At 62.5% G+C, this 57671-nt stretch carries 47 protein-coding genes, 1 tRNA gene and 1 pseudogene (1 of these 49 running past the window's edge); 24 read left to right on the top strand and 25 right to left on the bottom strand.

The annotated features are described in order from the left end of the window. The 3 genes in view from GX444_10190 to GX444_10180 are tightly spaced (at most 15 nt apart) and all read right to left on the bottom strand, a layout consistent with a single transcriptional unit that may run on beyond the window. Positions 1–445 carry the beginning of a PAS domain S-box protein gene (locus GX444_10190; GenBank protein NLH48958.1) on the bottom strand. It extends 3068 nt beyond the left edge of the window, so only the first 445 of its 3513 coding nucleotides appear in the window; it begins with the start codon at positions 443–445; its stop codon lies beyond the left edge, outside the window. A gap of 15 nt (positions 446–460) precedes the next feature. After that, positions 461–901, bottom strand: a complete 441-nt coding sequence (locus GX444_10185) for a response regulator (GenBank protein ID NLH48957.1) — start codon at positions 899–901, stop codon at positions 461–463. A gap of 11 nt (positions 902–912) precedes the next feature. Beyond that, positions 913–2841: a HAMP domain-containing protein gene (locus tag GX444_10180; GenBank protein ID NLH48956.1), complete on the bottom strand. Its 1929-nt coding sequence runs from the start codon at positions 2839–2841 to the stop codon at positions 913–915. 1420 nt (positions 2842–4261) lie between these two features. Here GX444_10180 and GX444_10175 point away from each other — a divergent pair. After that, positions 4262–4462, top strand: a pseudogene (locus GX444_10175) (hypothetical protein). A gap of 33 nt (positions 4463–4495) precedes the next feature. Here GX444_10175 and GX444_10170 read toward each other — a convergent pair. Next, entirely contained in the window at positions 4496–6634 is a 2139-nt protein-coding gene (locus tag GX444_10170) for a DUF4091 domain-containing protein (GenBank protein ID NLH48955.1), read from the bottom strand. Between the two features lie 570 nt (positions 6635–7204). Here GX444_10170 and GX444_10165 point away from each other — a divergent pair. The 4 genes from GX444_10165 to GX444_10150 all read left to right on the top strand — a co-directional run bounded on the left by GX444_10165 (position 7205) and on the right by GX444_10150 (position 12363). Then, on the top strand, positions 7205–8758 hold the full coding sequence (locus GX444_10165; GenBank protein ID NLH48954.1) for a sodium-dependent transporter: 1554 nt from the start codon (positions 7205–7207) through the stop codon (positions 8756–8758). A 199-nt stretch (positions 8759–8957) separates the two neighbouring features. Further along, a complete protein-coding gene (locus GX444_10160; GenBank protein ID NLH48953.1) occupies positions 8958–9224 on the top strand; it encodes a hypothetical protein in 267 nt (88 codons plus the stop codon). Continuing rightward, positions 9224–10894 (top strand): hypothetical protein, encoded by a 1671-nt coding sequence (locus GX444_10155; protein ID NLH48952.1) that lies wholly within the window; start codon positions 9224–9226, stop codon positions 10892–10894. The genes GX444_10160 and GX444_10155 overlap by 1 nt, the downstream gene beginning before the upstream one ends. Beyond that, positions 10891–12363 (top strand): hypothetical protein, encoded by a 1473-nt coding sequence (locus tag GX444_10150; GenBank protein NLH48951.1) that lies wholly within the window; start codon positions 10891–10893, stop codon positions 12361–12363. Before GX444_10155 ends, GX444_10150 begins: the two co-directional genes overlap by 4 nt. On the opposite strand, the gene GX444_10145 is transcribed toward GX444_10150, so the two are convergent. Continuing rightward, positions 12357–12572: a hypothetical protein gene (locus GX444_10145; protein ID NLH48950.1), complete on the bottom strand. Its 216-nt coding sequence runs from the start codon at positions 12570–12572 to the stop codon at positions 12357–12359. The genes GX444_10150 and GX444_10145 overlap by 7 nt on opposite strands. Beyond that, positions 12569–13333 (bottom strand): hypothetical protein, encoded by a 765-nt coding sequence (locus GX444_10140; protein NLH48949.1) that lies wholly within the window; start codon positions 13331–13333, stop codon positions 12569–12571. Before GX444_10140 ends, GX444_10145 begins: the two co-directional genes overlap by 4 nt. A 107-nt stretch (positions 13334–13440) precedes the next feature. On the opposite strand from GX444_10140, the gene GX444_10135 reads away from it, so the two are divergent. From GX444_10135 to GX444_10120, 4 genes are all read left to right on the top strand, one after another. After that, a complete protein-coding gene (locus GX444_10135) occupies positions 13441–14226 on the top strand; it encodes an MBL fold metallo-hydrolase (protein ID NLH48948.1) in 786 nt (261 codons plus the stop codon). Then, positions 14210–15940, top strand: a complete 1731-nt coding sequence (locus GX444_10130; GenBank protein ID NLH48947.1) for a carbamoyltransferase — start codon at positions 14210–14212, stop codon at positions 15938–15940. The genes GX444_10135 and GX444_10130 overlap by 17 nt, the downstream gene beginning before the upstream one ends. A gap of 11 nt (positions 15941–15951) precedes the next feature. Continuing rightward, positions 15952–16746 carry a hypothetical protein gene (locus tag GX444_10125; GenBank protein NLH48946.1) on the top strand — a complete coding sequence of 265 codons (795 nt, stop codon included), beginning with the start codon at positions 15952–15954 and terminating at the stop codon, positions 16744–16746. 92 nt (positions 16747–16838) lie between these two features. Next, a complete protein-coding gene (locus GX444_10120) occupies positions 16839–17675 on the top strand; it encodes a phosphate/phosphite/phosphonate ABC transporter substrate-binding protein (GenBank protein NLH48945.1) in 837 nt (278 codons plus the stop codon). Between the two features lie 3 nt (positions 17676–17678). On the opposite strand, the gene GX444_10115 is transcribed toward GX444_10120, so the two are convergent. The 6 genes from GX444_10115 to GX444_10090 are packed head-to-tail and all read right to left on the bottom strand — an operon-like array spanning position 17679 to position 25257. After that, entirely contained in the window at positions 17679–19082 is a 1404-nt protein-coding gene (locus tag GX444_10115; GenBank protein ID NLH48944.1) for a radical SAM protein, read from the bottom strand. A 3-nt stretch (positions 19083–19085) separates the two neighbouring features. Beyond that, positions 19086–19763, bottom strand: coding sequence for a glycosyltransferase family 2 protein (locus GX444_10110; protein ID NLH48943.1), 678 nt, complete (start codon positions 19761–19763; stop codon positions 19086–19088). Further along, entirely contained in the window at positions 19756–20739 is a 984-nt protein-coding gene (locus GX444_10105; GenBank protein ID NLH48942.1) for a flippase-like domain-containing protein, read from the bottom strand. Before GX444_10105 ends, GX444_10110 begins: the two co-directional genes overlap by 8 nt. Positions 20740–20742: 3 nt before the next feature. Continuing rightward, on the bottom strand, positions 20743–22170 hold the full coding sequence (locus GX444_10100; GenBank protein ID NLH48941.1) for a radical SAM protein: 1428 nt from the start codon (positions 22168–22170) through the stop codon (positions 20743–20745). Between the two features lie 37 nt (positions 22171–22207). Continuing rightward, positions 22208–23797, bottom strand: a complete 1590-nt coding sequence (locus GX444_10095; protein NLH48940.1) for a DUF2079 domain-containing protein — start codon at positions 23795–23797, stop codon at positions 22208–22210. A gap of 50 nt (positions 23798–23847) precedes the next feature. Further along, positions 23848–25257, bottom strand: a complete 1410-nt coding sequence (locus GX444_10090; GenBank protein NLH48939.1) for a radical SAM protein — start codon at positions 25255–25257, stop codon at positions 23848–23850. Positions 25258–25473: 216 nt separating this feature from the next. Here GX444_10090 and GX444_10085 point away from each other — a divergent pair, with 216 nt between their 5' ends. Next, a complete protein-coding gene (locus GX444_10085; protein ID NLH48938.1) occupies positions 25474–25860 on the top strand; it encodes a transposase in 387 nt (128 codons plus the stop codon). Beyond that, positions 25809–26135 carry a hypothetical protein gene (locus tag GX444_10080; protein ID NLH48937.1) on the top strand — a complete coding sequence of 109 codons (327 nt, stop codon included), beginning with the start codon at positions 25809–25811 and terminating at the stop codon, positions 26133–26135. Before GX444_10085 ends, GX444_10080 begins: the two co-directional genes overlap by 52 nt. A 65-nt stretch (positions 26136–26200) precedes the next feature. Here the strand turns inward: GX444_10080 and GX444_10075 are convergent, their stop codons facing one another. Next, positions 26201–26458 (bottom strand): YHS domain-containing protein, encoded by a 258-nt coding sequence (locus GX444_10075; protein NLH48936.1) that lies wholly within the window; start codon positions 26456–26458, stop codon positions 26201–26203. 726 nt (positions 26459–27184) lie between these two features. On the opposite strand from GX444_10075, the gene GX444_10070 reads away from it, so the two are divergent. The 9 genes from GX444_10070 (at position 27185) to larC (ending at position 39539) form a co-directional block, all read left to right on the top strand. Continuing rightward, positions 27185–28264: a hypothetical protein gene (locus GX444_10070; GenBank protein NLH48935.1), complete on the top strand. Its 1080-nt coding sequence runs from the start codon at positions 27185–27187 to the stop codon at positions 28262–28264. A 399-nt stretch (positions 28265–28663) separates the two neighbouring features. Continuing rightward, the gene (gene grpE / locus GX444_10065) at positions 28664–29626 is read left to right on the top strand and encodes a nucleotide exchange factor GrpE (GenBank protein ID NLH48934.1); all 963 of its coding nucleotides are present in this window, start codon (positions 28664–28666) and stop codon (positions 29624–29626) included. A 51-nt stretch (positions 29627–29677) separates the two neighbouring features. Next, the gene (gene dnaK, locus GX444_10060; protein ID NLH48933.1) at positions 29678–31561 is read left to right on the top strand and encodes a molecular chaperone DnaK; all 1884 of its coding nucleotides are present in this window, start codon (positions 29678–29680) and stop codon (positions 31559–31561) included. A 76-nt stretch (positions 31562–31637) separates the two neighbouring features. After that, complete coding sequence (locus tag GX444_10055) at positions 31638–32726, top strand: DnaJ domain-containing protein (GenBank protein ID NLH48932.1); 1089 nt, start codon at positions 31638–31640, stop codon at positions 32724–32726. 5 nt (positions 32727–32731) lie between these two features. Further along, a complete protein-coding gene (locus GX444_10050) occupies positions 32732–34642 on the top strand; it encodes an ABC transporter substrate-binding protein (protein NLH48931.1) in 1911 nt (636 codons plus the stop codon). Positions 34643–34647: 5 nt separating this feature from the next. Continuing rightward, a complete protein-coding gene (locus GX444_10045) occupies positions 34648–36576 on the top strand; it encodes an ATP-dependent DNA helicase (protein NLH48930.1) in 1929 nt (642 codons plus the stop codon). Between the two features lie 48 nt (positions 36577–36624). Next, entirely contained in the window at positions 36625–37587 is a 963-nt protein-coding gene (gene thiL, locus GX444_10040; protein ID NLH48929.1) for a thiamine-phosphate kinase, read from the top strand. 21 nt (positions 37588–37608) lie between these two features. Next, positions 37609–38370, top strand: coding sequence for a nickel pincer cofactor biosynthesis protein LarB (larB, locus tag GX444_10035; GenBank protein NLH48928.1), 762 nt, complete (start codon positions 37609–37611; stop codon positions 38368–38370). 5 nt (positions 38371–38375) lie between these two features. Then, positions 38376–39539 (top strand): nickel pincer cofactor biosynthesis protein LarC, encoded by a 1164-nt coding sequence (gene larC / locus GX444_10030; protein ID NLH48927.1) that lies wholly within the window; start codon positions 38376–38378, stop codon positions 39537–39539. A gap of 65 nt (positions 39540–39604) precedes the next feature. Here the strand turns inward: larC and lon are convergent, their stop codons facing one another. Both lon and GX444_10020 read right to left on the bottom strand, forming a co-directional pair. After that, positions 39605–41941, bottom strand: coding sequence for an endopeptidase La (gene lon, locus GX444_10025; protein NLH48926.1), 2337 nt, complete (start codon positions 41939–41941; stop codon positions 39605–39607). A 383-nt stretch (positions 41942–42324) separates the two neighbouring features. Beyond that, positions 42325–42408 (bottom strand) — tRNA-Leu (locus GX444_10020). Between the two features lie 173 nt (positions 42409–42581). On the opposite strand from GX444_10020, the gene GX444_10015 reads away from it, so the two are divergent. Next, a complete protein-coding gene (locus GX444_10015; GenBank protein NLH48925.1) occupies positions 42582–43856 on the top strand; it encodes a M23 family metallopeptidase in 1275 nt (424 codons plus the stop codon). Here GX444_10015 and GX444_10010 read toward each other — a convergent pair. The 10 genes from GX444_10010 to GX444_09965 form a co-directional block, all read right to left on the bottom strand. Continuing rightward, positions 43828–45480 (bottom strand): hypothetical protein, encoded by a 1653-nt coding sequence (locus tag GX444_10010; GenBank protein NLH48924.1) that lies wholly within the window; start codon positions 45478–45480, stop codon positions 43828–43830. The two genes, GX444_10015 and GX444_10010, sit on opposite strands and share 29 nt — an antisense overlap. Then, a complete protein-coding gene (locus tag GX444_10005) occupies positions 45473–46369 on the bottom strand; it encodes a decaprenyl-phosphate phosphoribosyltransferase (GenBank protein NLH48923.1) in 897 nt (298 codons plus the stop codon). Before GX444_10005 ends, GX444_10010 begins: the two co-directional genes overlap by 8 nt. Next, positions 46362–47231: a stage 0 sporulation protein gene (locus GX444_10000; protein NLH48922.1), complete on the bottom strand. Its 870-nt coding sequence runs from the start codon at positions 47229–47231 to the stop codon at positions 46362–46364. The genes GX444_10005 and GX444_10000 overlap by 8 nt, the downstream gene beginning before the upstream one ends. Further along, a complete protein-coding gene (holB, locus tag GX444_09995; protein ID NLH48921.1) occupies positions 47228–48250 on the bottom strand; it encodes a DNA polymerase III subunit delta' in 1023 nt (340 codons plus the stop codon). The genes GX444_10000 and holB overlap by 4 nt, the downstream gene beginning before the upstream one ends. Continuing rightward, positions 48247–48891 carry a dTMP kinase gene (locus tag GX444_09990; GenBank protein ID NLH48920.1) on the bottom strand — a complete coding sequence of 215 codons (645 nt, stop codon included), beginning with the start codon at positions 48889–48891 and terminating at the stop codon, positions 48247–48249. Before GX444_09990 ends, holB begins: the two co-directional genes overlap by 4 nt. A gap of 111 nt (positions 48892–49002) precedes the next feature. After that, complete coding sequence (locus GX444_09985; GenBank protein ID NLH48919.1) at positions 49003–50916, bottom strand: response regulator; 1914 nt, start codon at positions 50914–50916, stop codon at positions 49003–49005. Between the two features lie 276 nt (positions 50917–51192). Further along, positions 51193–51711, bottom strand: a complete 519-nt coding sequence (locus GX444_09980; protein NLH48918.1) for a DUF1697 domain-containing protein — start codon at positions 51709–51711, stop codon at positions 51193–51195. 126 nt (positions 51712–51837) lie between these two features. Further along, positions 51838–53118: a hypothetical protein gene (locus tag GX444_09975; GenBank protein NLH48917.1), complete on the bottom strand. Its 1281-nt coding sequence runs from the start codon at positions 53116–53118 to the stop codon at positions 51838–51840. A gap of 154 nt (positions 53119–53272) precedes the next feature. Continuing rightward, positions 53273–53734, bottom strand: a complete 462-nt coding sequence (locus tag GX444_09970) for a hypothetical protein (GenBank protein ID NLH48916.1) — start codon at positions 53732–53734, stop codon at positions 53273–53275. 116 nt (positions 53735–53850) lie between these two features. After that, entirely contained in the window at positions 53851–54597 is a 747-nt protein-coding gene (locus GX444_09965) for an SDR family oxidoreductase (protein ID NLH48915.1), read from the bottom strand. Positions 54598–54833: 236 nt separating this feature from the next. Between GX444_09965 and GX444_09960 the strand changes: the two genes are divergently transcribed. From GX444_09960 to GX444_09950, 3 genes are all read left to right on the top strand, one after another. Then, positions 54834–55388 (top strand): GNAT family N-acetyltransferase, encoded by a 555-nt coding sequence (locus tag GX444_09960; protein NLH48914.1) that lies wholly within the window; start codon positions 54834–54836, stop codon positions 55386–55388. Between the two features lie 129 nt (positions 55389–55517). Continuing rightward, positions 55518–56789: a hypothetical protein gene (locus GX444_09955; protein ID NLH48913.1), complete on the top strand. Its 1272-nt coding sequence runs from the start codon at positions 55518–55520 to the stop codon at positions 56787–56789. 225 nt (positions 56790–57014) lie between these two features. After that, entirely contained in the window at positions 57015–57593 is a 579-nt protein-coding gene (locus GX444_09950) for a hypothetical protein (GenBank protein NLH48912.1), read from the top strand. Positions 57594–57671: the final 78 nt, after the last annotated feature.

Genomic DNA, 57671 nt, shown 5'->3' with positions numbered 1-57671 from the left:
GAAAAATGGTCGCCCAATTCTGTTGTGAGCGCTGCAATTCCTGCTCGGCGCGCCGGCGTTCGCGCCTGGTTTCCGCCTCGCGCAGTTCGCGTTCGACGGCCGGGATCAGCCGCGCCAGGTTGTCTTTCATCAGGTAATCGTGGGCGCCGGCCTTCATCATTTCGACCGCTTTGCTCTCCCCGATCGTTCCGGAAACGACGATGAACGGCAGGTCGCTGTTTCTTTGCTGAAACAGCCGGAGCGCGGCCAGACCACCGAAGCCCGGAATGTTGTAATCGGCGACAACCAGATCCCAACCCCCGGCATCCAACGCCGCCTCGAAGGTGAGAGCGTCGTCGACCCGTTGAAACGCCACCTCGTAACCGCCCTGCCGGAGGTGACGCACCAACAGCAAGGCGTCATTCTCCGAGTCCTCGACGATCAGGATGCGCAGCTTTTCACTCATGACGGCGACCCTTTCTCACAAGTGTATCGGCGGCTCGTTGAGCACCAGCCAATAAAAGCCCAGTTGGCCGATGGCGTCGATGAATTGCTGAAAATCGACCGGTTTGCGGATATAACTGTTGGCGCCCAGATCGTACCCGCGCACGATGTCCGTTTCCTCGCGCGACGAGGTCAGGATCACCACGGGCACCAATTTGGTGCGGGCATTGGCGCGGATCCGGCGCAACACCTCCAGCCCGTCGATTTTCGGCAGTTTCAAATCCAGTAAAATCAGCAACGGCAATTCCGCCGCGACACGCTCGGGATAGGCTCCGGTGCCGAAAAGAAAATCAAGCGCTTCCGCGCCGTCGCGAACGACCTCCACCCGGTTGGCGATATTGTTTTTACGAAAAGCCCGCAGCGTCAGCGCTTCGTCGTCGGGATTGTCTTCCACCAACAGGATATGGCCCTTGTTCATCGCTCCTCCCCCTATTCCGGTAGAGTGAAATAAAAGGTGGCGCCTTCACCAACCGCCGCCTCGGCCCAGATTCGGCCGCCATGCCGATGGACAATCCGTTGCACGGTGGCCAAGCCGATCCCCGAGCCCTCGAATTCGGCCGGGGAATGCATCCGTTGGAACGCGCCGAACAGTTTATCGGCATAGGCCATGTTGAATCCGGCGCCGTTGTCGCGGACGAAATAAATCATATTTTTTTCGTCGCCGGACGGCGGAACCACGCCGAACTCGATCCGCGCCGCCTCCCGCTTGCCGGTAAATTTCCAGGCGTTGTTGAGCAGGTTTTCCAACGCGGCGCGGATCAGGTTTTCATCCGCCGAGGCCACCGCCCCCGCGGCGATCGTCCATTCGATCCGGCGCCGGGGATCGCGCTGGATCAACTCATTCACGATTTCCCCTGCCAACCGGCTCAGGTCGACCGTGGTCCGGCGGAGCTCGCCGCGCGTCACCCGCGACAGTTGGAGCAAATCGTCGATCAACCGCGCCATGCGTTGACTCGCCTGCCGGACGCGCCGGAGATAATCCCGGCCCTCCGGGTCGAGCTTGTCGTGATAATCCTCAAGCAAGGCTTGGCTGAAACCGTCAATGCCGCGCAGCGGCGAGCGCAAATCGTGCGAAACCGAGTAGCTGAACGACTCCAACTCCTGGTTGGCGGCTTCCAACTGCCGCGTTCGCTCCGCGACCCGTTGCTCCAACTCGGCGAGGGTCCTTTTCAGGCGGCCGGTCATGACGTTGAACGCGTCGGCCAAAACGCCGATTTCGTCGCGCGAATGAACCGCCACCACCTGATCCAGATTGCCGTCGATGATCGTTTCGACCGCTTCTTTCATTTTCTGCACCGGCCGCGAAATCGTGCGGGCCAAAAGCCAGCCGACCAGTCCGGCTAAAATCACGATCAGTACGCCGGCGATGCTCATGATGCTCGTCATTCGCAGCCGACCGTTTTGCAGGACGGCGCGGAAGACCTGCAGTTCGTCATCATAAACGCTGGTGCCGATCACCCAGTTCCACGGTGCGAAATAAACCAGCCGAGCCGTCTTCCAGCGCGGCTCGGCCTCGCCGGGGTTCTGCCAGCGATAATGGATGGTCGACAACTCGCCGGGCGCCAGGGCGATCGCGTTATTGATGATGGCTTGAATCACGTAATTCCCGTCGCTGTCCCGGCTATCCCAGATATCTTCACCGTCGCGTTCGCCGTTCTGGGAAATGATATAATGTCCTTTTTTTTCGCCCTTTCCCTCGAGCACGTAGACGTACCCGGTCCGGCCGATCCGGATTTTCAGGATGGCCTGACGCAGGCGCGATTCGACGGCTTTTTGCTGGATACCGACATACAGCATTCCCACCAGCTGATCGTCGCCATCCCGCAACGGCTCATAAGCGGTCAAAAACCAGTCGTTCACGACGAAAGCGCGGCCGTGGTACGTCTTGCCGGCCCGGATCGTGGCAATAACCGGATTCGGGCTGCCGTCGGGATTGGTGGCGGGAATGTAGGTTCCGATCGCGCGATTGCCCAGGATATCCTTGACCGTCGTGGCTACGCGCAGCATATCGCCGTCATCATTCATCACTTGGAAAATCGTAGCCGTTTCACCGACCAGATCGGTAACCTCGTCGACGATCGCCACCCGGGTTTTCGCGTCGGCCGTTTGCCCCAACCATTGGCCACCGACCGTCATTTTCGGCAGACGGATATCACGCGTCTCTTTCGTGTATTGATTGACCGCCCGCCAATCGACGGTATCCGGCAGCAACCGAACGTCGCCGTGCGCGTTCAGAACATGCCGCGCCACGTTCAGATTGTTGTCGACTTGCAGTTGAACGGCCTCGTTTTCCGTCGCCACCAAATTGTAAACGTCATTCGTGATGTGATCCAAATCGGCTTCGATCAACTGATCCACTTCGGTTTGCGCCAAGCGGTTGTATTGACCGCTTTGTCAAACGGCCAACAAGACCAACGCCAGCGCCTCGATCAACACCCCGCCGATTCCAACAAGAGATATTTTGATATTCAATCCGAGGTCTCGGAAAAATCGGTCATTGTTTTCTTGATATAGGCCCATCATCCCCCCTTGGCGATCATAACATTCCCGTCAAGAAAACGACAAGTAATATCCGGGTGCGGAATTGGGGAGACACCGGTCCGGCGTGCAGAAACGACAGCGGCCGCGACGAATCTCGCGGCCGCTGTTTCATTCATTGCGAATTGAAAAGCTATTGCCCGTCTTCTTTGGGGGCCGTGTAATCGTAGAGCACCTGAATCACGGCGATCATCACAGTGCGCAAACCGTCGTCGGGCGGATTGTAGAACCACCGACCGACCGGAATCGGCACGTCGGGCAGCGTGATGCCGCCCACCCAGGCTTGGAGCGCCTCCAAAATGTAATTGAGATCGCCGAGCGGCAGCCAATCGGGCGCCAGCGGCCGCAGATCCTCCGGGCCCGTGTCCAGCAGGGCCGGGCCGAGATCGCCCATCAGGATCAGCGTCGAGACCAGAAAGTCGTTCATCTCGTCGGCCAACGGACCGTAGAACGGGATCCCGTAATTCTCGCTCTCGTCCCATTGGCCGTTGCCGTTATCATCGACGTAAAAGGTGATGTCATCCTCCTGCGGGTCGGTTTCCAGCAAGACCGCGTCGAAGCCGGTCTGGCCGTCGATCGCCGCGAACCCGAGCGAGGTCGCGAATTCGGCGAACGCCGCTTCGCCGCCGTCCTGGAAAGTCATGAAATCGGGGTAATTCTCGTCGGCGAACATCTGGAGGAGTTGCCCCGCATAGTAATGGATGATCTCCATCGGGTCGTAGAGATACGGCAAGGTCGAAAGCAGCGTCCAATCGGCTTCCAAATGGAAGGCCAGGAAGAAACGTTCGACGGCGTCGAACAGATTCACCAGGGCGCTCAGGTTGATCACATCCGCGTAGTCCCATTCCCCGCCGCAGTCCACCACCACCGTTTCGCCGTTCAGGAACAGCGGAAACGAGGACAGGTACAAACGATTGGCGGAGAAATTCAAGATCACGGCGTTCGCCGCGTCACGCAACTCGTCGTTGAGCGGCAGCAGATCGTCGGTCAGCGAAGCCTGAAACGCCGCCCAGTCGATGATCGGGAATTCCGGGTACTCCGCCATCAGCGCCTGCAACGCCTGCAGGTAGGCCTGAAATTTCGCCAGCAGGATCCCCAGTTGCGCGTCGCCGACGACGGGGCAGATCGCCGCCGCGGTCTCGAACGCGGCCAAACCGGTCGCCGGGTCGTAATCGGCCAGCGCGGCCTTGCCGGCGATCATCGGCGGATTGTAGGCGTCCCAATCGCAGAGCGGCGTCGTGTCGTCATCGTCGTTGTCGTCGTCGTTGTCGTCATTGTCGTCGTTGTCGTCGTCATCGTCCGGCGGCGAGGAGTCGTCGTCGTTGTCGTCGTCGGTCTGGTCGTCGTTGTCGTTGTCGTCGTCGTCGGCCGGATTGCCGTTGTCGTTGTCGTCGTCATCGTCGCCGTTGCCGCAAGCCAACGGCGCCGCCAGGAGCAGTAAAGCAAACAGGAACAGGATGATGTTTTTCATGGCTTACCACCCCCCACAGCCGGAGGCGGAGTCGGAATCGTCCGCACTCTTTTCCGCAACATTCACGCCGTTGCGATTGCCTTGGTCGTCGTCGTCCGAACCGGTATCGCCGCCGCCGGCGTCGTCGTCGCCACCGTCATCGTCGGGCTTGCCGGCGTCGTCGTCGCCTTCGGTGGGCGTGGCGGTCACCACCTCGCTGTCGGCGGAGCGGTTGCCGCTTTCATCGAAGGCTTTGACCCACAGCAGGTATTCGCGGCCGGGCATGAGCCCGTCGATCACGGCGCTCGTGGCCGCGGCGTTGTCGATCGATCCGCCGAAGAAGGCGTCGCCCTCGTAGAGGCCGTACCAGAATTCGTAACCCGCGAGATCGGGCGCGGTCGGCTTGGTCCAGGTCAGTTCCACTCCGTTGGCGACACCCGCCGCCGTCAGGTTGGTCGGCGGCGCGGGCGGCGTGTCGTCGGAAGTTCCCAAAATCCGTTGCGCGACGCGTTCGCGCCAGTTCAGCAGGGTGCTCCAGTCATGTTCCCAAACGTAGGATTTCGGCCCGACAGTCCGCGTCACCGCGTCGACCCACTCGGCGTCTCCCTGGTTGTCCAGGAGGTGGAAGTATTCGTAATCCTCCATGCCCTCGCGCAGGTACTTCATGCGCAGCGAGGCGACCGGGATGTCGGTTTCGCCGCCGATGTGGTCGATGGTTCCCGGATAGATCACCGAGCCGTCGCCCTGGAAGAACGGCGAGGCGTACATCGATTCCCACGGGTCGTGGCCCTGGCCGATGACGTACACCGTGTGCCAGAACAGGATGCCGGTGAAATGATACCGGCGGGTCAGCCAAGGCCAGATGCGCATGTAGCTGGATTCCGCGTCGACCGCGTGGCTGGCGAAATCGAGCAGGATCGTGGCGCTGACGCAGTTGTACCACCAGGTTTTTTCGCCCAACGCACGCCGCTCCTCGTACACTTCGGGAAACGGCGGGTACGGCATCGAATCGCTGAAGAACGGCTCGTCGGGACACCAGATGTCCACGTCGCCGGCCAGATCTTCCTCGAATTGCTCGGTCACCAGCGGCTGCAAATCGGGATCGGCCGCGTGCAGGCGCGCCGCCAGCTCCCGCAACGCCGGATACATCTCCGGGCGCGGCTCGTCGGGCATGTAATACCACAGCACGTCGTTCCAACCCCGATCGCGGAAATGCTGCGCCCAGCCTTTCCAGTATTCGCGTTCCCAGACCACCGGATCGACGGTTCCCGGGCAACCGCCCGGCGCGCCCGGCAGGGTCAGGCCGGTGAATTTGTAGCCGGGCCGATAGAAGGTGCCGTCGAGCACCGGCCCGTCGACCGTATCGAATTCCGTCCAATCCCAATCGAAGGTTTGGTTGGTGTCGTTCCAGGTGTAGGCCGGGCTCTTGGTGTTCCAGCCGTAGAGCGCCATCCGGTGGCGGGCGAATTCCTGCAGGTACCGGGTGTTGAGGGTGGCGCGATCGGTCACGCCGCCGTGTGCCTGGTGCCAGTTGTAAACCGTCGAGAGGCTCCACCCGTAGTTGCTCGCCAGCGAAATGCCGGTGGGCAACGTGAAGTCCCAGACCTCCAACGTCACCGTGCCCGTCCAATCCGCCCGATCGTCGGCCGTCACGGTCACCGTGGCCGTGTACGTGCCGGGCTCCTGGCCTTCGGGGATGAACACGTCGACGAAGATCATTTGCGTGTAATTCGCCGCCAGATCGAACGGCGCGCCGTCCCGCGTTTCGCCGGTGAAATGATCGACGAACGGAATCAGGCCGTCCGGCCAATCGCCGGCCATGTCCGGATCGGGCGGTACGTGGCTGATGTGTTCGGCCGGCACCGGAACATACGCCGCGCGATAGGGCTCGATTTCGTCGATCGGGTCGCCCGGACCGGTGAACTCGCTCACCTCGACGTTCACGTTGGTCAGGCCCTGGTCGTCGCGAATCAGCACGGCAAACGGTTCCCACTCGTTGCCCGCCGCTTGCAGCGCGAACGTGTCGTTCGAGGTGAAGGAGTACTCCGGCCGTTGCTTGTCGGTGCCGTGCGACAGCCCGACCAGGTAATCGGCCGAGGCGGCACCGGCGGTCAGCCCGACCGCCAACAAAATGATCAGCGGTAACCAATATTTTCGTTTCATCGGATTTCCTCGCCTGCTGGAAAAAGGAACTTGCTTATTCTTTTACCATATACCGGTAAAAAACGGTAGGCGCCGACGGTTCGCCCCGCCCCGCCTGGAACGCCTTTCTGGATGGGATCAAGTAGCCGGCCGCCTTCGCGGCCGGCTATCCGTGGCGAGAGATTGGGTGTGCTTTTTTAACCACGAATGAACGCGAATAAGACAGAATTGGTGAATAACTTTTCACCACACCTTCAACCTCGTTTCTCGGTTGAAAGTGTGGCAGATCGAGAGTCGTCAATCACCACGAATGAAGGGCAAAAATTAAAAATTGTTAATTTCTTCTTATTCGTGTTTAGTCATGTGAATTCGCGGTTCCTTCCCTGTCTTTTCCCGATGCAGAAGTCATCATCTTCCCGCCGGTAAAGAAAAAATGTCAGTCATCACCCCGTCACGATTTCCAAATTGATCTTCCTTGGTCAACCGGCTATTCTTTGTGCATCCCGAATGTAGCCCAACAATGAATTGAGTCGCCGTTCGTCCGGTTTTTCACAGGACCGAAACGACGCCACTTCAAACACGAGGTGTGGGATGGCCAAACCGAGAGAGCATTGGGGGTCGCAGATCGGCGTGATTCTCGCGGTGGCGGGCAGCGCCGTGGGCCTGGGCAATTTTCTGCGCTTTCCCGCCAAGGCCACGCTGAACGGCGGCGGCGCGTTCATGATTCCCTATTTCATCGCGTTTTTATTACTGGGCATTCCGTTGATGTGGGTGGAATGGACGCTGGGCCGCTTCGGCGGCGCCTACGGCCACGGCACGGCACCGGGCATTTTCCACGCCATCGGCCGGACGCGGCTGGCGAAGTACCTCGGCACGATCGGCGTACTCGGCCCGTTCATCATCCTCATCTATTACATGTTCATCGAATCCTGGGCCCTCGGCTACGCGTTTTTCTCGATGACCGGCAAACTCTACCAGGCGACCGACCAGGCCTCGATGAAAGCGTTTCTCTCCGGCTATCAGGGTTTGGCTGATAACGCTTTCTTCACGGGCCCCGGTACCGCCTACGTGTTTTTCGCGATCACCTTTCTGGTCAATTTCTATTTCATCTACCGCGGCGTCAAAGGCGGTATAGAAACGCTTAGCAAGATCGCCATGCCGATCCTGGTGGTGGTCGGCATCGCCCTCGCCGCGCGGGTGTTGTCGCTGGGCACACCGGATTTGACCAAGCCCGAGTTGTCGATCGGCAACGCCCTGGGATTCGTCTGGAATCCGGACTTCTCGAAACTATTGGACGCCCGCGTCTGGTTGGAAGCGGCGGGGCAGATTTTCTTCACCCTTTCGGTCGGCATCGGCGTCATCCTGACTTACGCCAGCTATCTGAAGCGCGACGACGACGTGGCGCTGTCCGGCCTGACCTCGGCCTCGGCCAACGAGTTTTGCGAGGTCCTCCTGGGCGGCTCGATCGTCATTCCGGCGGCGTTCGTCTTTTTCGGCGCGGTCGGCGCGGTGGAGGTGGCGAAGAGCGGCACCTTCAACATCGGCTTCGTCACGATGCCGCTCATTTTCGACAAGCTGCCGGGCGGTTCGTTGTTTTCCGCGCTCTGGTTCATCCTGTTGTTTCTGGCTGGAATCACCTCGTCGGTATCGCTGATTCAACCGGCCATTTCCTTTTTGGAAGACGAGTTTAAATTCAGCCGGGGTAAAGCGACCGTCGTTTTGGGAGTGGTCGCCTTCCTGGCCAGCCAACCGGTAATTTTCTTTCTCGCCCACGGCTTCCTCGACGAACTGGATTTCTGGGGCGGGACGCTGTTCCTCGTCGTCTTCGCGACGCTGGAAACGTTCCTCTTCGTGTTCGGCTTCGGAATGAAGAGAGGGTGGGAGGAGATGAACCGCAGCGCGAAAATCAAGCTTCCCGGGCTTTACCGGTTCATTATCAAATACGTCACCCCGGCCTATCTGCTGATTCTGCTCATCACCTGGACTTACCAGCAGTTCTGGGACACCTTCCGATTGAAGGGCGTCGCCCCGACCGATCTGCCCTACGTCTGGGGCGCCCGCGCCCTGGTTTTCGGCCTGTGGGGAATCATCATCATCCTGGTGGCGATCGCCTGGAAACGGCGGGGCAAGGAGGCGCAGTCATGACGGCCGGCGGCATCGTATTCATGGCGTTTTCCTGGGTGCTGATCCTCAGCCTGACGGGATTCTGTTTTTACTGGACCATCAAGCGATAGCGGGGGCCGGTCGCCGCCACAACACATCAATATTTGAAAACCCTCCGTCCGGATGCTACGCTTCGTTCAATATGAACCATACCCCTCGTTCGGGAGACGGGAGCCGGCGAGTGAAAATCCTGTGGTTGCTGTCCAGTCCGCTGTTGTTCCTGTTGCCGGGCTTGCTGCCGGCGCGGCTGGTGACCGGCAAACCGGTCACGGGTTGGACGCTGGTCTGGGCGTTTTTCTTCAGCCTCGTCCTGTTGCCGCCGGCCGCCTTCGCCTGCGCCATGCTCCTGGGAACCACCGTCCGCCCTGAATTGCTGTTTCCGTTGACGATCGTCATGGGCGCACCCGGCCTTTATTGGCCGCGCCGCGACCAAAAGCCGGCCGCCTGATGCTGACGCTGGGAATCGGGGACGGTCACGATGCCGGCGCGTGCCTGCTCGAAAACGGCAAATTGCTGGCGGCGGTTTCCGAGGAGCGGCTGACCGGCCGCAAACGGCAACCGGGTTTCCCCTACGCCGCGCTGCACTGGTGCCTGGAATCGATCGGCGCCAAGCCGGCCGACGTGACCGCTCTCGCCGTCGCCGAACGAAGCGGCCGCGCCCTACATCGGCTGCTTGACGCCCGTTATCGCCGGACCGACCCGAACCTCCCGATGAATCGCCTCGGCAACCGCCTTTCATCGGCGGTGCAGAACCGGATCACCGCCTGGTCCGCCCTCGCTGCCGCCGACCGCCGCCTCGCCGAGGCCGTGCTACGCCGCCGCTTCCGGCGACTGGGCTTCACCGCGCCGTTGACGCTGGTGGATCACCACCTTGCCCATGCCATGAGCGCGGCGAAGGGATCGGGCTTCGCGGCGGCGCTGGTGCTGACGCAGGACGCTTACGGCGACGGACTTTCGGGCAGCGTGGCCCGGTGGAGCGACGGGCGACTCGAATTCCTGGCGCGCATCCCCTACCCGCACAGCCCGGCCTTGCTGTACGGCCTGACCGCCGCGCTCCTGGGTTTCGCCGAGGGCGAGGAAGGCAAGGTCGCCGGACTGGCGGCGACCGGCGATCCGCGGGTGACACGTCTCGTTTTCGACCGTCTGCTGACGCACGCCGACGGCGTTCCGTACCTCAATGCGCCTCGCCCGTTCACCGCGCTGCGTCGCGCCCTGGCCGGCTATTCGCCCGCCGATATCGCGGCCGGTCTGCAACTAAGCGTGGAAGCGAATCTTACCCGTCTGGTTGAATTCTGGCTGCCGCGCGCCGGGGCCGATCGGCTTTGCCTGGCGGGCGGGCTGTTCGCCAACGTCCGGCTGAACCAAATCCTCGCCGACGCCGGCGGCGCGCGGGATTTGTTCGTCTTTCCTCACATGGGCGACGGCGGCCTCTGCGCCGGCGCTGGCTGGGTGGTCGATCCGGCGTTGCCGACGGTGGCGATGTCGCCGTTTCTCGGACCGGAAGCGGCGCGCTTGCCCGCCGAGGCGCTGGCCGACGAGGCCTGGACGGTGCGACCGCTCGATGCGGCGGCCGTCGACCGCGCCGCGACGGCGATTCATGCCGGCGCAGCGGTGGCGTTGGTCCAAGGTCCGCTCGAATTCGGCCCGCGCGCCCTGGGCAACCGGTCGATCCTGTTTTCCGCGCGCTCGCCGGAAATCGCCGCGCGTTGGAATCGGGCGCTGGGCCGACCGGACATCATGCCGTTCGCTCCCGTCGCGAGCGAAGCCGATTTGCCGCTGGTTACGGATTCGCCACGCCGGCTGGCCCTGGAACACATGACGGCGACCGTCACCGCGCGGGAGGGCATCGCGGCGCGCTTCCCGGTCGCGGTTCACGCCGACGGCACCATGCGCCTGCAAATCGCCCGGCCGGCGACGACCCCATTGCTCCACGATCTGCTCGCCGCGTACAGTCGGCACATGAACCCGGCGATGACGATCAACACCAGTTTCAACCGGCACACTGAACCGATCGTGGCCGGCACGGACGGCGCCCTCGAACTATTCCGCCGCCTGCCGCTGGCGATGCTTTTGCTGCCGGGTTGGTGCCTGGAAAAACGCGACGGGGGACAGCCGTGAACCGCGCTCTCGTGCCGTTGCTCGCCGGGCTGATTTTTATTTTCTACTTCCTGCAGTTCGCCGGCGCGGGACTCGACTACTGGGACACCTACATCGTCGCCCCGGCCACGTTCATCGCGGGCCGGCCGGGCGTGTTCGTCGACGAACAAGGGCAGCCGCGCTACGGATACCATCTGCGCGGCAGTCTACCGCGGGACTTGATCGACCGCGCCGCCTACAACATCGTTTCCAAGGACCAGCGCATCGGCGCGGGCGTCACCTTCGCGGCGCCCTACCGGGTTTTCGGAATGCTGGGCTTCCGGCTGTTTTACGCGGCGTTCGGGGCGCTGGCCTTTTTGCTTTCCGTGATGGCGGGCCGCCTGCTTTTCGACCGCGAGGCGTGGGCGGTGATGCTCGGGCTGCTCGTCGCGGTCAACCCGTTCATGCTGCTGATGGACCGCCTCAACGCCAATTTCATCAGCGTGCCGATTCTCATCGGCCTGCTGGCACTGCTGCTCGCGGAGCGGCCGCGCTGGGGAATCATCGGCCTGGTTTACGGGGCGCTGGGCGGTATCCGCAACGAGGCGATCGTCCTGGCGCCGGCGCTGCTGGTGTTGCTACTGGCGACCCGCGAGAGCCGTCGGGGCTTGCCGTTCTTTACCGCGGGCGCGCTGGCCAGCATCGCTCCGTATCTGGCCTGGAACCGCTACGCTTTCGGCCGGATGCTGATTCACGCCTCGCAATTCGCGGATTTCGACGGCTGGCGACCGGTTTTCCCGCATCGTTTTTTCGGCTGGCGCTTCGACCTCAACGGATTGTTCAACTGGCCGTTTTACGATCACCTGGTGCGGACACCCCATTATCCGTTTCCGACCTACCTGACGCTGCCGCTGACGCTCGTCCTCTGTTTCGGCACGGTGCTGACCGCTTTTTTCCTGACGGGCCTGTGGGCGCAGTGGCGCCGGGACCGCCGCTGGTGGGCTTTTCATGCGCTCTGGCTATTTTTCGCCTTGGGCCTGTTTTTGTTTCAGGAAAATTGGGAAGAGCCCAAGACCACCTTCGGCGCGCTGGCGATCGTTCCGCTGGCGGTGCTGATGACGCGTGGCCTGGAATGGTTGGGCGAGCATCGCCGTTCCGGGCGGCACTGGCTGGCGGTGGCGCTGCTGACGATCGCGTTGACCGGCCTGGTGCGGCTGGCGGCCGGTATGCAAACGCCGGTGGACGAGCGTTGGTACGTGCGTTTTCCCAAGGCGAAGATCGAGGCGGCGCAAATCGGCTGCCTGGCCGACGAGCAGCGGCGCGAATGGATGTTCTTTCACACCGACGAATGCCCGGCCGAGCTGCGGGAACAACGCGCGAAGCTGACGCGCGGCAATCCGCTGCCGCGCCTCTACTACCCGGTGCGGCTGCGGTGGCCGGACCTCGCGGCCGAATGGGGCCATTACGAGCCCCCGATTTTCGACGTTTGGGATCGGATCTACGGTTACTGAGCGGCGCCGGAGCCGCCGCGCCATTCCTGCTTCACCACGTCGAAAAAATAACGCAGTTGAAAACGCCAGATCCGGCGGTAACGCGGCGAGCCGAGTGCCATCAATCCCGACCACGCCAGGTACAGTGAGTGAAAGCCGATGAGGAACAGCCAGCCGAAGCCGCGCCGCAGCGTTCCCATCGGCCGCGCCATGGTTGGGTTCGGATTCACGGCGTCACCCCGTCCACGATGCCGCGCCGTTGCAGGTAATCGCGCAGCCAGCGGTCGCCTAGCGCCAGTTTGCGGTCGATGAAATCCACCACTGCTTCCTCGGGATGCCGCATGGCCGAGCCCAGCAGCAAAAACGGCAGGTAATACAACTCGCCCGGCTTGCATTTCGGTTGCGTGCCGAGGAAGCGATCGCCCACGCGTAGGCCCAGGCGCAGGCCTTTCTCGCTAAGGGCGCGGATCGATGATTCGCGGCGCTCCCCGTAAACCGGTGTTTCGAAAGCGATGCCGTGATCGGCGTAGAAGCGGCGGATTCGCGCCACGCTGGCCGGCATCTGCTCGACCATCTCGCTCGTTTCCGCCGAGGAACCGTCGGCCACGACGTTGATGCCTTTTTCGCGGTTGTAGGCGACGGTGCGCACGTGCATCGCGATCTTGCAACCCAGGCACCAGATGAACCCCGAGCGATACCGTTCGTAATCGGCTTCGAGGCCGTCGATCACCAGGGTCTCAAACAGATCCCGGACCGAAATCATCTCGTGCGAAAATCGGTTCGGCAGCAGGCGACCGAGCTCGCGAAACCGGGCCGCCGTGCGGGTCAGATGATAGTGGCCGTACCCGTTGTGGTAGGAAACCAGATCGACGCAATCGTAGGCCTCCGCCAACCGCAGCGCCGCCGCGGTGGAATCGACGCCGCCGGAAAAAAGCAGCGTGACGCGGCGGATCGCCGCGGGCGGGGAAACGGCGGGTTGGACGGTCGTCATCTCGGCTCCATTTGTGTTACTGTGCCTCAAAGAGGTTCAAACAGGCAAGCGATAACCCGGAAATCATCGGCAACAACGACGAGACGAACGAAGCTCGGCAAACCCAAATGATCGAAATCCGTTACCTCCGCGCCGCGACCGTATTGATCCGCTGGGACGGCCTGACCCTGCTGACCGACCCATGGTTTGCGCGGCGGATGCGCGGCCTGCCGGTGTTCGTCCGGCCCTGCCTGACGCCGGCGGAGTTGCCGGCGCTGGATCTGGTGCTCGTCAGCCACTTGCATCCCGACCACTTCGACCGCCGGGCCTTGTCGCGTCTGGCCGCACCATGCAAGCTGCTCGTCGGGCCGCCGGCCCTGGCGAAAAAACTCACCGGCGTCCGGCACGAACGGTTCGTCGCGCTCGGCGACGGCCAGCGCATTTCCGAATCGGATTACCGCATCACCGCGTTTGCCGTCGAGCATTCCGGCTACGAAAATGCCTATCTGGTCGAGCGGGGCGAGTCGTCGCTGTTGTTCGCCGGTGACGCCCGTTATTCGCCGGTGTTTCGGCGCATCGCCGCGCAATGCAAGCCGCTGGTTTCCCTGCTGCCCGTGGGTGGCACGGAAATTCTCGGGCGGCGGATCGTGATGGACCCGGCGGACGCCTGGCAGGCGGCGACCGATCTGGGAACGAAGGTCACGGTGCCGATTCATCCCGGCGGCGAATGGCTGAGCGTTCCGCCGTTGTCGCGGCATCCCGGCCGGGCGGCGCGCCTGGCCGAACTGGCCCGCGAATGCGGTTCGACCTTCGCGGTCGGCGTCCTGGCGCCGGGCGAACGCGGCGCGGCGGACCTGGCGGGCCGCTGGCATCCTCTCGACCGGGAAAGGACCGAGCTTGACGCGGGAAAGTGACGAAAACTGCCGTTGGCGTCTGCCGGCGGAATGGCGGCCGAATCAGCCGCTGTTCGCCTTCCACGAGGATACCAACGCCAACGCGGTGCTGATCGACACCGACGGCCGGATTTTCGCGGTGGCCGAGGAACGACTGACGCGCCGGCGTTTCCAGGGCGGTTTCCCCCGGCGGTCGCTGGCCTGGATCGAGCAAGCCTCCGGCGTGCCACTGGCCGCGGCGCCGGTGCTGGTGTTCGGCAACCGCACCCATTTTTTGCCGCGCCTGCTCGGTTCGCTGTTTCCCTCGTTCGAGCACGATCTGTTCGGCCTGCCGCACAAGACGATGTTGTTTTTCCACCACCTGGTTTTTCGTTCGCCGCTTTTTGCGCGCGGGCTGGAGGGTTTCAATCGGGCGCTGCTCCGCCGGCGCTTCGGAAAACGCGCGGCGATCGTCGATCATCATTTTGCCCATGCCGCGTCGGCTTACTACACCTCCGGCAAAACCGCGGCGTGCGCGGTGTCGATCGACAACTACGGCGACGGCTGCGCGGCCCGGGTCTTCGATTGCGAAGGACCGGTCATTCGCCCGGTCCGTAGCGTCTCGGCGCTCGATTCGCCGGGACAGTTTTACGGCGAGATCGCCCAGCTTGCCGGCATCCACCCGCTGCTGGCGGGCAAGCTGACCGGCCTGGCGGCGCACGGCGATCCCGCGCCGGCCCGCGAGCCGCTGCAAAAGCTCTTCGGCGTCTCTCCGGACGGCCGCGACTTCAGCCGCACCTTCGGCTGGCGGCGTTCCGCCCGGCGCCCGCCCTTCGCGGACCTCACCCGCTTCGCGCCGCCCGAACTCGCCGCCGCCGCGCAAGCCGTTTTCGAGGATGCCGTCGTTGCGTTCGTGCAAACGGCGGCGCGCGACACCGGCCGGCGCGACGTCGTCCTGGCCGGCGGCTGTTTCGGCAACGTGCGCGTCAATCAGCGCATCCGCGAACTTCCGGAAATCGATTCGGTGTGGATCCACCCGGCGATGAGCGATCAGGGAATCGCCCTGGGCGCGGCGCTGGCTTATCTGGCGGCGCAAAAACCACGCCTGCCCTTCCGGCTGCCGGACGTCTTTCTCGGTCCCGAGCCGCACGAAGCCGAAATCGAAGCCGCCTTGCGCGCCGCCGGGTTGCCTTACACCCGGCCCGCCGATCCGGCGGCCGAGGCGGCGCGGTTGCTGGCGGCCGGCCAGGTGGTGGCTCGTTTCGCCGGGCCGACCGAATACGGCCCCCGGGCGCTCGGCAACCGCAGCGTGCTGTACGATCCGCGCGATCCCGCTTTGCAGGCTCGGCTCAACGCCCAACTGCACCGCGCCTGGTACATGCCGTTCGCCCCGCTGGTCATGGCATCCCATGCCGCGCAATGCTTCCTTAACGCCGCGGCCGCCCGCGAACCCGGTCGGTTCATGACCATCAGTTTTTACGCGACCGATTGGTTGAAGCAGAACTGCCCCGGCGTCGTGCACGTCGACGGCACGGTGCGGCCGCAGATCATCGACCGCGACGACAACCCGCCGATGTACCGCCTCCTCGAGGAATTCCATCGGCTGACCGGCATCCCGTGCCTGCTCAACACCAGCTTCAACCTGCATGAGGAACCGATCGTCTGCTCGGCCGCGGACGCCTGCCGCGCGTTCCGGGCGGCGAAACTCGACTACCTGATCGCCGGCCCGTTTCTGGCGCGCCGGTCTGACGAATAAGAGGAACCACCATGTACCGCCTTACCCGCATTTGCCTCATCGCCTCGGCAACCCTGTCGTTGCTGTGGTTTCTGGCCTGCGCGCCGGTTACGCATCCGACGGCCGCGCCGCCCGCGGCGTTGCCGGACGACGCCGCTTCCCTGTTGCTGATCGCGGAGCAGGCCTATCAATTCAACGGCCCGCCGGAGGCGATCGCCCGGTCGCTGGCCGCCGCCGAAAAATTACGGCGCCTCGAACCGGACAGTGAGCGGGCGAATTTCCTCGCCGCCCGCGCCGTCCTTTGGCTCGAGGAATTCGGCGGCGATTCCCTGGACCGGCGGCAACTCGCCGAAACCGGTTACCGCTACGCCCTCGCCGCCCTCGCGAAGAACGACAAACCCGCCGAGTATCACTTCATCGCCGGCGCCTTGCTGGGCATGCAGATGGAGCTCGCTCTGGTGCCCAAGCTGAGTGATCTGAAGACCGTGTACGATCACCTGTCGCGGGCCATCGAACTGGACGTCTCGTTCGAGCAGGGCGCCCCGCTGCGCGCCCTGGGCATGCTGTTGATCCGCGCGCCGGCGTGGCCGACGGGCGTCGGCGACCCCGAGACCGGCCTCGAACACCTCACCCGCGCCGCCGGCCTCTTTCCCTCGTTCCCGGCCAATTGCCTCTACCTGGCCGAGGGTTACCTGGCGCTGGACCGCCCGGCCGACGCCGCGGCGCCCCTGCAAAAAGCGCGGGACTTGCTGGCCAAGGAAGATTGGGGCACGCCGGGCGAGGTCTGGCGAAAACAGGCCGACAAGCTGGCCGCGCGCCTCCGGTAGCCGCTGTTTCGCACCCGGCGACTTGACCCGCGCCCGGCGAAAGACGAACATGAGCGCCCGAGAAAAAACGCATTCCGCCGAGAGGTAAATCGATGAATCGTTCGTTTCGCACCGGGCTTTTTGCCGCACTGTTTTTGCTGATTTTCGCCGGCGTCGTTTGGGCCGGACCGCACGACCTGGCTGTCATTCGCCCCGGCGGCCCGACCGCCGACGCCACCGCGCAATCGCAGGTCGGCAAGCTGATCAAGCAGATCGCCGCCGTCGCCGGCTGGCCGGTCGAATCGGCCAACGCGCAGTACTGCAACACGACCGAATCCGGCTACAACTACCTCAAGAAGTCCAAGCCCGGCTTCGCCCTGCTCACGCCCGGCTTTTACCTGAAATACCGAGACGAACTAAAGTTGCGCCCGCTGAACAAGATCGTGCTCAACGAAGGCGCGCAGATCCAGTATTACGTCATCGTGAAAAAGGGAACCGCCGCGTCGCTGGCCGACCTGAAGGGCAAGACGCTCGTCGGCGCCCACCTGGCCGAGCCGGAGTACGTCGAACGGGTCGTGCTGGGCAAGCAGCTCAAGTTCGGCAAGGACGTCACCGTGCAGACGATGTCGGGCCTCGCGGCGCTGCGCAAGTTGAACAACGGCGAGGTCGGCGCGGTGCTCGTGGATTCGAAGGAATACAAGAGCCTGGGCGTGCTGCCCTTCGCCGCGCAACTCGCGACGCTCTATACCTCGCCGGCCATCCCCAACACCGGCATCGTGGCGGTCGGCAACAACGCCACGGCGGCGGATTGGGCGGCGCTGCAAAAAGGGACGACCAACTTCTGCCAGAACCCGGCGGGGCTGCCGATCTGCCAGTTGATGGAAATCACCGGTTTCGCGCCGGTCGAGGAAAGCGTCTACCAAGGTATTTTTCAGCAATACAAGCCGTAACGATCAAACGCCGAACCGCAAGCGCTTGCCGATTTCGTGAGCGATCTGCCGGCCGACGCCCCACCCGACCGTACGCAACACCCGAACGATTTGGCGCGGCCGTCCGTAAAAATCCCAGACCGCCCGGCGCAGCGCCCGATCCACCTCGGCCGGCGGCAGGCCCGGCAGGCGCAGCGTCGCCCGGTGCTGGCCGACGGCTGGGAAATCCTCCGCCGACACCATCCCGCTTCGGCTGGCAGTCGCGTAAAGCGGCGAACCGACGAACGGCGCGGCGGCATAGAACTGCGCGAAGTCGAGATCGAAGCGGCGCGCATCCGCGCTCGTTTGCGCGATCGTGCGCGGCGAATCGCCCGGCAGGCCCAGGATGAAATGCCCGACCGTTTTCAGACCGGCCCGGCGCGCCGCCTCCAGTGCGTTTTCAATATCGATCGGGGCGATTTTCTTGCCCATCGCCGCCAGGACGTTTTCGTCGGTCGATTCGATGCCGAAGCTGACCATCCAACAGCCGGCCGCGCGCATTTCCCGAAACAGCGCCTCGTCCGCCGAATCGACGCGGCTGTTGCAAGTCCAGCGGATGCCGGGCGCGTCGTGGCGCAGCCGCCGGCACAACTCGAGGACGAAAGCGCGATTCAGCGTGAAGGTTTCGGCCCACATGAAAAAATCGTCCACGCCGAACTCGCGCCGGTCGCGAACGATTTCGGCCGCCAGCGACACCGGGCTCCGGAAGCGGACGCGCCGCCCGTAATACGCCCCGGCCGTGCAGAACGAACAACCGAAGGCGCAGCCGCGCGACGGCCCCGCGCACAGGAATCGGCGCCGGCTGAACGGCAGGCGGTAGAGGCCCGTGTCGAGCGCGTCCCACGCCGGCCAGGGCAAACGATCGAGGTTGGCGATCGCCGGCCGGTCCGGATTGTGCCGCGCCATCGCGCCGTCGCGCCAGGTGACGCCCGCGACTTCCGCCGGCTCGCGCGCCAGCAATTCCCGCACCGTTTCCTCGGGCTCGCCGCGCACAATGCAATCCACCGCCGGGGCCGCGTCCAGGATTTCGCGATCGAGCACGGTCGGATGGACGCCGAACGCGCCGATTTTCACCGCCGGCAAGCGGCGTTTGATTTCGCCGGCCAGCCGCAAATCGTCCCGCGCGGTTGGCGTGGAAACGGCCAGCAAACACCAATCGACGGCCAGCGCGCGCAACGCCGCCGCGAGGCCCGACAACGTGAGACCGGCCGGGGGGCAATCGAAAACGAACGGCCGCGCGCCCGCGTCGCGGACGACCGCCGCCAGGTAAGCCAGGGAAATCGGCGGCCATTGGGTGGCCCAGATCGAGGACCGCTGGGTGCAGCGGCCTTCGCGCATGAACAGCGCGCCGTCGGGCAAAGGACCGTTGATCAGGGCGACGTGCAGCATGGTTCACCGTATCAGGCGTTCGCGTAGGATGGTCCACAGAATCCGCAGGCCGTTGCGGATGCGACGAAAACCGGTCGCGCCGGCCGCGCGCGCCTTGCGCGTCACCGGGATTTCCGTCACCCGCACCCCTTGCTTCAACGCCTGACACAACATTTCGGTTTCGATTTCGTACTGCACCGACCGCAGCCGAAAGCTCTGTGCGAGATCGCGCCGGAGCGCGCGAAATCCGGACTGCGAATCGGTCACCGCGCCGCCGAACAGCAGGCGAATCAGCCCGCTCATGAAGCGATTACCCCAGAAATTCGGCCGGGAAATCGCGCCGCGTTCGATCGTCCCGATGAATTTACTGCCGTTGACGAATCGGCTCCCGGCCTCAATCTCCCGCAGCAAACGCGGCAAATCCGCCGGGTCGTCCTGGCCGTCGCCGTCGATGAAAACGAACGTCCGGCCCGCGGCGGCGGTCATGCCGGCCTGCAACGCCAGACCCTTGCCGCGATTGGGCGACAGCCGGATCACGCGCACGCCGTCGATTTCGGCCGCCCGGTCGGCGGTGCCGTCGTCGGAACCGTCATCCACCACCAGGATCTCGGCCGCCGGAACCGCGCGGCGGATTCCCGCCAGCACCTCGCGAACGGCTCCGGCTTCGTTGTGGCAGGGAACGATGATGCTGGTTTCAACCATCCGTCGCCTCGGCCAGCAGCTTACGCCGCTGGCAAAAAAGAATTATCCCGCCCAACGGCAGAAACGGCACCTGAATCACCAGATGAAAAACGATCGCCACCGGCAGGGAAACCTCCGGCGGAATGCCGGCCAGCCGCGCGCCGGCGACAAAACCCAGATGATACGTGCCGATGAAGCCCGGCGACGACGGCAGCGCGATGGCGAAGCACGTCCCGAGCATGATCACCACCGCCGCGGCATAGGGGATGTTTTGCCCGGCCGCGAGAAAAGCGATCTTCATCGAAAACGACACGAGCAGCCACAGGGCCAGGCTCAGCCCGATCAGCAGGCCGGCCTCGCGACCCGAACCGAGCGCTTCGATACCCTGAAAAAAATGTTGCCGCAACCGCGCGCCGCGCCCCGCCGCCGGCGCCAAACCGCCGGCGAAACGCCGCCGCGCCAGCCGGCCGGCCAGCAGCGCCGCGAAGATCCCGGTGCCGGCCAGCGCCGCCAGCAGCCATGGATCGACCGGCAGACCGGCGATCTGCCGCCCAGCCCATCCCGAAAGAAAAACCGCCGCCAGCAGCGCCAACGCGATCAGGTCCGCCACGCGCTCCACGCCGACCGCCGCCAGTACGGTCGCGTTCGGAGCGCCGGAACGTTGGCCCAGATAGGCGATCCGCAACAATTCGCCGGTCCGCAACGGCAGCAGCGTGGTGAACAGATAGCCGATCAGCACGGTTTCCAGCGCCATGACAAAAGTCACGCCGCGTCGCCGGAGCAGCACCCTAAGTCGCCCCGCGCGCAGCAGCGTACCGGCCGCCAATCCCGCCAGACTGAAGGCGAACGGCCACCACGACAACCCGCGCAGCGCATCGGCCAGCGCCGACCAGCGGACCGCGCCGAAAACCAGCCACAACGACAACGCGGTGATCGCCAGCGAAAGCGACAGCATCGCGGGGCGATTGGCGAACAAACGGCGGAAGAATTCCAACATGGTTCAATTACGTCCGAGCCGGCGCAGCGCCTGCCGGGCCGCGCGGAACAGGCCGCGCCATTCGCCGGATTGCAACGCGGCGGCGGCGAGGCGCCAAATGGTTCGCGGCCGGAGGTAAAAGGCGCGCAGTAATTTTTTTTGCCAGGCGATCATTTCTTCCCGGCCAAACAGCGGATGCTCAATCACCGGCCCGGTCAAGAAAACGAAGCGGCTCCAATCGTCGCTGATCGCGATGCCGCGTCGTTCGCAATCCCGGGCCAGTTGCGTACCGGGGTACGGCGTGCAGAACGAAGCCTGCAACAGATCCGGGTCGGCCTGGAAAATCATTCGTTTGGTCGCCGCCAGGGTCGCGGGCGTTTCGGCGGGTGAAAAGAGCATCACGAAGGCCAGCGTCTGCAAACCGGCCTGCCGGGCCCAGCGGAACGAATCGCGAATTTGCGTCGGCGACACCCCTTTGCCGAGGTAATCGAGCACGGCCTGATCGCCCGACTCGATGCCCAGTTCCACCTTGAAACAGCCCGCCCTTTTCATGGCGGCCAACAGGTCCCGGTCCACGCGATCGACCCGCGTCAGGCAAAACCACCGGGCCTGCTCCGGCAAGCCCGCCGCCGCCATCCGCTCGCAAAGTTGCCGCACCCAATCGCGATCGGTCGTGAAGGTGTCGTCGATGAAACCGAACAACCGCGTGTCGAATCGCTCGCGGCATTCGCGCATTTCGGCGACGATTCCATCGGGCCGGCGGAGGCGCAGGCGGCCGCCGAACGCCTGGTTGACGCTGCAATAGATGCACCGGCCGGGACAGCCGCGCGCCCCGATCATCGTGGTGAAACGCGCCCCGTCCGGCCCCTGGTAACGGTCCATCGGCAACAGCTCGCGCGCCGGAAACGGCAGCGCATCCAGATCGGCCAGCTCCGGCGGGATCGCCGCGACCCGGATTGATCCGCCCTCTTCCCGCCAGGCCAAACCGGGAAAATCGGCCGGCGCCTTGCCGTCGCGCAATCCGATCAGCAGATCGGCGAAGCGCACATCGGCCTCGCCACGCACCAGCAGGTCGATCGCCGGCAGGCGCGCCAGCGTTTTTTCCGGCTCGACCGTCGGGTGAATGCCGCCCATCACAATGTAAGCGGAGGGAAGCCGGCGTTTCCATTCGGCGGCCAACCGTCCGCATTGATCGGCGGTCGGCGTGACGGCCGTCAAACCGATCACATCAGGCCGCGCGGCAATGGCGCGGGCCACTGTCGCGGCATCGGACAACCCCTCGGCGTTGGCGTCTAGGATTTCGACGCGAATCCCGCGTTGCCGCAGCGCGGCCGCCAGATAGGCCAGGCCCAAGGGCGGTCCGACGGTTGTCTGCGCGACGTTGCTGATCCGGTCCGCGTAGCGCGGCACGACCAGCAACACCCGCGGATCGCGCGCTTGCAAAACCGCCAACGATTCCTCCCGTATTATTCGATCGGTCGCCGGCCCGCTACGGCAGCATGGCGGCCGAAAAAGTCAGATCCAGCGCCCGTTGACGCTCGCGCGGGCCGTCCCGATAGGGCGACGGCAGGTTTTGGCGCAACCGTTCGCGGTCGGCCGCCAGGAACGCCCGCAACTCCTCGTTTTTCGCGTCGGGCTGTCCCCGGCGGAAAAACACGATCCCATCGGCGAACCGCTCGACCTGAAAATCGCCGCGTGCGAGCAGTTCGTCGACCTTCATGAGCAGCTCGTCCTTCTCCATATTGACGCTGTAGGCGTACAGATCGATCAGCGCATACTCGTACTTGTCCCAAACGACCGTGTTCGGATAAATCTCCTCGATCAGCGGGTAATCCCAGGCGCGTTCGGCGAAATTGAATTGCATCAAACCCGGCCGATCCCGTGGCGCCAAAGCCAAGGCTTGCCAGGCCGCCCGGCTATGCGGCGTCTGACGGTAATAATCCAGATTGAACGCCGGCGTCAGCGGAACCGGGCCCAGATTGGTCGGCGTGCCGAACCAGTGCCCGGCAAGAGCCAGCACCGCCAAAATCCCGGCCAGCGCCGGCGCGTCCCAGCGACGGGCGCCGCGCCGCCGTTCGAGCCAGGCCAGCCCATTGCGCAATCCTTCAATCGCCGCGACGAACAAGACCGGCAGGAGAATCGTATCGTGGGTATGAAGCGCTGGCGTGTACCAGCTATCGGTCACGAGCAAGGTATGGACCAGCGGTAACTTGTAAAATGTTCCGGCGCTCGCCAAGATGTAAAGCGCGCTCGCCGCGGCCGGCCAAAGCCAACGGGGCGCCAATAACGGCAACAGCAGCAGTTGCAGCAGAAGCAGGCCGTGCCGATAGCCGGCCGCCGACCCAAGCGATTTGAGCAGGCCGCTCAAACCGTCGTCGCCCAGATGCGATTGCCCGAGTTCGGGCGCGATGCCGCTCACCAGGCGAAACACCACCATTGCCGCGATCATCAGAACCGCGACGAAAATCGACCGGCGGATCATCGACCGGCCGATGACACGATTTTCCCGCCGCCAAAGCAATCCCAGAATGAAAAATGCCGGCATTCCGTCCAGGCGCAAAAAACAGCCGAGCGTCGTCAACCAGAGCGCCGCCCGCCAGCGGCCGGTCCACAGGCAATAGACCGTCAGCAGGTAAACCAACGACCACATTGCCTCGAAGCGCAACACTCCGATCGTCAACAAATCGACCGTTGGGCTTAACACATACATCGCGGCGATCGCCAACGGCAGAGCCACCCCGGGGAGGCGCCGCCGCGCCAGCAGATAAAGCAGCGGTACGGCGGCGGTGAAGGCCAATAAATGAACCGCGAAAATCGTCGTCACCGAACGGCAGAGCGCATAGAGCGGCAAAATCAAAACCAAAAACCCGGCGTAAAAATAGCCGTAATAAAGTGCCCGGTACTGATAAGGAAAGCCTTGCAGAAGCATTTCGTAATTGCGGGCCATTTTCGCGAAATCGAGCAGGCCGTCCGCCTGGTTCCGCCATTTCGCCCAAAGCAGAACGGCACCGACGATGAAAAACACCAGCGAAAGCAAACCGACCGCCACCGCGCCGCCAGGTTCGAATCGAGATCTCACCCGTTGTGCCCGGTCAAAATTTTCACGCTCGCTGGTCGTTTCGCTTTTCATCAGGCTCCGGTAAAAGCATAGATCGCCATCCGGGCTTTTTTTCGCAATTCGCGCCAGGATCGAACCTCGCGAAGACGGGCCCACACATACGAAGGGCGCAGATAAAAACTGCGATAAGCTCGGCGCATCATTCGAATCAGTGCGGCGCGCGGCCGGTCCGCCGTCCAGAGCGGAATCATCAGGCGGCCGGCCGGGTTTTTCAGGTAGCGGTCGAAATAATCGGCGGCCAGCACTCCTTGTTCGACGGCCAGGTCGTTCAATCGCGTTTTCGGAAAGATCATCAGGGTGTTGAACTGAACGTAATCGAACGGCGACTCGCGGGCCAGACGGACGGTCGCTTGAAATTCCGCTTCGGTTTCGCCCGGAAAGCCGACGATGAAATACCCGACCGGGCTCAATCCCGCTTGCTTGACGATTCGGACGGCCCGTCGACCCTCCGCGACGCTGGCTCGTTTGCCGATCAATCCAAGTATACGGTCCGAACCGGATTCCATCCCGAAATTGACGCGCCGGCAACCCGCCCGCGCAAGTTTTGCCGCCAGTTCCTCGTCCATTCCGTCCACCCGGCCGCGAAAACTCCAGGTCAAACCCAGAGAGGCTTCTTCAATTCGATCGCACAAACGTTTCGTCCGCGCCAGATCGATATTGAAGCCGTCATCGACGAAATTGATCGATTCAAATCCTTGCGCCCGGCAAACCGCCATTTCCGCGACCACGTTTTCGGGCGAACGCATGATATACCGGCCGAAGGAATTGCAGAACAGGCATTGATACGGGCAACCCCGGCTCGAAAGCATCGTCGTCGTCCGCACTTCCGGATCGGTGCTGAACGTGTAGCGGCGCCGGTTCGGCAGCAATTCCCGCTCCGGAAAGGCCAACCGGTCCAAATCCTCGATCCGGCCGGCCGGTGGATTGCGAACCACCTGCCCTTGACGCTTGAACCATACGCCGGCCAATCCTTCCAGCGAATGACCGGCCGTCAGACGCGCGATCATTTCCGGGAATACATCCTCGCCTTCGCCGATGACGATGGAATCCACCGCCGGGGACATGATCGATTCCCCGGGATAGATGGAAAGGTGATAACCGCCCATCGTCACCTGCAATTTCGGCATTGCTTGCTTGGCGCATTGCGCCAGGGCCAAACAATCGCCCCACAACCAGGTATTGGCGGTCAGGCCGAGAATATCCGGGCGAAATTCACGAATTACCGGCTTGATCTCGTCCACCGAATTTCGAAAATCGTAGGCATCGAGCAGCCGGATTTCGGCGGTCGGGTCCTGTCGGCGAACGCTGGCGGCCAGGTATAACAGACCCAACGGTGGATATTGGGCGCTTTCCGCCATGATCCGCTGACTGGAAGTTACCGCCCGATGAAAGGGCGGCGGATTGACGAGCAGAATCCGCACGGCGTTTCAGCAACCTCCTCCGGCGCGCACCCGAAGCCAAAGCAAAGAATCAACCTCTCGGCGAGAATAAGTGAATTTGCCTAGGAAAAAAAGTATCTCGTGATTCCAGCCGTCGCGGGTCGGCCGCGCCCCGGCCTTCCTGAAAACCGCCCAAAATTCGCCGGTCCAGGCCATTTTTCTTGACCCCGCGCCGCCTCGCTCCTATGATCTCGCGCCATGTCCAGGATCGCCCGAGTCGTCATCCCCGGTTTGCCGCACCACGTGGAACAGCGGGGCAACTATCATCAAAAGGTTTTTCTGACCGACGACGATCGCCGGCATTACCTCGAAATCCTGGCGCACGAGGTCGATTTTTACGGCGCGCGGGTGCTGGCTTATTGCCTGCTGGACAACCACGTCCATTTCGTGATCGTCCCCGAGATGGAAGACTCGCTGTCGTTGATCTTCAACCAGGCGCACATGCGCTACACGCAATATTTCAATCACCGTTTGGGAGAGACCGGCCATTTGTGGCAAGGACGATTCGCTTCCTGCGTCTGCGAAAAAAACTGTTGCCGGCGGCGATCCGCTACGTCGAACGCAATCCCGTGCGCCTGGGACTGACGCAAACGGCCGCGGATTACGAATGGTCCAGCGCCCGTTCGCACGTCGGCGGCTTGGACGGTGCGCCGGTTTTCACGATCGAGGAACTGCCGACCGCTCCCGCCGATTGGCAGGCCTTTTTAAAGGACGCGGACGATCCGCGATGGTTGAATGAAATCCGCGCCAATACCCGTTCCGGCCGTCCCTGCGGCGACGCGGCCTTCATCGCCGAACTGGAAAAGCAATTGCATCGACCGTTGCATTCCCACCCGCGTGGCCGGCCGCTGACCGTCTGATCCCGATTTTCGGCAAAAAAAAACCGACGGCTGATCGCCGCCGGTTTTTTCAGCTCAGCTTCGTACTATTTCACGAACTTCGCCGGAGCCGCATCGAAAGCGGTTTTGCAGGCGGCGCTGTCGAAATAGTAAACTTTGCCGTTGTGGACGGACTTCAGGGTGGTGGCGGCGACGGTGATCTCTTTGCCGTCGACGATGCAGGTGGCCTTGGTGCCCACGGCCTGCTCTTTGTCGAACGAGGTCGGCGCCGGTTTGGCGGCGTCAGCGGCGAAAGCGGCAATCGCAACACCCAGGAAGCACACGATAACCAGGGCAGCAACCATCTTCTTCATCTCGAGTCTCCTTTGTTGATGATCCATTACCTTTTCTCAGTGCGCCCTTCTTTACGAAGTAGGCGCCCCCAAACACGTCAAAGGTCAATCGTCCTTGCTTGGACGAATTTGTGACGCCGGTTAGATGAACGAATTCAAAAATAGGTTAAAATTTTTTGAATTCTTTTGCCGGATTTGATTGTCAAGCGAGATGCCGCGCATTCATTCAAACAACGGTCGCGCTTTTACCGCCGAACTGATTACCTGTCAATATTTTTTACTTTATTGCCCTCATTTTTTGGATAATAATTTATTTTGATATTATTGAAATTCAAATCAATATTTCATTTGAATTATTTAAGCTCAATTGTTGAATAATTTCATCAAATCGACATCGCGATTTTCCCGATTTTCTCCCTTTACATTCGTCCCCTTAGGAACCCTCCGGTGAATTCCTCATTCATTTTCAACAAATCCTGGCCAGCGACCCTGAATCAAAAAAAAGCCGCTGTCCCCGTTGTTATCGACACGAGATCGCCGGAATGGTTTCATCGAAAGGCGATTACGCCGAAAAAAATCGCCGGCCGGCCTTTTCCTTCCTCGCGCTAATGGCCCGCCGACCCGGAGGGGATCGTCACCGTGGGATCATCGAAAAAGTTTTGCATTTTTCATCGCGGATCGGCATACTCGTCAGGCATTCAGTCCATTCGTTATTGTTAATTAATGGAGGAGATCCCCATGCAGGTGATGAAGCGTTATTTCATTTTTCTGCTGACGATCGTTTTATGCGTTCAGGCGGCCGATGCCTGGGCCGCGAAAAAGAAAAAAACCGACGCCGCGGAACCGACGGCGACCGCCCCCGACCTGGACGACCGCACCCTGAAGGGGCACATGTTTTTCCGTTCGCTGAACTTTCCGCTGGCGATCCCGACGACCAATGTCGGCGTCAATCTGGGCTACGCCTACGTGACGACCAAATTCAAGGACGTGCAGGATTTCCTCGTGGTGCAGGAGGACACGTTCCACGCCGGCGGCCTGGCGGAAGTAATGGACCTTGAATTCGCCTTTTTCAATCGGTTCAGCTTTGAAGCGCAATTGATCGGCCGGGCTTTGGCCGGCGCCGATGAAACCACGGCGGTCGTTTACGGCGGCCAGGGACAATACTCCGCGTTTTTCACTCCCAAGGTTTCGCTGGTGCAAAGCGAAAGTTGGGGAACGTGCGTCGCCCTGGCTTCCGATGTGATTTACGATCAAGGTGTTCAAAGCTCGCCGGCCATTCTGATGGTGCAAATGCTCAACAACATGCTCGAGATGCTGGAAAAAATCGAAAAGACCCAGCAGCTTCCCGATGAAGACGATATCCGCGATCTGTCCAAAATCAACTTGAAGGACGCCACCGTCACCCAAGACACCTTGTCGATCCGGCCTTCCCTGCTGATTGCCCAGACCCTGCACCCCACGTTCGGACTGCAGGCCGGCCTGCGCTACGATTACGGCATTCAGGAACACATCAGCGCCCCCGACGAATTCGAGATGGATGCCGGCGATCCGCCGACTTCGATCATGGCCGGAGTGACCGGCACCTTCGACTTCAACCCGATTTCCCGGTTGCACATGGGATTAAAAGCCGAATTCGATTATTCGCAAACCAAGGACGACGATACGACCTACGACGATATGACCTTGGGCGGCGGCATTTTATACACCGGGAGAAGAAATCTGGATCTGGGGGCGACCTTCCTGCGTGAAGAGACCAAATCAGAGGATGTAACCGAAGAATATCTGATTTTGTACTTGAACATGCGGTACATTTTCTGACAAAGCGCGCCCGGCGGATAAAAAGCTTGAAAAAAACAAAATTTTTTGTTGCGCCGGAGTACGCGGAAAATTATAATCATCCGGCAAGTGGGATTCGCAGGGGATTGGGGCGACGGCGGGACGCGATCGGCCTACCGATAAGAAATCAGATCGGAAAGTTTAGCCCCTCCTGAATAAAAAGCCTTAAGGATCGAACGGGAAAAGGACGGATTGCAATGTTGTGATCGGGGCGCTCCGCGAACGACCAGGAAACGGAAAATGTTATCGTCTGACGCCTTGACAATATTTCAATCCTTGTCCTATATGTGAGGAACAAGATTGGGGAGATTGACACCTCTTATTATCGAACGCTTAAGGGTAATCGCTTAAACCGTACCTTGGCGTTGGAGTATGTGCGTTTTGAAACCGGACGAAAAAGAGACCAGCCCTTTTAAGGCCAACATCCCGGAATCGGTATTTGAAGAGGCCTTAAAGGCGGTCGAAAAAATCCAGGCTGAAGTTCGGTCAGCCCCGGCCGAAACCGCAACTCCGCCGTCCAAAGCAAAACCCACGATAAAAAACGAAGCCGCCGCTAAACAGCTTAGCGATATCATGCAATTGCTGGATTCAAACGAAGATCGGAAAGCCGCGGCGTCGACGGCCCGTCCGGCAAGCCAGCCCGATGCCGAATTGGAATCCGATCTGCAACTGCTCTCGAACCTGTTGGAAGAAGAATACAACCTCGAGAAAGAGGCGGAGTTTTTCAAATCGGTCCTCTTCGACGATCTGCAAGGCAACAAGGCCAAAATCGATGAAAGCCTCCTGAAAGAAAAAGAAGATCAGATCCAGGTATTGATGGACCGGCTGTCCAAACTGCAAAACGAGTTCGAAAAATTCCGCCAGCGGTTGACCAAAGAAGCTGAAATTACAAAACGCTTTAGCAATGAAGCATTAATATTGAAAATTCTTCCCATTCTCGATAATCTGGAGCGCGCCATCGAACACGCCGACACGGTCGATAAGAATTCCGCCATGATTCAGGGCGTACGCTTGGTTCACAAGCAACTGATGGATGCTCTGATGAGCGCCGGAATGCAAGCGATCGATGCCATGGGGCATGTGTTCGATCCGAACTATCACGAAGCGATCACGACCGTGGAAACGGCGGAAATGCCGCCGAACATCGTGATCGCCGAGTATCAAAAGGGTTACATGTTGTTCGATCGGCTGATCCGCCCGACGCGCGTGGTGGTCAGCATGCGCCAGAACAACCAGAACGCGAAGACAGAGAAGCCGGCCGTGCCGGCCGCGCCAGCCGCACCGACTGGCGAAACCAAATTGTCCGAAGCCTCCGAATCGGGGGATGGAAGCCAGGGTACATAATCGGTTCCTTATCCGGTGAGGAAAGCGTTTGTCGTTGAGGAGGAAGACAAGATGAGCAAGGTGATTGGGATCGACTTGGGGACCACCAATAGCTGCGTAGCTCTCATCGAGGGTGGCGAACCGATCGTCATCGCCAATTCCGAGGGTTCGCGAACGACCCCGTCGATGGTCGCGTTCACCGACAATGGCGAACGTCCGGTGGGCCAGGTGGCCAAACGGCAAGCCATCACCAATCCGCGGAATACCGTGTACGCCGTGAAACGGCTGATCGGCCGCAAGTACGTCAGCGCCGAGATCCAGCATGCCCGCAAGATGGTGCCGTACAACATCGTCGAGGCGGAAAACGGCGACGCCTGGGTGGAAGTGCAAGGCCACACCTATTCACCGGCTCAGATCAGCGCCATGATCCTGGAAAAAATGAAGCAGATCGCCGAAGACTACCTCGGCGAGGAAGTGACCGAAGCGGTGATCACCGTGCCGGCCTACTTCGACGACGCGCAACGCCAGGCCACCAAGGACGCGGGCACGATCGCCGGCCTGACCGTGCTGCGCATCATCAACGAACCCACCGCAGCCAGTCTGGCTTACGGCCTCGACAAACGCGAATCCGAAAAAATCGCCGTGTTCGACCTCGGCGGCGGCACCTTCGATATTTCCATCCTGGAAATCGGCGACGGCGTCTTCGAAGTCAAATCAACCAACGGCGACACGTTCCTCGGCGGCGAAGACTTCGACCAACGCATCATCCTGCACCTGGTTGCCGAATTCAAAAACCTGCACGGCATCGACCTGAGCAAGGACAAGATGGCCATGCAGCGTCTGAAGGAAGCCTCCGAAAAAGCGAAGCACGAGCTGTCTTCCGCCTACGAAACCGACATCAACCTGCCCTTCATCACCGCGGACGCCAGCGGCCCGAAGCACCTCAACATGCGCCTGGCCCGCGAAAAGATGGAAGAGCTGGTCGACGACCTGATTCAACGCCTCGAAGGCCCCTGCCAAAAGGCCATGCTCGACGCCGACATGAAAACCACCGACGTCGACCGCATCATCCTGGTCGGCGGTATGACCCGCATGCCGCGCGTTCAGCAGGCGGTGCGCGAGATCTTCGGCAAGGAGCCTTACGGCGGCATCAACCCCGATGAAGTCGTCGCGGTCGGCGCGGCCATTCAGGGCGGCGTGTTGCGCGGCGACGTGAAGGACGTCCTGCTGCTCGACGTGACCCCGTTGTCCCTCGGCGTCGAAACCATGGGCGGCGTGTTCACCCGCATCATCGAACGCAACACCACCATCCCGACCAAAAAGAGCCAGGTCTTCACCACCGCGGCCGACAACCAGCCGGCGGTGACGATCCATGTGCTGCAAGGCGAGCGCGAGATGGCGAGCGACAACCGCACCCTCGGCCGCTTCGAACTGGTGGGCATTCCCCCGGCGCCGCGCGGCGTGCCGCAGATCGAAGTCACCTTCGACATCGACGCCAACGGCATCGTGCACGTCAGCGCCAAGGACCTGGGCACCGGCAAAAAGCAGCAGATCCAGATCTCCGGCGCCTCCGGCCTATCCGAAGCCGACATCGACCGCATGGTGCGCGACGCCGAGCACGCGCGCGAGACCGACCGGGTCCGCCGCGAACTGGCCGAATTGAAGAACAACGCCGACGGCCTGATCTACACGGCCGAAAAGAGCTTGCGCGAATACGCCGACAAGTTGTCCGACCGCGAAATCGACCAGATCGAAAACGCGATCTACGAACTGCGCGAGACGGTGAAGGGCGACGATTCGCGCGCCATCCGCGCCGCGATCGAGGAACTCAACCGCGCCAGCCACAAACTGGCGGAAACGATGTACGCGACGAGCTACGAAGGCACCGCGGTGGAAGACGAGGACTTCGACGCCGACTTCGACGAAGAATTCGACGACGGCGACGAATTCTCCTGATTCCGCGGCAAATAGACCCCAAACGGGGGCACGGGCCGGCGGCCGTGCCCCTTTCTCATTTGACGAGCCGGTGGCGATGCAAGACCATTACCGAGTGCTGGGCGTCTCTCCGACGGCGGACCGCGAAGCGATTCGCGCCGCCTATCGGCGATTGGTGCGCGAGTCGCACCCCGACCTCAATCAAACGCCCGTCGATTCGGCCCAGTTCGCCAACCTCACCGCGGCCTACCGCGTCCTCTCCGATCCGCTCAGCCGCAAGCGTTTTGACGCCTGGCGCCTCCTGTTGCTGGCGCCGCCCCTGCGGTTTTTCCTCCGGACCCTGCAAGAGCCGCAGGCGCGCCGGCAGCTCGCCGATCGCCTGAGCGACGGTCTGCGCACGATTTTCGCGCGGCCGGAGGAGCGCCTGGCCGGCGAGGATCTGACGCTGACCCGGACGATCGAATTCGCCGACAGTTACCGCGGCGGCCACTTGCCGCTCGTCTACGAACGTCGGGTCCGGTGCGCCACCTGCCACGGCTCGGGTCGCGCCCATCCGGAGGCCTGCCCGTTGTGCAACGGCGCCGGCGAAATCCGTTTTCCCGGCCTGGCCGGCCTGAAAAAAATCTGCCCGCGCTGCGGCGGGCGCGGCCTGAGCGGCCACGGCCGTTGCCGCGACTGCCGGGGCGCCGGCTGGCAAAACGAAAAAACGACGACGACCCTGCGCCTGCCGGCGGGTATCACCGACGGCACCCGCCTGCGCCTCAAGGAAAAGGGGCACCAGGGCGCCCGTCCGGGCAGCGACGGCCAGTTGTTTGTGGAAATCCGCGTTTCCGGCTCGCTGCATTTTTCCCGCCAGGGCGACGAGCTGCTGGCGGAAAAGGTGGTGCCGTTGTCGATCGCGTTGACGGGCGGCCAGATCGCGCTGGCGCTGCCCGATCAATCCGTGGTGGAACTCGATCTGCCCGCCGCGCTTTATCCGGGCCGGCAGGTGCGTTTCCCCGGCCGCGGCTTTCCCAATCGGGATGGCCGGCCGGGTGATCTGGTATTGACGCTGGAAGTCTCTTTGCCCGACGATCTGAGCGAAAAAGCGCGCCGGACCGTCATGCATTGGTTTGATGCCCTGCGGCACGGCCGCGAGGAGAAGGCAGCCCGGCTGGCCGAAGTCCTGACCGGCGCGTTGGAGTAACGACGATGCGGCGACGTTTCGATTTGCTGACCGTCCTGGGCCTGCTGTTCTGCCTGGCCGCCTGCGCTTCCGCGGCGGTGCCGCCGCCTCCGCCGCCAGCGGCGGGCGGCGACGAGGCCGCGGCGCTGTACGAAAAGGCCGAGGCTTACTACCGCAACAATTTTCAAGGCAAGGCGCTGCAGCATTACGTCATCGTGATCGAACGCTATCCGAACAGCGCGCCGGCCCCCGCCTGCCTGTTCAAAGCGGCCCGCCTCTACCAAGAAAAGAATTCGCCCGACAAAGCGGTCTATTATTACGAAATGCTCGTCAGTCGGTTCCCCGACAATCCCTATGCGGTCGAGGCGCATTACGAAATGGGCGTTTGCCGGCAGCAACTGCGGCAGTACGAATCGGCGGTCACGGCGCTGAACTACTATCTGAGCATCAACAACACCAAGCACGCCGATCAGGCGCATTTGGCGCTCGCCGACTGCTACGAGGCGCTGCAGCGTTATGCCGACGCGCTGCCGCAATACGCCGCCGGCGCGAAAAATCTCGACCGGGCCGCGCAAGTGGAAATCCTGAAGGACGTCCGGATCCTCATCGACGAGCACCTCGGCGGTCCGGACTTGCTGACCCTGCTGCCGCGGATGGCCGACGGCACCGTCGTCGATTTCACCCGCTACCGGGCCGCGCAATACCTGGTGAAGGAAAACCGCCGCGCCGACGCCGCCAAGCTGTTGCGGCAGATCAATTTCGCCAAGCCGCAGTACAAGTTCTACGAAAAGGCGGAACAGTTGCTGCAAACCGCCGAAGCGCCCGCCCCGCGCACCGCCGAGGCCGCGCCGCCCGCCGCGCGCGAAGCGGCCAAGCCCCTGGCGCCGGCGCCCTCCGAAATCAAGGCCGCGATCGGCGTCCTGCTGCCGCTGTCCGGCGACCGCGCGGTCTTCGGCCGCGAGGTGTTGCACGGCCTGATGCAAGGCAGCGAATTGTTCGGCGCTGGGCAAGGCGCCGCGTTCCGCATCGTGATCCGCGACACCCAGGGCGACCCCGCCGTCGCGGCCAAACTCGTCAACGAACTGGCCGACGATCCCGGCGTCCTGGCGATCGTCGGGCCGTTGCTCAGTTCCTGCGCCAAATCCGCCGCGATCGAAGCGGAAAAACGCGGCATCACCCTGATCACGCTGACCACGCGCGAGAACATTCTCGACCACGGTTTTTTCGTCTTTCGCAATTTCCTCACCGCCTCCGAACAGGTCAAAGCGCTGATCCGCTACGCGACGATGAACCAGGGCGCGTTCCGCTTCGCCGTCCTGTATCCCGACAACACGCGCGGCCGGCTGTACCGCGACCTGTTCAGCCAGAACCTCGACTCGACCCGTTATCGCCTGGTGGCCAGCGTCGGCTACAACCCGAACGAGACGGATTTTCGCGGCGCCGTGCAGCAGCTCAACGCCCACGGCCAGATCCACGCCCTGTTCATTCCGGACAATTCGCGCCAGGTCGCCCTGCTCGCGCCGCAATTGGTGTATTACGGCCTGAAGGACGTCATGTTGCTCGGCATCAATTCCTGGAACACCGACGAGCTGGCCCGCAAGGCCGGTTCCTACCTCAGCCGTTCGGTGTTCGTCGACGGCTTTTTCGCCCACAGCACCGCGAACGGCGAAGTGGCGCCGTTCGTGCAGCAATATCAGGATTCCTTTCACCAGCCGCCTTCCTTCCTCGCGGCCATCGGCTACGACACCGCGCACCTGGTCGCCCGCGCGCTCGGCGGGCATGGCGAACTGGACCGTGAGGGGTTCCGCCGCGAATTGCTGAAGGTTCACGATCTGTCGGGCGTGACGGGCGAAATGACGGTCGGCGAGGATCGCGAAATTCAACGGCATCTGTACTTGTTGCGCGTCGGCGGCGAACGCATCGAGGAACTTTTTTAACGATCGTGAAAGACGAACTGGCGGCCATTTTCGGACCGCGCGGCCTGCTGGCCGCGGCATTCGACAAGTACGAGCATCGACCCGGCCAACTGCGGATGGCCGAGTTGGTCCGGCGCGCCTTGCAGGAAGACCAGGTCGCCCTCATCGAGGCCCCGACCGGCACCGGCAAGACCATCGCCTATCTCCTTCCCGCGCTGCAATCCCCGCGTCGCGTCGTCATTTCCACCGGCACCAAGGCGCTGCAGGAACAGGTCATGCGCAAGGATATTCCGCTGGCCGAACGCATCCTGGGCCGGGAGATCCGCGCCGTGCTGATGAAGGGCCGGCGCAATTACCTCTGCCGCTACCGGCTGCACCTCTTTCTGCAGCAACCGGTGTTCGAGTCGCGCCAGGAATCCTCGCTGTTTAAAATCATCGAACGCTGGGCCGCGCAGACCGAGTTCGGCGACCGGGCCGAGATTCCGCAACTGCCCGACGATTGCGCCGTCTGGAACGACATCTGCTCCACGCCCGAAACCTGCGCCGGCCAGCGTTGCCAACACAACCCGACCTGTTTCATCACCAAGCTGCGCCAACGCGCCGCCCAGGCCGAGGCGGTGGTGACCAATCACCATCTGCTCTTCGCCGATCTGTCGGTGCGGCTCAACAGCGGCGGCGAGGGGCAGGTACTGCCCGATTACAACGCCGTGATCTGCGACGAGGCGCATCAGCTCGAGGACACGGCGACCAGCTACTTCGGCCTGAGCACCAGCTCCTACCGCTACGACGAATGGGAACGCGACCTGACGCGCACCCTGACCGCCCTGCATCTGATCGACACGGAAATCCCGCCGCTGCTGGGAAGTCTGCGCAAAATCCGCGACGGCCTGTTCGAGTGCTATCGCTTTCCGGGCGAGGAGCGCAGCCGGTTGACGGCGGAAAGCTGCACCCCGGAGATCGGCGAACGCCTGGTAGCCCTGCGCGAAAACGCCGATCGTCTGGCGGCGCGGTTGAGTTCGTTGGCCGCCGCCGGCAATTCGGTCGACCTCGAGGCGCTGGCCCGCCGGATCAAGGATTTGGCCGTCGCCACCGACGAGATTTGCATCGCCGACGACGCGGCGTTCGTTTACTGGCGCGAGCGGCGGCCGCGCAGCGTCATCCTGCACAAGGATCCGATCGAACTGGCGACGGCCATGCAGGACAGTCTCTTCGCCTTCACGACGGCGGTGGTGTTCACCAGCGCCACGCTGACCGCCCAGGGCAGCTTTCGCTACATCAAGAACCGGCTGGGCATCACTTTCGACACCCTCGAGGAAAGCCTGCCCACCTGCTTCGATTATCCCCGGCAGGGCTTGCTCTACCTGCCGACCGACATGCCCGACCCGCGCGAACCGGCCTTCGCCGAGGCGGCGATCGCGCGGATCGAACCGCTCGTGCGGGCGGCGGGCGGGCGCAGCCTGTGCCTGTTCACTTCCATCCGCAATATGGAAGCCGCCTACGAAGCCTTGCGGCCGCGCCTGCCCTATCCCTGCCTGTTGCAGGGCGAGGCGCCCAAACACCTGTTGCTCGAGCGCAAGCGAAACGAGCCCGCGACCGTGCTGTTCGCCACCGCCAGTTTCTGGGAGGGCGTGGACATCGCGGGCGACGCCCTGGGCTGCGTTATCATCGACAAGCTGCCCTTTGCCAGTCCGGGCGAACCGATCGTCGCGGCCCGCATCGAAAAGCTGACCGCGGACGGCGGCCAGGCGTTTCTCGACTATCAACTGCCGGCGGCGATCATCATGCTCAAACAGGGCCTGGGTCGCCTCATTCGCACCTCGGACGACCGCGGCGTGCTGGCCGTTCTCGACAGTCGGATCCACCGCAAGGGCTACGGCAAACAGATCCTCGGCAGCTTGCCGTCATTCGCGAAGACAAGCAAAATGGAAGACGTGTTGCGTTTCTGGCAGGCCTAGACCGGGGTTCATCCTGAGCGCTGTTCACCGCCACAAGGAAGGTCACCGTTGCGCGAATTCGAATGGATCGGGAAGGCGGCGGAATTGTTCGGCCGCGAACACGACGGCGCACCCGTCGGCATCGGCGACGACTGCGCCCTGCTGACCGGCCCCGGTCCCGTCCTGGCGAGTATCGATACCGTCGTCGCGGGCGTTCATTTCGAGCCGTGCCTGATGACCGCGCCGGACATCGGTTGGCGGGCGTTGGCGGTGGCGCTTTCCGATCTGGCGGCTTGCGGCGCCGACCCCGCGCGGCCGATTCACGTTCTGCTTTCACTGCAACTACCCGACGATTTTCCCGACACCGAGTTGCTCGGCCTGGCGGCAGGCCTGCGCGACTGTGCCCGGGAGCACGGCGGCCGGATCGTCGGCGGCGACACCGTCGGCACGCCCGGCCCGCTGGCGATCACCGTCACGGTGCTGGGCAGCGCTGACCGGCCCGTCTGGCGGCGCGGCGCCCGGCCCGGCGACCTCCTGGTCGTCACCGGCGAACTGGGCGCGGCCGGCCTGGGCCTGGCAGCCTTGCGCGCCGGTTGGGATGACGACGACGCGCGCCGTTGCGCGCTCGCCTATCGCCGCCCGCGAGCCCGCCTGGCGGCCGGTTTCGCGCTGGCCCGCGTCGCAACGGCCCTGATCGACATTTCCGACGGCCTGCTGCAGGATCTCGGCCACGTCGGCGCGGCGAGCGGCGTCGGCGCGAACGTCGATCTCGACCGGTTGCCGGTCGCGGCGGCGGCCCGCGAGGTCGCGCGACGATTGGGCGCGGACCCGCTCGAATACGCGGCCGGCTTCGGCGACGAGTATCAATTGCTGGCCGCCGTGCCGCCATCCCGTCTGGCCGAGTTGGCGGGCGAATTGCCGGACCTGACGCCGATCGGGGAATTCGTCGCCGGGTCGGCGGTCGTCGCGCGGCAAAACGGCCGGCCGGTCGAACCGCGCCGGCGCGGCTACGAACACGGCAGAAAAAAATGACGGGGAAGAAAGGACCGATCGATGAGCGCTTATGATCAATGGATCCGCGAGATCCTCGCGCGGCTCGCCGCCGGCGAAATCGGCGTGGACGCCGCGCTGGCCGATCTGAAGGATCTGCCGTACGAGGATCTGGAATTCGCCAAACTCGATCACCACCGCGGCTTGCGCAACGGTTTTCCGGAAGTGGTGCTGGCCCAGGGCAAGACGCCGGATCAGGTGGTCGCGATCGTCGAACGCCTGGCGCAAAAACAAAACAACGTGCTGATCACCCGCGCCAACGCCCGGCAGGCCGACGCCGTCGCCTCGCGTTTTCCCGCGGCGCTTTACGACGAAACGAGCCGTTGCCTGCGCCTGTTGCAACGGCCGATCGACCGGCGCGGGCACGGCGCCGTGCTGGTCGTCACCGCCGGCACCGCCGACCTGCCCGTGGCCGAGGAAGCGGTGCTTTCCGCCGAGATCATGGGCAACGAGGTGGCGCGGTTGTACGACGTCGGCGTGGCCGGCCTGCACCGCCTGCTGAACAACGTGGAAATCATCCGCCAAGCGGCGGTGCTCGTCGTCGTCGCGGGAATGGAAGGCGCGCTGCCGAGCGTCGTGGGCGGCCTGACCGACAAGCCGTTGATCGCCGTGCCGACCAGCGTCGGCTACGGCGCCAGCTTCAACGGCCTGGCGGCGCTCCTGGGCATGCTCAATTCCTGCGCCAGCGGCACACTGGTGGTGAACATCGACAACGGTTTCGGCGCGGCCTGCGCGGCCACGCGCATCAATCGCCTGGGATTGTGAAAGCCATGGGAAAAACGCTTTACCTCGATTGTTTCGCGGGCGCGGCCGGCGACATGCTGCTCGGCGCCCTGATCGATCTGGGCTTCGACGCCGGGCGGCTCGACGACCTCGCGGCGCGGTTGGGCCTGACCGGCGTCCGGGTGACCGTCACCCGCGTGATGCGCGGCGCGATCCAGGCGCCGCTGCTGCGGGTCGAGGCGCCGCCCGAACAACCGCACCGGCACTGGGCCGAAATCGACGCGCGGCTCGCCGCCGCCGAACTGCCGGCACCGGTCCGCGACAACGCCCGCCGCGTCTTTCGCCGCCTCGCGGAGGCCGAGGCCGCGATTCATGGCCATTCGCCGCACCACGTGCACTTTCACGAAGTGGGCGCCGTCGACGCGCTGATCGACATCGTCGGTTTTTGCCTGGCGATCCACGAACTGGAAATCGAACGGATCATCGCCAGCCCCCTGCCCCTCGGCCGCGGCCAGACCGACAGCGCGCACGGCACGATTCCCCTACCGGCGCCGGCCACCGTGGCGCTGCTCGGCGACGCGCCCGTCTACGCCTACCCGTTGGAGGTCGAAACCGTCACACCGACCGGCGCGGCGCTGATCTCGACCCTCGCCGCCGGTTTCGCGGCGGTGCCCGCCATGACCCTGCTGGCGGTCGGTTACGGCGCGGGAACGCGCGTCGACGCCGCCGGGCCGCCGAACGTCGTGCGGGCGCTGCTGGGCCTCGCGCAGACCTTGCCGGAAACGGCGGAAACGACCTTCACCATCACCGCCAACATCGACGACATGAATCCGGAATATTACGAGCCGTTGGCGCGCCGGTTGGAGGAAAACGGCGCGCTCGACGTGACGCTGATCCCCTGCGTCATGAAGCGCGGCCGGCCCGGCATCCTGCTCGAGGTGCTCGCGCCACAGTCGAAGCTGGAAGAGTTGATCGAAACGGTGTTCGTCCACTCGACGACGCTGGGATTGCGCTACTACCCGACCGCCCGCGCGGTTTGCGAGCGGCGCGTGGAAACGATCGAGGCGCCGTTCGGCAAGGTGCGGATCAAGCACGCCTACTACCGCGGCAAACTGGTGCATTCAAAACCCGAATACGCCGATCTGGCGCAGTCCGGCCTGCCGATCGCCGAGGCGTTGCGGTTGTTGGACGAGGTTAAAAAAGGCCGCTGATCGCCGCAAAAAAAACGCCCGAACCCGCCGGAAAGCAGGATCGGGCGTTCGCGTTTAATGGCCGTCTAATTCGTCGCGTCGGACAGCGCGTATTTCAAGGCGTCGGCAACGTTGCCGATGAAGTGCAGCGTCAGGCCCTTGCGGATGTCCTCCGGAATTTCCTCAATGTCGCGCCGATTCTTTTCGGGCAGCAGCACCTGCTTGATGCCGGCGCGCCGCGCCGCCAGCACCTTTTCTTTGATGCCGCCGACCGGCAGAATCTGGCCGCGCAACGTCACCTCGCCGGTCATCGCCAGATCATTGTTGACCCGCTTGCCGGTAAAGAGGCTGGCCAGCGCCGCGAGCAGCGTGATGCCCGCCGACGGGCCGTCCTTCGGAATCGCGCCCGCCGGGATGTGGATGTGCACGTCCACTTCCTCGAATTTTTTCGGATCGATGCCGAATTCCTCGGATCGCGACCGCAAGTACGACATCGCCGCCTTGGCCGATTCCTGCATCACCTCGCCCAACTGGCCAGTGAGGATCAGGTTGCCCTTGCCCTTCATCATCGTGGTTTCGATGAACAGGATGTCGCCGCCGGTGGGCGTCCACGCCATGCCGGTCGCCACGCCGGGCACCTTGGTCGCCTCGGCGACCTCGGGGAAGAATTTCTCCGCGCCGAGGAAAGCGGCCACCGCGCGCTTGTCGATCGTCACCTTCTTGACCTCGCCGCTGGCCAGCCGCTTGGCGGCGCCGCGGCAGAGAGCGGCGATGTTGCGCTTGAGGTTGCGCACGCCGGCCTCGCGCGTGTATTTATCGATCACCACGTCAAGCGCCGAATCGGTGATCTTGAAGCTGTCGGGCTTCAGGCCGTGGTTTTCCATTTCCTCGGCGATCAGGTGCCGCTTGGCGATCAGCTTTTTCTCTTCCTGGGTGTAACCGGGAATGTCGATGACTTCCATGCGGTCGCGCAGCGGGCCGGGGATCGTGTCGTGCACGTTCGCCGTGCCGATGAACAGCACCCGCGACAGGTCGTAGGGGATCGCCAGGTAGTTGTCGACGAACGTGTCGTTCTGCTCGGGGTCGAGCACCTCGAGCAGCGCCGAGGACGGGTCGCCGCGGAAGTCCTTGCCGACCTTGTCCAGTTCGTCGAGCATGAACACCGGGTTGGCGGTGCCGGCTTTTTTAATCCCCTGGATGATGCGCCCGGGCAACGCGCCGATGTAGGTGCGCCGGTGGCCGCGGATCTCGGCCTCGTCGTGAATGCCGCCGAGGCTCATCCGGACGAATTGCCGGTCCATCGCCCGCGCGACCGATTTGCCGAGGCTCGTTTTGCCGACGCCCGGCGGGCCGATCAGGCAAAGGATCGGACCTTTGACGTCGGGCTTGAGTTTGCGCACGGCAAGGTATTCGAGGATGCGGCGCTTGACGCGCTCCAGGCCGTAGTGGTCTTCGTTCAGAATCTTCTCGGCTTCCTTGATGTCGAGGTGGTCTTCCGAGAATTTCGACCACGGCAACTCGAGAATGGTGTCGAGATAGGTCTTGGAAACCGTGTATTCCGGCGACGACGAGGGGATGTGCGCCAGGCGTTTGACTTCCTTTTCCGCGGTCTTGAACGCCTCTTCCGGCAGGTTGGCTTCTTTCAGCTTTTTGCGCAGCTCGTCGATTTCGTCCTCGGACGAATCCTCCTCGCCCAACTCGCGGCGAATCGCTTCCATCTGCTTGCGCAGGTAATAGTCGCGCTGGCTCTTGTCCATCTCGCCGCGCACCTGCTGGTCGATGCGGCGCTTGGTCTCGAGCATCTGCAGTTCGGCGCTGAGCATCTGGGCGATGCGCCGGGCGCGAATCTTGACGTCGAGCGTTTCGAGGATGGTGATTTTATCCTCGACCGAGATCGACAGGTGCGACGCGACCAGGTCGCACAGCATTCCCGGCCGGTCCATTTCCTCGATGAAATGTTTGGATTCCTGCGGCAGCGCCGGGTTCTTGGTGATGACCTCGGTGGCCATCTCCTTGATTTTCGTGAACAGCGCGGCCATTTCGGCGTCGGCTTCCTCGATGTCCTCGGGGTATTCCAGATCGACGCGCATCGTCGGCGTCAGGTCGGTGAAGCGCACGACGCGGACGCGATAGAGGCCCTGCAACAGCACGGTCTTACCGCCCCGGCGATCGTCGGCCATTTTCAGGATTTTCGATGCGACGCCCATGTGATGGATATCGGCGCCGGTCGGTTCCTCGACCTCGGGATCGAACTGCGTAAAGACGCCGAGCAAACCCAGTTCGTGGTCGGCGGCTTCCAGGGCCTTCAAGGAAAACGACCGGCCGACCGCCATGGGCGCGATCGTTCCCGGAAACAACGTGGCGTTTCGAAGCGGCAACACCGGCAGGTTGGCTGGTTTGGTCTCTTCCGGTGAAAACAACATGTGGCGACTCCTTTTTCTACTCGCCTTGAATGTAATCATAATTATCGAATCCGACAACAAAAAAACACGGGTTACTTTTCGATCGCCACCGGCGGAAAAACAGGCGAATTCAATGAAAATCCGACCACTTCTTTGCTTTCCGGCCGCTTTCCCGGCCGATTTTCGCGCGCCCACGCGAAAACCTGGGAATCACCTCCGGCCCGGCTGGCATTATTTTAACACTTTTCAACCACTGATCACGATTCGGTCGCACCGCCGCGGCAAGAAAACCGCGCCGTCAATCTAGAATTCGGCCGAAAGTAGGAAGTGGATGACCATTATTGGAGGAATTAAAAGAAAAAGCGGAAGAGCCCGTCGTGGGATCTCCCGCCGTATTCATCGGCTGCGGAAGGGGGGACTTGAACCCCCATGACCGTACGGTCACTGGACCCTGAACCCAGCGCGTCTACCAATTCCACCACTTCCGCATAACTTGATAAACAGCAAATGCGCCTGATCTTTTACCGATCCGATCCGGACTTGTCAAGCTGAAAGATCGGCGCTTTCGCCCCGCCTTTACCGGCCGGCCCGGTGGGGCAAAGTCCGCCGCGCGCGAAAAAGTTGTTTGCCATTCCCGACGCTTTTCGCTAAGGTCGCCGAAATGTTCTGGCGTCGCCCATTTTCACTCAATTTCTTCGGCCTCTTCGCCGTCTTATGCGCGTTGGCCTGTCTGATCGCCGGCTGTTCCTCGCCCAAACCGCCGCCGGCGCCCGCGCCGACCCCGGTCGAACCGGCGACCCCGACCCCGCCGCCCGGCATGAAGGTCGACGGTCAAATCCAAAGCGGCGAAGGCCTCGCCGCGGCGCTGGCGCGCGTCGGCGTCTCCCCCGAACAATTCGAGAAAATCCGCCAAAGCCTGGAAACGGTGGATTTTCCGTTTAAACGCATCCGCGGCGATCAGCCGTTTACCGTCTGGCTTGACGAAAACGGCGTCTGCCGCGCCTTCGATTTTCAGGTCAGCCGCATCCAGACCTACCACCTGCGCGAAAAGGAGGGCGCCCTCGCCGCCGAGCGGGTCGACGTTCCCACCACAACCCGGATCGAAACCCTCGGCGCGCGCGTCTATACCAGCGTCTACGAGGAAATCATCGGCCACGGTCACACCGACGAACTGGCGTCACTGGTTTCCAATCTGTTTGCGTGGGACATCAACTTTTATACCGATCCGCGGCGCGGCGATTCGTTCAAGCTGGTCTTCGAGCGGACGCTGTTGCCCGGCGCCGAGCCTTACGGCTACGGCCGCCTGCTAGCCGCCGAGTACGACGGCCAGGTCACGGGCCTCAAGCGCGGCTATTGGCTGGAGATCGACGACCCCGATTTCGCGGGGTTCTACGACGAAAACGGCACGCAGTTGCGCAAGACTTTTCTCGTCGCACCGCTCGATACGATGCGCATCACCAGCCGTTTCGGCATGCGCCTGCATCCGGTCCTGGGACGGCGCATGATGCACAGCGGCGTCGATTACGGCGCGGCGGTCGGCACGCCGGTCTGGGCGGTCGCCGACGGCAAGGTGCTGTCGGCGGGACACGCGGGCGCGGCCGGCAACCTGATCAAGCTGGCGCACGACGGCGGGTACGTCACGATGTACATGCACTTGTCGCGCATCGCCGTGCGCACCGGCCAGCACGTCCGCCAGCGCCAGCTGATCGGCCGCGTCGGCTCCACGGGCCGGTCCACCGGGCCGCATCTGGATTTCCGCATTCAGCAGGGCGGCCGTTACGTCAACCCGCTGAAAATGCGGATGATCGCCTCGCCGCTGAAAAAATTGCCGGAGCAATACCGGCCGGCGTTCGCCGCGACCATCGAAAAACTGAAGCCGCAATTGGAGGCGATCGCCGTTCCCGAGGTTATTGCGGAGACGCCGTCCACAGAGTGACGGGCAACAAACCCGCGTAAAAACCGCGCGTCCGTTCCAGCCGATAGCCGCCCAGCGCCGTCGCCAGCCGGGTTGACCATTCGTCGTTCTCGACCAATACGAACCGATAGGGCCCGCACTCCTCCAGCAGCGGCAAGGCCCGCGCCGCCGCCGCCGGCAGGCGAACCAGGTTGACTTCTCCCGGCCGCGAGAATGCCGCGCCGGCGAAGAATTTTTCACCGACCAACAGATACCGCCCGGGCACGCGGTTCCAAGCCGCCGTCAGCATCGACACGACGGCCCAGTCGACCGGCGGCAGATCATCGTCGGGCGGCCAGGCGGCGGTCGGCGCGATCCAAACGTCTTGCGGTTCGGCCGCGACGCCGGCCAACGCCGCCAGGAGGGGAGCCGCGGAAAAATACGCCTTCGGTTCGCTTTTCGGAATGTAAGGACGCCACCAGCGGTCGCCCTCGGCCAGCGGTCGCAACTCGGCGGCCAGCGCCCCGTGCGAATCGACGACCCAGGCCCAGGTCGCGAGGTGGACCAGCAGCAGCGCCCCGCCGATCACGGCGCGCCGGCCACGGCCAGGCACGGCGCTCAAACCGCGACCGGCCAGCAATGCCAGCGGCGTGGTCAGCGACAGGGTATAAACCATGTTTTTCGAGGCGGCGGCCGACAGAACGGCGAGCGGCAGCCCGAGCCAAAGCAGAATCAGCCAGGCGCGGCGCCGATCCCGCAGCGCCAAGACGACCGCGCCCGCGATCAGCAGCGGCAGCGCGGCGGCGCCGGTCAGGTGCGGCACGAGATAGCGAAGGTAGTACAGCGATTCGCGACCGGGGATGTCCGCTTGATGAAACAAGGCTTGCCCGTAAGACCAGTTTTCCCGCGCCCAGCCGACGAGGCTTGGCCCAGCGATCGCCAGCGCGATCAGCCATACCGCCGCCAGCGACCGGACGATGCCGCGCCACGGCAACCGGTCGCGCGGCTCGCGCCACAGAATCAACACAGAAAGCGAAATCGCCGTGAGGTAGAGGAAAGGCGTGAACCGCTCGATCCACAGGGCCGCGCCGAAGGCCAATCCGTTGATCGCGATCCAGCGCCCGGGATGCCGCCTGCCGTCGGCCAGCGCGGTGTAGGCCGCCAGCGTCGTCAGCGCCGCCTCCAACAAAAACGGCGCGTACTGATGCGCCATGATCGTGCCGAGCGGCGACAGACCGGCGACGAACGCCGCGGCCAATCCCGTCGTCGGCGAATGCCAACGCTTCCCGGCCGCGTAAACGAGCCCGATCCACAGCAGGTGGAAAAACGCGCTCAGGCAACGCAGCGATAAAATCGACCCGCCGCCGATCCACTGAAACAGGCTGCCGACGAGAAAAAAACCGGCCGGCCGCAGATGATGCCAGGACAGCCATTCCGCCGCCGGGGCGCTCAGCAGGGCCTGATTGAATTTCAGTTGCCATTCCAAAAAGGCCAGTTCGTTGAACCCGGCGAACGAACCGTCGGCGGTCAGCCAGGCGAAATGCGCGGCGGCGACGAAGGCGAGCAACGCCGCGAGCAAAAGGGCGTGAATCCGGCTCGGTGCGGACGCGGGATCGACGGTGGAAATCGGCGGCGCGGCGACGGTCGTGGCGCGCGCGTCAGACATACAATACGATGCCCACCACGAGGAGATAGAGGATCAGGTTGACGATCATCGGCTTGTCGGTCACCAGGACGCGTTCGAGCGTGTGGTAGCCTTCCTTGACGTGAATCAGGTACAGGTAGCGGAAGATGCCGTAAAGCACGAACGGCACCGTGTAGACCAGCCCGCCGGTGTGGAATTTTTCGAGGGTGCCTGGCGAACGCGTGTAAAGCGTGTAGGCCACCAGCAACGCGCTGGTGATGACCGCGGTCATCTGGTCGAGCAGGTAGGGGTTGTACTCGGCCAGGGTCTTGCGGTGATGGACCGCGTCGCCCTGCAGCAGTCGCAGTTCGATGCTGCGCTTGGACAAGGCGATGAACAGCGACAGCAACATGGCGCAGATCAGCAGCCAACTCGAGATCGTCACCGGAATGACCACCGCGCCGGCCACGACGCGCAGCACGTAACCCGCCGCCACCATGAACAGGTCGACGATCACCAGGTTCTTCAGCATCAGGCTGTAGGCGATGCCGATCGCCGCGTACACCAGCGCGACGTAACCGAAGTGGACGTTCAGCAGGAAAGAGGCGACGAGGCAGACCAGATACAACAGCACGCTGCTTTGCAGCGCCTTGCCGATCGGCAGCCGCCCGGACGCCACCGGCCGCGTGGCCTTGATCTTGTGCAGGCGGTCGCCCTCGCGATCGACGTAGTCGTTGAGCAGATAGCCGGCGCCGGACAAGCCGCAAAACAGGACGAAGGCCGCCGTGGCCTTGAAGAGCGGCAGCAACTCGCCGGCGTGTTGCGCAAACACCAGCGGCACGAAAACGAGGACGTTCTTCGCCCAATGGCGCGGGCGCATGCTCTGAAAAATGTCGCGCCCGAAACCGTTTACCGGCGTCGGTTCACTCATTGCCTTCCAACTCCGCGTCCGCGTTGTCGGCCGGTTCGGGCTCGGCCGGTCCGGCTTGCTCGGCGTTCGGCGACAACCGCTGCACTTCCTCGCGTTTGAACCCTTCCTCGCGGCCTTCCTCGAAAATGACGAACACCCGGTCGGTGAAAATGTCGTAACGCGAAACGCGTCCGATGCCCTTGGGCGTGACGGCGCGCTTGCCGATCTTCGGCATGCCCTCGCGGTAGGCGGCGTAAACCTCGTGCTCGTAGGCCAGGCAGCACAAGAGCCGCCCGCAGCCGCCGGAGACTTTCGCCGGGTTGAGCGACAGCCCCTGATCCTTCGCCATGCGGATCGACACCGGGGCGAAGTTCGACAGCCAGGAGGAACAGCAGAACGAGCGCCCGCAGACGCCCAGGCCGCCCAGCAGCTTGGCCTCGTCGCGCACGCCGATCTGGTACATCTCGATGCGGGTGCGCAGGCGCTGCGCGAGTTTGCGGACCAGTTCGCGAAAATCGACGCGGCCCTCGGAGGTGAAATAGAAGATCACCTTCGAGCCGTCGAAAATGTATTCCGCCTTGACCAGCTTCATCGGCAGGTTGTGCTCGCCGATGGCGGCCCGGCAGACCTGGCAAGCCTCGGGTTCGCGCGCCCGGAATTCCTGCGCCTTGTGCAGATCCTCGTCGCGGGCCTTGCGCGAGATGACCGGCGGCGGCGTCGGCAGGGTCCACTCGATCTCGAGCGGCTCGCCGATCGCGCTGCCCAGCCGTGGGCCGCGCTCGCCCTCCGCCACGAGGATCTCGTTGGGGGCGACTTCCAGTTCGCCGGGCTGATGCGGATACAGCCGCCGGCTTCCCGGAAAGCGGATATTGATGATTTTCATCGGGGCAATCTCCCCTCGGCGAACGAAGTCGGCGCGGTCGCGATCAGGTCGAGGCACAACCCGCCGACGATCGCCGACTTATTCACGTTGCGTTCGATCAGCCGGCGCGCCTGCACCAGCGACCGGATTTTAGCACCCAGCGCCGCGAGCGGCAGCCGCGCGGCGTAGCGTTGGATCGCCTCCAGCGCGTCGCGGTTGCGCACCCGTTCCGCGTCGCCCGAAATCCGCCAGATCAGCGCGTCGCGCACGAAACCGGCGAGCAGCTCGAGGCCGTCGCGCAGGTCCGGCGCCGCTGCGGACAGCCGATCGCCCAACAGCACCGCCGCCGCGGCATCGTCGGGCGCCGCGGCCGCCAGGTCCTGAAACAATGATAAACGCGGACCCCGGATAAAATCCAGGTCCAGGGCCGTCGCCCGGCCGATGCTGCCTTCGGCCAGCCGCGCCAGCAGGGCGGCGTCCTCCGGCGGCCATTCGCCCTGTTGATCCAGCCAGGCGCGGATTTGCGAATCCTCCAGCAAACCGAAGCGCAACGTCTGGCAACGGCTCACCACCGTCGGCAACAGCAAATGCGAGGCCGGCGTCACCAGCACGAAGACCGTCCGCGCGTTCGGTTCTTCCAGCGTCTTGAGCAGCGCGTTCGCGGCTTCGGTGTTCAGCTGTTCCGCGCCGTCGATCAGGTAGACCTTGAACTTGCCCTCGAACGGCGCGTACTGCGCGGAGTGAATGACCTCGCGAATCTGCTCGATGACAATGACCGTCTTGTCGTCACGCCGGGTCACCGCGACGAAATCCGGATGGTTGCCCGCCGCGAATTTGCGGCAACTGGGACAGACGCCGCAGGCATCGTCGGGCAGCGTCTGGCAGTTGAGGGCGGCGGCGAAGGTCCGGGCGACGGTATACTTGCCGATGCCCGGCGGGCCGGCGAACAGGTAGGCATGGGCCACCTTGCCCTGCCGCATGGCGTTGCGCAGAACCCCGATCGTCCGGCGATGCCCGATGATGTCGCCGAAGCCGCTCATTTCACCTCGCCCGGTAAAAATTCATCTAAAATCGCCCGGGTCCGCCGCCAGACCTCGTCGATCCCGGCCGCGGCGTCCAGCACGCGGAACCGCGCGGGATACCGCCGCGCCAATTCCAGAAAACCGGCGCGCAGCCGCCGGTGAAAATCCAGTTCCTCGCGTTCGAAACGGTCCTCGCGCAACTCGCCGGGCTTGCCGTCCGCCCGCGCCTGCGCCCGCGTCAGGCCGATTTCGACCGGCAGGTCGAACAACAGGGTGCAATCGGGCGTCAGGCCGCCGGTGGCCAGCGCGTTCATCTGCTCGACCAGCTCCGTGCCCAACCCCCGCGCGTAACCCTGGTAGGCCCAGGTCGAATCGGCGAAGCGGTCGCACAATACCACGGCTCCGGATTCCAGGGCGGGCCGAATGACCTCGGCCACGTGTTGGGCGCGCGCCGCGAAATACAAGAACAACTCGGCCTTCGGCGTCAGCGACGCGTTTTCCGCCGCCAGCAAAATGCCGCGGATGCGGTCGGCGATGGGCGTCCCGCCCGGTTCGCGGGTGCGCACGACGCGCCGGCCGCCAGCCTCCAGATACTGCTGAGCGAGCACGATTTGCGTCGATTTGCCGGAACCTTCGGGCCCTTCGAACGTAATGAACATACACCAATCCTTACCGACATTTACCGGTCGTTCAACCTACCCCGACCGCCGGAACAAAGCAAGGAGCCGGACTGGGAAAGCGGCGAAAAGCGGCCCGAACGCGGGAGCGAATCAGTTGCGGTAGTTCTCCTTCCCGGCATAGGCGGAAGAGTCGGTGGCTTTGCCGTCCAACAACACTTCGTGCACTATTTTCGCCAGGACCTGGGGCGTATAGGGTTTGCCGATGAAATGCAGGCCGGGTTCGATGACGCCCTGATGCGTGATGGTGTTTTCGGTATAGCCGGAGGTGAAAATCACCTTGGTTTCGGGATGCGTCCGCCGCAGGCGTTCGGCCAGTTGTTTGCCGTTCATGCCCGGCATCACCACGTCGGTCAACAGCAAGTCGATGCGGCCTTCGTGGTGTTCGGCCATCGCCAGGGCCTGCTGGCCGTCGGCCGCCTGCAACACCCGATAGCCCAGCCGGCTCAAAGCCTTGATGGCCAGCCCGCGCACCAGTTCCTCGTCCTCGACGATCAGCACGGCCTCCTTGCCGGCCGCCATGTTCAACGCCCCAGCCTCGGTCTCCTTCCGCTTGGCTTCCTCACCGAGCCGCGGCAGGTAGATCTTGAAAGTGGTGCCGTCGCCGACCTCCGAGTAAACCTCGATCGCTCCGCCCGCCTGCATGACCGCGCCGTAGATCGTCGCCAGGCCCAGGCCGGTGCCCTGGCCGATCGGTTTGGTGGTGAAGAACGGCTCGAACAGATGCCGTTTTACTTCCTCGCTCATGCCTTGACCGGAGTCGCTGACGGCGAGAACGACGTACTTGCCGGGTTGCAACTGCGTGTGGCGCCGGCAGTATTCCTCGTCCAGATCGATGTTCGCGGTCTCGATCAACAGCCGGCCGCCTTCCGGCATGGCGTCGCGGGCGTTGATCGCCAGGTTCACCAGGATCTGCTCGAACTGTCCCTGGTCGGCCTTGACCGCGCCCAGTTTTTTTCCGGGGATGACGCGCAGGGCGACGTCCTCGCCGATCAGCCGGATCAGGATCTTTTCCAGGTTCGCGATCAACTCGTTCAGATCGAGCACCCGCGGCTCGATGTGTTGCTTGCGCGAAAAGCCCAACAATTGACGGGTGAGCGAAACCGCGCTGTCCGCCGCCTTGCCGATCTCGCCGATCGTGCCGGCCAGCGGTTCGCCGGGGTGCAAATCGAGCAATGCAAGCTGCACGTTACCGATGATGCTCGTCAGCAGATTGTTGAAGTCGTGCGCCACCCCGCCCGCCAGCCGGCCCACCGCCTCCATTTTCATCGCCTGCAACAACTGACCTTCCAAACGCGCGCGCTCTTTCTCGGCCTGCTTGCGTTCGGTGATGTCGCGGGCGGCGGCGATGACCGCCTTGACCTCGCCGGCCGGATCGAATTCCGGCCGGACCAGGCAATCGATCCAGACACCCGTCCGCAGGCGGAACTCGACCCGCCGCACCGCCTTGGCCGTTACGACTTCCCGAAGCGTCCGTTCCCAGAGCGCGCATAGATCGGCTGGAAATCCCAGTTCTTCAAACGTTTTGCCGATGAATTCCGGCGCCGGAATTCCCGTCTGTTTCTCGACGATCGGATTGATGTACAGGTATCGCCCCTGGCGATCGAGGCGCATGATGACGTCCTGCGAGCCCTCGCTCAACGCCCGAAAGGTTTCCTCGCGTTCCCGGAGGTTTCGATTGGCTTCGGTAATCCGCCGGTGCAGGTGAAAAATCCACCCGGCAACGAGGGCTGAAAGCGCAAAGATCGCCGCCAGGAGCAGACCGATTTGCCGCCAGCAAATCACCTGAGCATCGGCGCTAGCCGGCTTGTTTTGATTTTCGGCATGGTGGCGCCTGGCGGGGGTATTCTGGTCGCCCAGATCGATGATCGACGGCAACGGTTGAAGTAGTTCTTGATCCGCCGTTTCCGGCGCGGATGAAGAGATGGTCTCTTCCGCCAGAACGCCAAAAGCAACGGACAGTATAATCAAAACCACCATGACCAAGCTGCAATGAGAAAATTTCATCGCCCAACCCCGACCATCTTAGGATTTAAATGCGATCGATGATTCAAGATGTTTCGTTTCGATGACCTGAGCTTGAGCAAATGCGGTGCCAACACACCGAAATTTTGCAAACCATTGATATGTCAATATTATTTCCAGCTTTTCTATCTGTCGCAAAAATGCGTCACCTATGCCAAAATAATACCGTTTTGGTATATGTAAAAAATAACTAATTGTATTCTAATTGAAATTTTTCAGACAATGCCAGATTGGAATGCAGTGCAGTTTGATAGGGATTTACTTCGATAATTCCCGCGCCATTGCAGCGAGCTTGGCCACGGTGTTGATATTCCGTCCGGTGGCGGCGGCGGCGAACGGTATTTTCAGCTTCGATCGGCCCTGCCCGTTCGGATAGTGGATATAAAGTTCGCGGCCGCGGAGTTGCAGTTCCTCACCGCCGGGCGACCGGATCTCGGCCAACGCGTCTTTTGGCGGCGGTTCGTCGAAGAACATGACAATCACCTGGTTCGGCGGCGCCTTTTTAAATGGATTTTCGGCCAGCAGTCGATCGAAATCCGCCGCGCGGCGAATCTGCACGCCGACCGGCTTGCCGACCTTTTTCGCCAGTGCGTCTTCGATCAACGCTTGGATCGCACCCGCTTCCAAGTCGCTTTTGAACACGACATTGCCGCTTTGAATGTACGTTTTTACGTCCGAGAACCCGGCGGTTTCGCAAATCCTCACCAAGTCGGCCATCGGCAATTTGCCGGTGCCGCCGACGTTGATCGCCCGCAACAAAGCGATGAATGTTTGCATGGAATGACTCCACGGCGAATGAGCGCGATCGAAATCACCCCAGGCCGCGTTCGCACCGTCGATTACGATGCCGACCTCGCGTTACCAAACCTCGCGACTCATATTAGGCGATTTCGAACCGATTTATCAGGGTCTGTTGGTCGCATACCGAAGATCGGCGAGAAAAGTATAAGCCACGTGGATGTATCCTTCCGAGTCGACCGCCAGGGATGGTTTTCTGTATGGCCCCAGGCTGTCATCGATGATCCCCGTGTAGACATGGCCGTCCGTGATGGTGGCGATATTCAATTGGGTATCATTCCCGAGAAAAAAACCGATATAGGGCGTACCGGCGCCATCAAGGTTCATCGAAGAACCGACCCTGAAATTGGTCGGAAAATCATAAACAATCCGCTGGCCGTCATAAGAAACAAACACCGAACCCAGTTCGCATTCTCCGACGGAATAGCTGAAATGCAAAAGTTGGTCGGGAGAGACGGCCAGATCAATTGATTTAAATACCCAGCACCTATTGCCGCCGATCACACCGCCGATCCAGTTTCCGTTTACATTATGGACATAGTAAGCCGACGAATAGGGCGTAACACCACTGTTTTCAAAGGACACAAAGGCAAGATGAGTATTCGCATCCTGGTCCAGTCGAATCGCCATTTGGTAGATCCCGGTTTGGGGATAGATTTCTTCTTCCTGCCATTCGCCGGAACCGTTCGTGACCAATCGTAAAAACGACGAATCATCGGAAGCGCAGGCCAGATAGGCGTTCCCAAGTATATCTACGGCAAGCGCATAATAATCGCAGTGTACCCCGGGAATCGTTGACTCGCTGTAGGACGATTCATTTTCAATCCCATAAACCATGGCGTCGCCGACTGAATAGGCCAGACGCGGAATCCCGGGGTTTTCGATCGCCAGCGACGGCTGCCCGAGGGATTCCTGATCGTTCAAAAGATTTTGTTGCCATTCCGAACCGGTCTTTTTCAGGTGGATCAAATGAGCCGCATGGTCCAGATAAACAATGTGAACCACGCCGTCACTACCGACACCGAGCACTGGATCGTAGGCAGTGTTGCTGGTTTCGTAGAGCGTCGTTATCGACCAGCTCATCCCATTGAAGGGACTTTCGCTATCGTCGTCGTCATCGATCGAATCGTCATCGCTGCTATCGTTGTCGTCGTCGCCGCTGTCGTTGTCATCGTCGCCGCTGTCGTTGTCATCGTCGCCGCTGTCGTTGTCGTCGTCACCGTCGTCGTTGTCATCGTCGCCGCTGTCGTTGTCGTTATTATCGTCGTCCTGAGGCTGCTCCGAACTCGATCCGGCGTCATCGTCGTCTTCACAGCCGATCAAGACGTTGAAAACCGCCAGAAGTAAAATCAGTAAAAACAATCGTTGGTGGCGAATGAAAGACATCCGGTCCTCCCGTCAATCCAAGGACGGAACGACTGTATCAAAATAAATCATTGATGAAAAGAGAATGAAAGTACGGTCCCCTGGGCAGTCAAACGGAACCTTGGATTACCGACGATTGCTGATCCGGCCGTGCGGCGTGGCGACGCCTACGCGGCTAAAAGTAACAATCCCGCCAGCACGTTTCCCAGGCGTCGTCGCAAACGGCGATGCAATCGGCTGCGGCTTCGGCGCATACCTCGTAGCATTCCGCCAACCCTTCCGGGTCGTCCCAGTAGTCGAACTCGCAGTCCGATTCGCAGAACCATTGGGTTGTTTCGCAGTCGTATTCGCAGGTGGAATACGCGTCCTGGCATTCCTCCATGCATTGCTCGATGGCTTCGTCGTCGTTGTCGTCGTCATCGTCGTCGTCATCGTCGCCCGGGCTCGTATCGTCGTCGTTGTCGTCGTTGTCGTCGTTATCGTCATCATCATCGTCGTCCGCGCCGTTGTTCGTGTCGTCACCGGCGTCGTCGTCGTTGTCGTCGTCGTCGTCATCGTTGCTGTCGCAGTTGGCGGCAATGAAAAGGAAAAACACCGCCGCGACCATGGCCAGAAGCACGAGAAGCGCGTTTCGCATTGTTTGTCTCCGTCATCGATAGCGGATCAAAATATTCATTGGATCGAATGGCGACACAGTACTCCAGTACGATTCAAGAAACAACTCTTGTGATCGCGGATGAACTCGCCCGCCGCTCAGGCGGGCTTCTCCGCCGTGGCATTGACGATCACGGGCAGCTTGAACTTCCAGTCGGCCCATGCCCGCGGGTCCGTCGCCAGATCGCACATGAAGTGCGCGACGTTGGCCATGTTCGTGCTGCCGGGCGCGAAGAGGCGGTTCACGAGACCCTCGTGCAGCGTGTACGCCGTGATATCGCCTTCCAACAGCGAATCCGGCCGCACCGCCACCCATTGGACGAACGCGTTGTCCGGACCGATTTTTTCGCGCAGAAAATCCGCCGCTCGCTGGTTGTCCCTGGCCGGAGGAAGCACGCCGCGGAGCAGGAAAAGAAACGCCCGCTCAAACAAACTTCGGCGCGTGTCGAGGCTGCCCGGGCGATGGACCGAAACACTGCTCATGAGGATGAATTTGACCGGCGCCGGTTGCCCCAACGCTTCGATGGCCCGGCAAAGGCGCGCCGTCGCGCTCGCGACCAGATCGCGCGGCGGTCCGAAGACGCCCTTGAAGTTGATGACGTGGCCGAGGCAGGAAATGACGGCCTCGCAGCCGCGCAGGTGCCGCCGCAGTTCCTCGTCGCCCAGCGACAGCAAGCTTGCTTCGATCAGCGTCAGGTTCGGATTTCCCGCGACGTCGGGCGGGATCTTCCCGACGGATCGCACGATGGCGCGAACGGCAACGCCGCGGTCCAGGAGTTGCCGCAGCACGCGCCCGCCGGTGCGACCCGTGCCGCCGACGAGCAGAACCGTTGGTGGTATGGACATGTCCGTCTCTCCCGCCAAATCCTCGGGGCAACGCCGTTTGAAAAGCGCCGCGCGAAACGATTGAAGAAAGCGAATCCGCTTCGAAGCTAGCGTTCCGGGCTCACGTCGTCAAATCCGCTTGCCGGACTGGCGGTTGGAAATCATCCGTGCCGTGCCGAAACCGGCCTGGATGCCGGCGGTGCCGACAGATTTTCCGGTCGAGCAAGAAAAACCTCACTGCCCGGCCGGGCGAAATCATGGTAACGTCGACTATGCTGCAGACTAGACGACTCGACCTGATTCCCGCCACGGCGGAACACCTCGAACGCGAATTGCGCCACCCGCGGGAACTCGAACCGCTCCTCGGCGCGATCGTCACCGCTGAATGGCCGCCGGGCGAATACGACCGCGAGGCGATGCGGTTTTTTCTGACCCGACTCAATGAGGATGGCGCGGCGGCCGTCGGTTGGTACGTCTGGTATGCGGTCGTGCGCAATCCAACGGGCAGGCGGGAAACTCTCGTCGCCGGAGCCGGATTCCACGGCCCACCGGCCGCCGGCCTCGTCGAAATTGGTTTTTCGGTGATCCCTTCCGCCCGCCGCCAAGGCTTTGCGACCGAAATCGTCGCCGCGCTAGCGGATTATGCCTTCGCCTCGGGCCACGTCACAGCGGTGATCGCGCAAACGACCCTAGCCAATGCCGCATCCGTCAAGGTTCTCGAGCGCGCTGGTTTTCAAATGACCGGTCCGGGCGAAGAGCCGGATACCGTCCGCTTCCGATTGCAAAAACCCGAATCGGTTGAAAAGCGATAGGCCGTTGAACCCCTCGCCCGGCAGGCGATCGGCTCCATATTTATAAACGATATAAAACAGGACACAATTGGATGATAATTTAGGAAGAAATCGGCACGGAAACCCTTGCCGACGATCCGTGAGGACCCGATGAAAAAACTCGCCTTCATTTTATTCATCGCGTTACCCTTGGCCGTCGCCCTGTTGATTTCCTGCGGCGAAAACGATGATGACTCCGGATCGGGAACCAAGAGCGATGACGACAACGACCAAACTGACGACGATAACGGCTCGGATGACGATGCCGCAGGGGACGACGATACTTCGGCGCCCAACCCGTTTCGCCTGTTGATCAACGGAACCGACGGCGCCGGCTTGAAATCGTGGGAACAGACCGCTGACGGTTGGCGCGAGTGGGAAGTGCCGCCTTCCGTCGGTCCGGAACCCGAGGCAGTGCGCGGCTTCGGTCCCATTCTCATTCTGGAAGGGCGGTATGGTTACTCTGCCGTCAACTACTTCACGGGCAGCCTCAAGCGCGGTTTTTCACTTTATGCAAGCCTCGGCCATACCTGGATGGATTTCGACGCCGAGGCCGGTTGGCGGCTGGATGAAGCGCGTCCGTCGGCCGGAGAGTATGTGAATATCATGCACCTTCAGGCGCCGGGAGACGGTTCGGTGTGGACGGGCGCGCAGTTCATTCTCACCTGGGCGGACAACGGGATGGGGCCCGGTCCGCATGATTACTACTACTCGCGCGACGACGTTTTTCGCTACGGCGAGCAGGCGAGAAAACGATTGTCGCTGACGGATCAATCCATCCTCGCGCTGGCGGTGCCGTCGCCGGATTTCGGTCTGGCCTGGGCCGAGAGCATTGACGGAACGGGAACGCTGTGGTCCTACGACGGAGCGAATTGGGCCATCGCGGATAAACCGCCGCAGATGGCCGCGGGCGAGATCGACTGGTTCTGGTTTACCGATCCTCACCACGGGTACGCCGTGCTTTCAAAAGGATTCTGGGATAATTACTTGCTGGAAACGGACGGCGAGAATTGGGAAACGATTCCCGCTCCGGAAGGTTGCGATGTGGTGGATCCCTCTTTGGTCTTCGCGACGGGCGACGACGCCATCGTCATCGACACTACCCGGCGCACCGGCGTTTTTTGGGAACGGCGCAACGGCGAGTGGAGTTGCCGGACCGCCGATCCGCTGCCTGACGGCGGGTTCTGGGAGCACGCCTTGGTGACGACCGACGGGCGCGCCTATGCCGTCATCAATGAGGGTAATTACGAACCGTGCTTGCTGGAAATCACCGCCGAAACGATCACCCGGATCGAACTGCCGCCGGAATTGTCCGGTTTGCAAAGCGTCCACGCGCTTGGCGACGGCGCGCCGCCAGTCAGCTATTCCCCATTCCAATACTGATCGTTTCGCGCCCGGCAGCCAGAAGGGAATCGGCTGAAATCGCCGGTCGAAAGAATTCGCCTCTCGACCAGGGCTGATTTGACAATTCCAAGCTCCGATCGCCACGGTGGGCGAGCGAGATAAATCAATTTTGACAATCCGTCGCAACACTTGTATTATTTAATTACTACAAATAAGAATCGACACCACAGTGGAGCCAAACAATCTTTATCAGGAGGAGCAATCATGAGACGGGGACCGTTTTGCCTCGTGATCGGCCTGGTCTTGGCGCTGACCGTGGTGGCGAGCCTCGCCGCCAAATCCCCGACCGATAAGGGCATCAACCTGACCAAGGAATTCGTCGTCCTGGAAAAGAAGGTCGTGGTCGAAATCACCAGCCCGGGTCGGGTCGTAATTAACGTGGACGGCAAGCTCCGGTACACCGGCGGGCCGGGATTTCCAACGGAAACACACGGAGGCTACAAAAGCCATAAGGCGCCGGGGTCTCCCGATGTGGAAGGCGTCTGCGTCGCCGCGGATTTCGCCGATGTGATCCACCTCAAGGACCACTCGGTTCTCGTCTTCGAAACCTGGTACAAAGTCGAGAACGGTCTCCTGGGCCGGGTCTGGCTGGAAAGCGTCTGGCCGACGGATGAAAAGGGCGTGGTGGACGGCTATCTCATGAATCACGATGGAACGTATCATGCCTGCATCGAAACGCTGCCCGCCGGGACGGACCCCCTGAAAGCTCAAACAGCCGTGTGTTTATACTTAGGCAATATGTCCCCTCAACTGTGCAGCAAAAATGTCCCCTTGGTTACGTAGAGTTCGGAGCCGAGGCCTGATAGACCCACGTCCAGTTGGTTGTTCCCTTTCGATTTTCCGTTTTGCATCGGGCTTTGA

This window comes from Myxococcales bacterium (genome assembly GCA_012517325.1).
Classification (GTDB): Bacteria; Lernaellota; Lernaellaia; order Lernaellales; family Lernaellaceae; genus JAAYVF01.
This window is presented reverse-complemented; position numbering and strand designations above follow the sequence as displayed.

Coding starts and splice junctions, on each gene's coding strand:
- GX444_10050 (NLH48931.1), top strand. CDS start 32,732: ATGCGGCGACGTTTCGATTTGCTGACCGTCCTGGGCCTGCTGTTCTGC.
- GX444_09960 (NLH48914.1), top strand. CDS start 54,834: ATGGTAACGTCGACTATGCTGCAGACTAGACGACTCGACCTGATTCCC.
- GX444_10085 (NLH48938.1), top strand. CDS start 25,474: ATGTCCAGGATCGCCCGAGTCGTCATCCCCGGTTTGCCGCACCACGTG.
- GX444_09955 (NLH48913.1), top strand. CDS start 55,518: ATGAAAAAACTCGCCTTCATTTTATTCATCGCGTTACCCTTGGCCGTC.
- GX444_10170 (NLH48955.1), bottom strand. CDS start 6,634: ATGAAACGAAAATATTGGTTACCGCTGATCATTTTGTTGGCGGTCGGG.
- GX444_09975 (NLH48917.1), bottom strand. CDS start 53,118: ATGTCTTTCATTCGCCACCAACGATTGTTTTTACTGATTTTACTTCTG.
- GX444_09970 (NLH48916.1), bottom strand. CDS start 53,734: ATGCGAAACGCGCTTCTCGTGCTTCTGGCCATGGTCGCGGCGGTGTTT.
- GX444_10075 (NLH48936.1), bottom strand. CDS start 26,458: ATGGTTGCTGCCCTGGTTATCGTGTGCTTCCTGGGTGTTGCGATTGCC.
- GX444_10115 (NLH48944.1), bottom strand. CDS start 19,082: ATGCTGCACGTCGCCCTGATCAACGGTCCTTTGCCCGACGGCGCGCTG.
- GX444_09990 (NLH48920.1), bottom strand. CDS start 48,891: ATGTTCATTACGTTCGAAGGGCCCGAAGGTTCCGGCAAATCGACGCAA.
- GX444_10140 (NLH48949.1), bottom strand. CDS start 13,333: ATGACGACCGTCCAACCCGCCGTTTCCCCGCCCGCGGCGATCCGCCGC.
- GX444_09980 (NLH48918.1), bottom strand. CDS start 51,711: ATGCAAACATTCATCGCTTTGTTGCGGGCGATCAACGTCGGCGGCACC.
- GX444_10000 (NLH48922.1), bottom strand. CDS start 47,231: ATGAAAATCATCAATATCCGCTTTCCGGGAAGCCGGCGGCTGTATCCG.
- GX444_10005 (NLH48923.1), bottom strand. CDS start 46,369: ATGAGTGAACCGACGCCGGTAAACGGTTTCGGGCGCGACATTTTTCAG.
- GX444_10125 (NLH48946.1), top strand. CDS start 15,952: ATGTACCGCCTTACCCGCATTTGCCTCATCGCCTCGGCAACCCTGTCG.
- larB (NLH48928.1), top strand. CDS start 37,609: ATGAGCGCTTATGATCAATGGATCCGCGAGATCCTCGCGCGGCTCGCC.
- GX444_10120 (NLH48945.1), top strand. CDS start 16,839: ATGAATCGTTCGTTTCGCACCGGGCTTTTTGCCGCACTGTTTTTGCTG.
- GX444_10055 (NLH48932.1), top strand. CDS start 31,638: ATGCAAGACCATTACCGAGTGCTGGGCGTCTCTCCGACGGCGGACCGC.
- GX444_09950 (NLH48912.1), top strand. CDS start 57,015: ATGAGACGGGGACCGTTTTGCCTCGTGATCGGCCTGGTCTTGGCGCTG.
- GX444_09985 (NLH48919.1), bottom strand. CDS start 50,916: ATGAAATTTTCTCATTGCAGCTTGGTCATGGTGGTTTTGATTATACTG.
- GX444_10135 (NLH48948.1), top strand. CDS start 13,441: ATGATCGAAATCCGTTACCTCCGCGCCGCGACCGTATTGATCCGCTGG.
- GX444_10015 (NLH48925.1), top strand. CDS start 42,582: ATGTTCTGGCGTCGCCCATTTTCACTCAATTTCTTCGGCCTCTTCGCC.
- GX444_10070 (NLH48935.1), top strand. CDS start 27,185: ATGCAGGTGATGAAGCGTTATTTCATTTTTCTGCTGACGATCGTTTTA.
- lon (NLH48926.1), bottom strand. CDS start 41,941: ATGTTGTTTTCACCGGAAGAGACCAAACCAGCCAACCTGCCGGTGTTG.
- GX444_10155 (NLH48952.1), top strand. CDS start 9,224: ATGCTGACGCTGGGAATCGGGGACGGTCACGATGCCGGCGCGTGCCTG.
- holB (NLH48921.1), bottom strand. CDS start 48,250: ATGAGCGGCTTCGGCGACATCATCGGGCATCGCCGGACGATCGGGGTT.
- GX444_10165 (NLH48954.1), top strand. CDS start 7,205: ATGGCCAAACCGAGAGAGCATTGGGGGTCGCAGATCGGCGTGATTCTC.
- GX444_09965 (NLH48915.1), bottom strand. CDS start 54,597: ATGTCCATACCACCAACGGTTCTGCTCGTCGGCGGCACGGGTCGCACC.
- dnaK (NLH48933.1), top strand. CDS start 29,678: ATGAGCAAGGTGATTGGGATCGACTTGGGGACCACCAATAGCTGCGTA.
- larC (NLH48927.1), top strand. CDS start 38,376: ATGGGAAAAACGCTTTACCTCGATTGTTTCGCGGGCGCGGCCGGCGAC.
- GX444_10010 (NLH48924.1), bottom strand. CDS start 45,480: ATGTCTGACGCGCGCGCCACGACCGTCGCCGCGCCGCCGATTTCCACC.
- GX444_10110 (NLH48943.1), bottom strand. CDS start 19,763: ATGGTTGAAACCAGCATCATCGTTCCCTGCCACAACGAAGCCGGAGCC.
- GX444_10105 (NLH48942.1), bottom strand. CDS start 20,739: ATGTTGGAATTCTTCCGCCGTTTGTTCGCCAATCGCCCCGCGATGCTG.
- GX444_10185 (NLH48957.1), bottom strand. CDS start 901: ATGAACAAGGGCCATATCCTGTTGGTGGAAGACAATCCCGACGACGAA.